Source organism: Agrococcus sp. AC640b, from assembly GCF_979255995.1.
This window is the reverse complement of the sequence record NZ_CEEDMM010000008.1, coordinates 57,672-98,518: the sequence shown is the minus strand read 5'-3', so window position 1 is coordinate 98,518 and position 40,847 is coordinate 57,672. Positions and strand designations below refer to the sequence as shown.

At 73.2% G+C, this 40,847-nt stretch carries 37 protein-coding genes (1 of these 37 only partly in view); 23 read left to right on the top strand and 14 right to left on the bottom strand.

The window, feature by feature from the left end:
* Window positions 1-107: 107 nt before the first annotated feature.
* Window positions 108-803, bottom strand: coding sequence for an endonuclease NucS (nucS, locus tag ACZ6H8_RS05105; protein WP_464145125.1), 696 nt, complete (start codon window positions 801-803; stop codon window positions 108-110).
* Window positions 800-1,996, bottom strand: a complete 1,197-nt coding sequence (locus ACZ6H8_RS05100) for an MFS transporter (protein WP_464145123.1) — start codon at window positions 1,994-1,996, stop codon at window positions 800-802. Before ACZ6H8_RS05100 ends, nucS begins: the two co-directional genes overlap by 4 nt.
* 39 nt (window positions 1,997-2,035) lie before the next feature.
* Between ACZ6H8_RS05100 and ACZ6H8_RS05095 the strand changes: the two genes are divergently transcribed.
* Window positions 2,036-2,305, top strand: coding sequence for a hypothetical protein (locus ACZ6H8_RS05095; protein WP_464145120.1), 270 nt, complete (start codon window positions 2,036-2,038; stop codon window positions 2,303-2,305).
* Between the two features lie 24 nt (window positions 2,306-2,329).
* Here the strand turns inward: ACZ6H8_RS05095 and ACZ6H8_RS05090 are convergent, their stop codons facing one another.
* The gene (locus tag ACZ6H8_RS05090) at window positions 2,330-3,682 is read right to left on the bottom strand and encodes an MATE family efflux transporter (protein WP_464145118.1); all 1,353 of its coding nucleotides are present in this window, start codon (window positions 3,680-3,682) and stop codon (window positions 2,330-2,332) included.
* 32 nt (window positions 3,683-3,714) lie between these two features.
* On the opposite strand from ACZ6H8_RS05090, the gene ACZ6H8_RS05085 reads away from it, so the two are divergent.
* Window positions 3,715-5,388, top strand: a complete 1,674-nt coding sequence (locus ACZ6H8_RS05085; RefSeq protein ID WP_464145117.1) for a hypothetical protein — start codon at window positions 3,715-3,717, stop codon at window positions 5,386-5,388.
* A gap of 132 nt (window positions 5,389-5,520) precedes the next feature.
* On the opposite strand, the gene ACZ6H8_RS05080 is transcribed toward ACZ6H8_RS05085, so the two are convergent.
* The gene (locus ACZ6H8_RS05080; RefSeq protein WP_464145115.1) at window positions 5,521-6,732 is read right to left on the bottom strand and encodes an acyl-CoA dehydrogenase family protein; all 1,212 of its coding nucleotides are present in this window, start codon (window positions 6,730-6,732) and stop codon (window positions 5,521-5,523) included.
* Window positions 6,729-8,099, bottom strand: a complete 1,371-nt coding sequence (locus tag ACZ6H8_RS05075) for an LLM class flavin-dependent oxidoreductase (RefSeq protein WP_464145113.1) — start codon at window positions 8,097-8,099, stop codon at window positions 6,729-6,731. The genes ACZ6H8_RS05080 and ACZ6H8_RS05075 overlap by 4 nt, the downstream gene beginning before the upstream one ends.
* 169 nt (window positions 8,100-8,268) lie before the next feature.
* Between ACZ6H8_RS05075 and ACZ6H8_RS05070 the strand changes: the two genes are divergently transcribed.
* On the top strand, window positions 8,269-9,645 hold the full coding sequence (locus ACZ6H8_RS05070) for an MFS transporter (protein ID WP_464145111.1): 1,377 nt from the start codon (window positions 8,269-8,271) through the stop codon (window positions 9,643-9,645).
* Window positions 9,646-9,670: 25 nt separating this feature from the next.
* Here the strand turns inward: ACZ6H8_RS05070 and ACZ6H8_RS05065 are convergent, their stop codons facing one another.
* From ACZ6H8_RS05065 to ACZ6H8_RS05055, 3 genes are read right to left on the bottom strand one after another with little or no spacing between them, the layout of a single operon-like run.
* Window positions 9,671-10,954 (bottom strand): glycosyltransferase family 2 protein, encoded by a 1,284-nt coding sequence (locus ACZ6H8_RS05065; RefSeq protein WP_464145108.1) that lies wholly within the window; start codon window positions 10,952-10,954, stop codon window positions 9,671-9,673.
* The gene (locus ACZ6H8_RS05060) at window positions 10,951-11,934 is read right to left on the bottom strand and encodes a glycosyltransferase family protein (RefSeq protein WP_464145106.1); all 984 of its coding nucleotides are present in this window, start codon (window positions 11,932-11,934) and stop codon (window positions 10,951-10,953) included. The genes ACZ6H8_RS05065 and ACZ6H8_RS05060 overlap by 4 nt, the downstream gene beginning before the upstream one ends.
* The gene (locus tag ACZ6H8_RS05055; RefSeq protein WP_464145104.1) at window positions 11,931-12,848 is read right to left on the bottom strand and encodes a WcbI family polysaccharide biosynthesis putative acetyltransferase; all 918 of its coding nucleotides are present in this window, start codon (window positions 12,846-12,848) and stop codon (window positions 11,931-11,933) included. Before ACZ6H8_RS05055 ends, ACZ6H8_RS05060 begins: the two co-directional genes overlap by 4 nt.
* A 158-nt stretch (window positions 12,849-13,006) precedes the next feature.
* On the opposite strand from ACZ6H8_RS05055, the gene ACZ6H8_RS05050 reads away from it, so the two are divergent.
* The 8 genes from ACZ6H8_RS05050 to ACZ6H8_RS05015 all read left to right on the top strand — a co-directional run bounded on the left by ACZ6H8_RS05050 (window position 13,007) and on the right by ACZ6H8_RS05015 (window position 20,026).
* A complete protein-coding gene (locus tag ACZ6H8_RS05050) occupies window positions 13,007-14,089 on the top strand; it encodes a glycosyltransferase (protein ID WP_464145102.1) in 1,083 nt (360 codons plus the stop codon).
* Window positions 14,086-15,210: a glycosyltransferase gene (locus tag ACZ6H8_RS05045; protein WP_464145100.1), complete on the top strand. Its 1,125-nt coding sequence runs from the start codon at window positions 14,086-14,088 to the stop codon at window positions 15,208-15,210. Before ACZ6H8_RS05050 ends, ACZ6H8_RS05045 begins: the two co-directional genes overlap by 4 nt.
* A complete protein-coding gene (locus tag ACZ6H8_RS05040; protein ID WP_464145097.1) occupies window positions 15,207-16,175 on the top strand; it encodes a glycosyltransferase in 969 nt (322 codons plus the stop codon). Before ACZ6H8_RS05045 ends, ACZ6H8_RS05040 begins: the two co-directional genes overlap by 4 nt.
* Complete coding sequence (locus ACZ6H8_RS05035) at window positions 16,172-17,026, top strand: glycosyltransferase family 2 protein (protein WP_464145095.1); 855 nt, start codon at window positions 16,172-16,174, stop codon at window positions 17,024-17,026. The genes ACZ6H8_RS05040 and ACZ6H8_RS05035 overlap by 4 nt, the downstream gene beginning before the upstream one ends.
* A gap of 10 nt (window positions 17,027-17,036) precedes the next feature.
* Entirely contained in the window at window positions 17,037-18,977 is a 1,941-nt protein-coding gene (locus ACZ6H8_RS05030) for a M13 family metallopeptidase (protein WP_464145092.1), read from the top strand.
* Window positions 18,978-19,122: 145 nt separating this feature from the next.
* Window positions 19,123-19,371, top strand: a complete 249-nt coding sequence (locus ACZ6H8_RS05025; RefSeq protein WP_464145089.1) for a hypothetical protein — start codon at window positions 19,123-19,125, stop codon at window positions 19,369-19,371.
* A complete protein-coding gene (locus ACZ6H8_RS05020) occupies window positions 19,371-19,823 on the top strand; it encodes a phage holin family protein (RefSeq protein WP_464145087.1) in 453 nt (150 codons plus the stop codon). Before ACZ6H8_RS05025 ends, ACZ6H8_RS05020 begins: the two co-directional genes overlap by 1 nt.
* Window positions 19,820-20,026 (top strand): DUF3618 domain-containing protein, encoded by a 207-nt coding sequence (locus tag ACZ6H8_RS05015; protein WP_464145084.1) that lies wholly within the window; start codon window positions 19,820-19,822, stop codon window positions 20,024-20,026. Before ACZ6H8_RS05020 ends, ACZ6H8_RS05015 begins: the two co-directional genes overlap by 4 nt.
* Before the next feature lie 138 nt (window positions 20,027-20,164).
* Here ACZ6H8_RS05015 and ACZ6H8_RS05010 read toward each other — a convergent pair whose 3' ends face one another.
* Entirely contained in the window at window positions 20,165-20,650 is a 486-nt protein-coding gene (locus tag ACZ6H8_RS05010) for a GNAT family N-acetyltransferase (protein ID WP_464145082.1), read from the bottom strand.
* 46 nt (window positions 20,651-20,696) lie between these two features.
* Window positions 20,697-21,272, bottom strand: a complete 576-nt coding sequence (locus ACZ6H8_RS05005; protein WP_464145078.1) for a dihydrofolate reductase family protein — start codon at window positions 21,270-21,272, stop codon at window positions 20,697-20,699.
* Window positions 21,273-21,452: 180 nt separating this feature from the next.
* On the opposite strand from ACZ6H8_RS05005, the gene ACZ6H8_RS05000 reads away from it, so the two are divergent.
* Complete coding sequence (locus ACZ6H8_RS05000) at window positions 21,453-22,007, top strand: thioesterase family protein (RefSeq protein ID WP_464145074.1); 555 nt, start codon at window positions 21,453-21,455, stop codon at window positions 22,005-22,007.
* A 79-nt stretch (window positions 22,008-22,086) separates the two neighbouring features.
* On the opposite strand, the gene ACZ6H8_RS04995 is transcribed toward ACZ6H8_RS05000, so the two are convergent.
* On the bottom strand, window positions 22,087-23,643 hold the full coding sequence (locus tag ACZ6H8_RS04995) for a phytoene desaturase family protein (RefSeq protein WP_464145072.1): 1,557 nt from the start codon (window positions 23,641-23,643) through the stop codon (window positions 22,087-22,089).
* Window positions 23,644-23,780: 137 nt separating this feature from the next.
* Between ACZ6H8_RS04995 and ACZ6H8_RS04990 the strand changes: the two genes are divergently transcribed.
* Window positions 23,781-28,661, top strand: coding sequence for a proline dehydrogenase family protein (locus ACZ6H8_RS04990; protein ID WP_464145070.1), 4,881 nt, complete (start codon window positions 23,781-23,783; stop codon window positions 28,659-28,661).
* Window positions 28,662-28,735: 74 nt separating this feature from the next.
* Here the strand turns inward: ACZ6H8_RS04990 and ACZ6H8_RS04985 are convergent, their stop codons facing one another.
* The gene (locus ACZ6H8_RS04985) at window positions 28,736-30,199 is read right to left on the bottom strand and encodes an MFS transporter (protein ID WP_464145068.1); all 1,464 of its coding nucleotides are present in this window, start codon (window positions 30,197-30,199) and stop codon (window positions 28,736-28,738) included.
* Window positions 30,200-30,412: 213 nt separating this feature from the next.
* On the opposite strand from ACZ6H8_RS04985, the gene ACZ6H8_RS04980 reads away from it, so the two are divergent.
* The 3 genes from ACZ6H8_RS04980 (at window position 30,413) to ACZ6H8_RS04970 (ending at window position 32,559) form a co-directional block, all read left to right on the top strand.
* On the top strand, window positions 30,413-30,895 hold the full coding sequence (locus ACZ6H8_RS04980) for a cation:proton antiporter regulatory subunit (protein ID WP_464145064.1): 483 nt from the start codon (window positions 30,413-30,415) through the stop codon (window positions 30,893-30,895).
* A gap of 6 nt (window positions 30,896-30,901) precedes the next feature.
* A complete protein-coding gene (locus ACZ6H8_RS04975; protein ID WP_464145060.1) occupies window positions 30,902-32,059 on the top strand; it encodes a cation:proton antiporter in 1,158 nt (385 codons plus the stop codon).
* A gap of 134 nt (window positions 32,060-32,193) precedes the next feature.
* On the top strand, window positions 32,194-32,559 hold the full coding sequence (locus ACZ6H8_RS04970) for a cupin domain-containing protein (RefSeq protein ID WP_464145058.1): 366 nt from the start codon (window positions 32,194-32,196) through the stop codon (window positions 32,557-32,559).
* 20 nt (window positions 32,560-32,579) lie between these two features.
* On the opposite strand, the gene ACZ6H8_RS04965 is transcribed toward ACZ6H8_RS04970, so the two are convergent.
* Both ACZ6H8_RS04965 and ACZ6H8_RS04960 read right to left on the bottom strand, forming a co-directional pair.
* On the bottom strand, window positions 32,580-33,269 hold the full coding sequence (locus tag ACZ6H8_RS04965; protein WP_464145056.1) for a DUF1345 domain-containing protein: 690 nt from the start codon (window positions 33,267-33,269) through the stop codon (window positions 32,580-32,582).
* A gap of 47 nt (window positions 33,270-33,316) precedes the next feature.
* Window positions 33,317-34,003 (bottom strand): DUF1345 domain-containing protein, encoded by a 687-nt coding sequence (locus ACZ6H8_RS04960; RefSeq protein ID WP_464145052.1) that lies wholly within the window; start codon window positions 34,001-34,003, stop codon window positions 33,317-33,319.
* A gap of 265 nt (window positions 34,004-34,268) precedes the next feature.
* On the opposite strand from ACZ6H8_RS04960, the gene dnaK reads away from it, so the two are divergent.
* The 7 genes from dnaK to ACZ6H8_RS04925 form a co-directional block, all read left to right on the top strand.
* Window positions 34,269-36,143: a molecular chaperone DnaK gene (dnaK, locus tag ACZ6H8_RS04955; RefSeq protein ID WP_464145049.1), complete on the top strand. Its 1,875-nt coding sequence runs from the start codon at window positions 34,269-34,271 to the stop codon at window positions 36,141-36,143.
* 5 nt (window positions 36,144-36,148) lie between these two features.
* Entirely contained in the window at window positions 36,149-36,874 is a 726-nt protein-coding gene (locus ACZ6H8_RS04950) for a nucleotide exchange factor GrpE (protein WP_464145048.1), read from the top strand.
* A gap of 4 nt (window positions 36,875-36,878) precedes the next feature.
* Window positions 36,879-37,832, top strand: coding sequence for a DnaJ C-terminal domain-containing protein (locus ACZ6H8_RS04945; protein WP_464145047.1), 954 nt, complete (start codon window positions 36,879-36,881; stop codon window positions 37,830-37,832).
* A 2-nt stretch (window positions 37,833-37,834) separates the two neighbouring features.
* A complete protein-coding gene (locus tag ACZ6H8_RS04940) occupies window positions 37,835-38,266 on the top strand; it encodes a heat shock protein transcriptional repressor HspR (protein ID WP_464145044.1) in 432 nt (143 codons plus the stop codon).
* Between the two features lie 63 nt (window positions 38,267-38,329).
* Complete coding sequence (locus ACZ6H8_RS04935; RefSeq protein WP_464145041.1) at window positions 38,330-39,106, top strand: hypothetical protein; 777 nt, start codon at window positions 38,330-38,332, stop codon at window positions 39,104-39,106.
* Window positions 39,107-39,180: 74 nt separating this feature from the next.
* Complete coding sequence (locus ACZ6H8_RS04930) at window positions 39,181-40,308, top strand: hypothetical protein (RefSeq protein ID WP_464145038.1); 1,128 nt, start codon at window positions 39,181-39,183, stop codon at window positions 40,306-40,308.
* Window position 40,309: 1 nt separating this feature from the next.
* Window positions 40,310-40,847 carry the 5' portion of a hypothetical protein gene (locus ACZ6H8_RS04925; protein WP_464145035.1) on the top strand. The gene runs 185 nt beyond the window's last position, so 538 of the gene's 723 nt are visible here — the first part of the coding sequence; it begins with the start codon at window positions 40,310-40,312; its stop codon lies beyond the right edge, outside the window.

Genomic DNA, 40,847 nt, shown 5'->3' with positions numbered 1-40,847 from the left:
GGGTGGTCGAGGGAAGATACCCCTCGACCCACCGTGATCGCCTGCGAAACGCACATCGCGCGGGCCGCGGCGGGCCGCGGCGCCTGCCTCGCCGCCGGCCGGGCCGCTCAGAACAGCGTCGGACGCTTGCTCTCGATGCCCTTCATGGCGTCGTAGTCGAGCAGCACGCAGCGGATGCCGCGGTCGAGCGCGAGCGTACGCGCCTGCGGTGCGATCTCCTGCGCGGCGAACACGCCCGTGACGGGTGCGATGCGCGGGTCGCGATTGAGCAGCTCGAGGTAGCGGGTCAGCTGCTCGACGCCGTCGATGCCGCCGCGGCGCTTGATCTCGACCGCGACCGTCGCGCCCGCCTCGTCGCGAGCGAGGATGTCGACGGGACCGATGGGCGTCATGTACTCGCGGCGCCACAGCTCGTGGCCATCGCCCAGCAGCTCGATCTGGTCGGCGAGCAGCGCCTGCAGATGCGACTCGACGCCGTCCTTCGTGAGGCCGGGGTCGACGCCGAGCTCGTGCGACGTGTCCGAGAGCACCTCGTGCAGCCGCACCACGAGCGCGTCGCCCGTCTTCTGATGCGTCACGGTCCACAGCTCGGTGACGCCCGCCGAGCGCTGGTCGTCGCTCGGCTCCGCCGTCTCGACGACGCATGGCGGCGACATCCAGTTGAGCGGCTTGTACGAGCCGCCGTCGGAGTGCACGAGCAGCGAGCCGTCTGCCTTGAGCATGAGCACGCGCGTGGCGAGCGGCAGGTGGGCGGTCAGGCGACCGGTGTAGTCGACGGAGCACTTCGCGACGACGAGCCTCATGGGCGGACCTCCGCGGCAGGATCGAGTGCACCGGATGCGGTGCGCGGCTCGCGCGCGACTGCCGAGGTCGCGAGCGAGAGGACGACGAAGGCGAGCACGACCCACATGGCGTCGCGCAGGCCGATGTGCTCGCCGAGGAACCCCAGCAGTGGCGGCCCGGCGAGGAAGGCGACGTAGCCGATGGTCGCGACGGCGCCGACGCGCGCCGTGGCCATGCGGGCGTCGTCGGCGGCGGCCGACATGCCGATGGGGAAGCCGAGCGATGCGCCGAGCCCCCACATCGCGGTGCCGACGAGCGCGACGACCTGATGGTCGACGACGATGACGAGCACGAGGCCGACGGCGGCGAGCGCGGCCGTCGCGCGCAGCATGACGACGCGGCCGAAGCGCTCGATGAGCGGCACGCCGGCGAGCCGCCCGGCGGTCATGGCGGCGAGGAAGAGCGCGAAGGCGAGCGCGGCGCTCACCTGGTCGAAGCCGTGGCCGTCGACCATGAGCAGCGCGAGCCAGTCGTTCGCCGACCCCTCGGTGAGCGCCATGCCGAGCACGAGGCCGCCGATGAGCCACGTGCGCGCATCCGTCCACACCGACAGCCGTTCGCGGAATCCGACGTGGTCCTCCGGCTGCACGGGCTGCTCGACGAGATGCCTGCGCACGACGAGCGCCAGCACGACGATCGCGACGAGCGAGAGCGTCGCCTGCGGGCCGATGCCGATCCCCGTCGCCTCGCCCAGCGCGCCGTAGCCGGCGCCTGCGACGGTGCCGAAGGAGAAGAACGCGTGGAACACGGGCATGATCGCGCGCCCGATGGCGCGCTCGTTCGCAGCGCCAGAGAGGTTCATGGCGACGTCGGTGATGCCGGTCGAGACTCCCGTGACGAGGAGGCCGACGACGAGGATCGTCATGCTCCTCGCCTCGATGCCCCATCCGGCCACGACGAGGCCCGACGCGAAGATGCACACGCCGACGACCATGACGATGCGCGTGCCGAGTCGGGCGATGACGTGGCTCGCCGTCGCCAGGCCCGTGATGGAGCCGATCGAGATGCCCAGCAGCGCGAGGCCGAGCTGGTCGACGGAGATGTCGAGCATGTCGCGCGCCGTCGGGAATCGTGCTGCGAGCGAGGCGAAGCCGAAGCCCATCGCGAAGAAGACGGCGAAGACGGCGTTCCGCCACCGCACCGTCTCACGCATCCCACCATCCTCCCACCGACGACCCATAGCGTGGACGCCATGGACTCCGACGCCACCCGCATCGCACGCCTCGAGCAGCAGGTCGACTGGCTCTTCGCCCAGGCGGGCTACGACCCGCCCAACGGCACGAGGCCTGCCGCGTCGGAGGCGCCGTGGCCGTACCCCGTGTCGCCTGCCGTGGTGCAGCTCGTGCGCGAGGGCGCCCTCATCAAGGCCGTGAAGCAGCAGCGCGTCGAGACCGGCGCGGGCCTGGCGGAGGCGAAGGCTGCCGTCGACCGGGCGGTCGACATGCTGCACCGCGGCGTCTGACACGGCGCGCCGTCCGGAACGACGTCAGCGCGTCGCGCCCAGCACCATCCAGGCGTCGGAGCGCACGCGCAGCCCGAGCGTGAGGGCGCGGGCGCCGAGGAACCCGAACGCGAACGCGAGCCACACGACCGCGAGGGCCGCGCCGCCGTACGGCACGGCAGGCAGCAGCGCGAGCAGCAGCAGGGGCGCGTACAGCGCGAGGTTCACGACACCGGTCCACGCGAGGTAGCGGGCGTCGCCTGCGCCGATGAGCACGCCGTCGAGCACGAACACGAACCCGGCGATCGGCTGCGCGAGCGCGAGCGGCACGAGCGCCCACGGCAGCATCGCGATCACGGCCGGGTCCGACGTGAACGCGCCGCCCACGACCCATGCCAGCGCGAGCATGAGGGCGCCGAGGGCGCTGCCACCCAGCAGCCCCCACCGCACGAGCCGCCTCGTGATGCGGCGTGCGAGCGCGGCGTCGCCCGCGCCGAGCGCCTTGCCGAGCATCGCCTGCCCCGCGATGGCCAGCGCATCCAGGGCGAAGGCGAGCGTCGAGAACAGCGCGAACGCCACCTGCGTCGCGGCGAGCACGTCGGTGCCGAGCCTGGTCGCGACGGCGGTCGTGGCGATGAGCGCGACGCGCAGCGACACCGTGCGCAGCAGCAGCCACACGCCAACGCCCGCCACACGGCCGACGGCGGCGAGCGATGGCCGCAGCGAGACGCGCTCGCGGCGCGCCTCGCGCAGCGCGAACCACAGGAAGAACGCCGCCATGCCCCACTGCGCGACCACGGTGCCGATCGCGGAGCCTGCGACGCCGAGACCGACGCCGTAGATGAGCACGACGTTGAGCAGCGCGTTGGCCGTGAAGCCGGCGCCGGCGACGATCAGCGGCGTGCGCGTGTCCTGCAGGCCGCGCAGCAGCCCCGTCGCCGCGAGCACGACGAGCATGGCGGGCAGGCCGAGGATCGAGATGCCGAGGTAGGTGGCCGCATGCCCCGTGACCTCGGCGGTCGCGCCGAAGAGCGACACGAGCGGATGCGCGAGCGGCACCGCCAGCAGCAGCACGGCGCCCGCGACGACGGCGAGCCAGATGCCGTCGATGCCCGCACGGATCGCGCCCGGCCGGTCGCCGGCGCCCAGGCGCCTCGCGACGGCGGGCGTCGTGCCGTAGGCGAGGAAGATGAGCAGGCCGACGGCGGTGTGCAGCACGGTCGTGCCGACGCCGACGCCCGCGAGCTGCGCGGCACCCAGGTGCCCGACGAGCGCCGTGTCGACGAGCAGGAACGCGGGCTCGGCGACGAGCGCGCCGAGCGCGGGCAGCGCGAGGGCCACGATGTCGCGGTCGAGCCGCCGCCGCTCGTCGCGCGTGGATGCGTTCGCCTCGCTCACCGCTCCACGCTACGCCCGGTGGATGATGAGGCATGCCATCAGCAGCAGCGCCAGACGTCATCGCCCCTCGTGCCATGCGGTTCCTCGCCGCGCAGCTGCGACCGCTCGAGCAACCCGCGCACGAGGGGGTCGTCGCGCTCGACCACCTCGTCCCGTCGCAGCACACGGGCAGGGTGCTCGGCAGCGTCGCGCCGCCGCGCACGTACCCCGTGCGGCCCGGCACGTGGATCGTGGTCGCCGATCCGGGCGCCCTGCCCTCCGGGTATCGCGGCATGGTCTTCGGTCGGGTGCGACCGCCTGCGGACTCGACGGTCGACCTCGCGGGTGGGTCGGTGCACTTCGGCCTGGTGACCGACGCCTTCGCCGATCTCGGTGCCGTGCCGCTCGACGGCGACGGCTTCTTCGGCATCGACCTCTCGTCGGTCGAGACGTGGAGGCGCGGCAGCTGGGCGCTCGAGCTGCGCACCGCCGCAGGCGACGTCGCGGGCGGCCGATGGCCGGCGAGCGACGTGCTCGAGGGCCTCACGGTCGAGCTGCGCGTCATCGGTGCGACCTCCACGACGATCGCGTCGCGGCCGGCACCGGTCGACGGCATCGTGGTGTTCGACGCCTCCGCGCCCGGTCGCAAGCAGCTCGCGCTCGTCGACGCCGACGGCTCGCTGCTGGGCGCCACCGATGCGTCGACGGGCGCGATCCGGTCGTACGTCGTCGACGAGGCGAGCGCATCCGCATCGACGACCTTCGTCTACGACCAGGCCGTCGCGCTGCAGGCCGCGCTCGCGATGGGCGACGACGCGATGGCGACGCGGCTGCTCGACGGCCTGCTGCTGCTCCAGGTGCGCACCGGCGTCCAGGAGGGCGCCTTCCGCGTGTCGGGGAGGCAGGAGGCGCCCGAGCAGGGCGCGCTGCTCGTGCGGTCGGGGGCGCACGCGATCGCGACGGCCGCGGCGCTGGCGTTCGTCGACGCGTTCCCAGCGCGTCGCGCCGCGCTCGAGCCTGCGATCGGTGCGGCGCTCGCGTGGCTCGAGGCGCAGATCGTCGACGGGCTCGTGCGCGGCGGCGTCGGCGTGCCGGGCGACGGCGGCGTCGACGCGCGCACGCTCACGTGGGCGTCGACCGAGCACAACGTCGACGCCTTCTTCTGCTTCGCGCTCGCAGGGCGGGTGCTCGACGCGCGCTGGACGGGCGTCGCGGAGGGCATCGGGGCGACGATGCTCGCGACCCTCTGGTCCGACGATCGTGGGCGCTTCATCCAGGGCATCGACGGCGGCGTGCCCGATACGGCAGACCCGCTCGACGTGCACGCATGGGGGTCGCTGCTGCTGCTCGCGATCGGCGAGCGCGAGCGGGCCGCGGCGACGATGTCGCAGGAGCAGCTCGCGCCGTTCCTGCACCGCGAGGTCCGCGGCGACGGCACCGAGATCGTCGGCTACGCGACGGCCTACGCAGCCGGGGGCTACCCCGGCATGCTGCCGCACGTGTGGTGGGAGGGCACCTTCTCGGTCGCGTACGCCTTGCGGCGGCTCGGAGAGGATGCTCGAGCGGAGGCCGTCATGCGTGGATGCACGGGCGTGCAGGGTGCCGACGGCGGCTTCCCGTACGCCTCGCGCGCGGTGCCGGCCTACGACCTCGTCGACGACCCGTCGGTTGCGTCGACGGCGTGGTCGGTGCTGGCCTCGCTCGGACGCGGCATCTTCGAGCGCTGAGGCGCCCCAGCCCCTCGACTGGTCACGGTCGCACCCGGATCGGGGTCGTCGAGGTGCAACGGTGACCAGTCGACGTGCAACGGTGACCAGTCGACGTGCAACGGTGACCAGTCGACGTGGAGGCACGACCGGTCAGAAGCGCGTCGGGCCGACCGTCTCGTACCGGTGCCAGACGCCGAGCGGACCCGTGCCCGAGACCTCCCACGCGCCGATCGTGCGGGCCTTGAAGACGGCCGGGTTGTGGGATGCGACGGTGCGGGCGTTGCGCCAGTGCCGGTCGAGCGCACGCGTGCGTTCGGTCGCCGACGCGCCGCCGACCTCGAACAGGCGCGTGGCGGCGTCCGGCACCGCATCCGACGCGAGCACCTGCGCCTGGTAGACGGCGATCTCGGCCTCCTCGAGCAGCCGCGCGTCGAGCGCCTCGCCCGCAGGGGCGCCGGCTGCGACGTCGAGCAGCCGCGCAGCCTCGAGCACGGCGGCGCGCACGGCGAACGCCGTCGTCGACAGCCTGCCAACGACCTCGAGCACCTGCGGGTCGTCGGCGGGCCTGGCCGTGTTCGCGTGCACGAACGAGCGCGTGCGCGGCCGCACGTAGTCGCCGGCGTCGCGCACGACCTCCTCGGCGATGCCGGCGAGCACGGCGACGAGGTGCAGCTGGTAGAACGCCTGGATGTGCGTGAGCGGTCCCGTGCCGTACGTCGCGAACGACGACGCGTCCACCTCCACGCCGTCGAAGACCGTCGTGCCCGACGCCGTCGCCCGCTGCCCGAAGCCGTCCCAGTCGTCGAGGATCTCGACGCCCGGCGCATCGGTGGGCACCGCGAACGTCACGCGCGCGTCGCCGTCGGCCGCGGCGAGGTACACCCAGTCGGCGTAGAGGGTGCCGGTGGAGTAGAACTTGCGGCCGTCGAGCACCCATCGCCCCTCGGGCGTCTCGGAGACGCGCGTGGAGATGTCGGCGAGGGTCGTGCCGGTGAGCTCGCTCGTCGCGTTGCCCACGAGCGCGCCGCCCGCGATGCGCTCCACCCACGCGTCGCGGCCGGAGCCGGGCGCGCGGCGCAGCACGAGCTCGACGAACCCCGCGTGCGAGCGCAGCAGGTGCCCCACGTTCGCATCCGCCGCCGACAGGGCGATCGTGAGCGCGACCGACTCGGCGATCGATGCGCCGAGCCCGCCCTCGGCGACGGGCAGGCGCACCCGGCCGACGCCGGCATCGGCGAGGCGACGCACGAGGTCGATCGGCAGCTCGCGGCCCAGCTCGCGCTGCACGGCGCCCTCGCGCACCTCGTCGACGAGGGGTGCGAAGCGCTCCGCGAGCGAGACGGCGTCGACGGCGACGCTCACGAGAACGCTCCCCGCCACTGCCGCGCGGAGTGCGACGCCGGCAGCTGGTCGTGGCCGAAGAGGCGCGAGCGCAGCGTGCCCGGCGTCTCGGGGTGCGGCTCGGCGAGGCCGCGCTCGCGCAGCACGGGCACGACGTGGTCGACGAACTCCTCGAACGAGCCCGGGATGGTCCAGTTGATGACGTTGATGCCGTCGACGCCGGCGTCCTGCCAGGTGGCGAGCTGGTCGGCGATCTGCTCGGGCGTGCCGACGACGCGCGAGCGGATGCGCGCCGACAGCGCCGCGAGGTCGCGGATGGTGGGCTCGCGGTCGCCTGCGGCCTCCTGCAGCCACTGCAGATGCGACTGGTTCGTCTGCGTCCTCACCTGCGACAGCGGGGTGTCGGGGTCGAGCTGCGCACCGGTGTCGGGGTCGAAGCCGAGGTTGGAGTGCACGAGGAACCCGTCTGGCGACAACCACTCGTCGATCTCGTCCGACTTCCGCCTCGCCTCCTCCTCGGTCGAGCCGATCACGAACGCGAGGCCGAGGAAGAAGCGGATGTCGTCGCGGGCGCGGCCTGCGGCCTCGACCTGGTCGCGCGTCGAGGCGATGAGCTCGGCGGTCTTCTCGGGCGTCGACGACAGGATGAACTGCGCCTCGGCGTTGCGCGCGGCGAAGGCGCGCCCGGCCACCGACGAGCCTGCCTGGAACAGCACGGGCGTGCGCTGCGGCGACGGGCGCGACAGGTGCGGGCCCGCGACCGAGTAGCGCTTCCCGACGTGGTCGATGCGGTGGATGCCGCGCGCATCCGACACGATGCCGGCCGCCTTGTCGGCGAGCCAGGCGTCGTCGTCCCACGACCCCTCCCACAGCTTCGTGACGACGTCGACGTACTCCTGCGCCCACACGTAGCGCTCGTCGTGCTCCTCGAGGCGGTCGGCGCCGAAGTTGCGAGCCGCGCCGTCGAGGGCGCTCGTGACGACGTTCCAGCCGACGCGGCCCTTCGTGAGGTGGTCGAGCGTCGAGACGCGGCGGGCGAACTCGAACGGGTGCGCCTGCAGCACCGACGACGTGAATGCGAAGCCGAGGTGCTCGGTGGCGCTCGCGAGCGCCGAGATCAGCACCGACGGGTCGCCGTTGGGCACCTGCAGCCCCTCGCGCGCATTCAGCGTGAAGTCGCCGCCTGCGGGGCCGTAGAGCCCGACGACGTCGGCGAAGAACATGGCGTCGAAGCCGCCGCGCTCGAGGGTCGTGGCGAGATCGACCCACAGGTCGAGCTCGTCGAACCGGTGCTGCTGCGCGTCGGGATGCCGCCACAGCCCGTGCTGGATGTGCGAGACGGTGTCCATGACGAACGCTGCGTACCGCAGCGGCGGGCGATCGGGCACGGCTCCTCCTCCTCGCGCACGTCGGCGCGCGCTCGGCCTCCCATGCTGCCGACCGGGGGTGGCCGTCGCGACGTGCGTGACGTCGTGTGACGTCGTGCGACGGCGCCGCGTTGCGCGCGGCGGTGCGGCGCGGTTCGGTTGCCAGCGACCCGACCCCAGGAGCACCGTCATGTCCCAGGCATCCGCCACCGCCGAGCGCACCCCCGAGGCCAAGCGCCGCCGCGTGCTCGCCGCAGCCCTCGTCGGCACGACGATCGAGTGGTACGACTTCTACCTGTACGCGCAGGCGGCCGCGCTCGTGTTCGGTGCGACGTTCTTCCCGGAGACGACGCCGGCGATCGCGCTCATCGCCTCGTTCGCCACGTACGGCGTCGGCTTCCTCGCGCGTCCGCTCGGCGGCATCATCGCCGGGCATCTCGGCGACCGCATCGGCCGCAAGCAGCTGCTCGTCGGCTCGCTGCTGCTCATGGGCGTCGCGACGCTGCTCATCGGCCTGCTGCCCACGTACGCGCAGATCGGCATCTGGGCCGTCATCGGCCTCGTGGTGCTGCGGCTCGCGCAGGGCCTGTCGGCAGGCGCGGAGTGGGGCGGATCGGCGCTGCTGTCGGTCGAGCACGCCCCGCCTGGCAGGCGCGGCTTCTTCGGCAGCTTCACGCAGATGGGCTCCGCCGGCGGCCTGCTGCTCGCGACGGGCTCGGTCTGGGGCGTGCAGGGCATCCTCGGCACGGAGGCGTTCCAGGAGTGGGCGTGGCGCATCCCGTTCCTCGCGTCTGCGGTGCTCGTCGTCATCGGCCTCGTCATCCGCCTCGGCGTCGAGGACGCGCCGGAGTTCCAGAAGATCAAGCAGGCGGGCGCCGTGCGCCGCCTGCCGGTCGTCGAGGTGCTCAAGCGGCATCCGCGGGGCGTGCTCGTGACGATCGGCCTGCGGCTCGCGCAGCCCGCGTGGTTCTCGATCCTCACCGTGTACTCGCTCACCTACCTCACGAACGCGCGCGGCGACTCGGCCGTGGGCATCCAGTCGCTGCTCATCGTCGGCGCGATCAGCCTCGTCTCGACGCCGTTCTGGGGGTGGTTGAGCGACAAGGTCGGCAGGCGTCGCATCGCGATCGGCGCGTCGATCGGCATCGGCGTCGCGGTGTGGCCGTTCTTCGCGTTCCTCGATCACGGCCCGCTCGTGCTCGTGTGGCTCGTGTTCCTCGTGGGCATGAACGTGCTGCACGATGCGATCTACGGCCCGCAGGCGGCGTGGTTCGCCGAGCAGTTCCCCACCGATCTGCGCTACTCGGGCGTCTCGCTCGGCTACCAGGTGGGGTCGATCTTCTCGAACGGCCTCACGCCGCTGCTCGCGGTCGTCTTCGTGGAGCTCGCAGGCGGCAGCCCGTGGATCCTGTGCGTGTTCATCGGCGTCTACGCGGTGCTCACGACGATCGCGGCGATCTTCGCGAAGGACGGCGGCGCCGACGACGTCGAGCTCGCAGCCTCCGAGGACGTGGAGGCGGAGCTCGAGACGCTCGTGGAGGGCGAGGGCCAGGCGGTGCGCGCCTAGGCGCGACGCCCGCGGGACGCGCCCGTCACGGGGCCCACCAGCCGCCGAGGTACGCCTCGAGGTCGGGCTCGTCGGGCAGGGGAGTCGCCCCCTCGCACGGCTCGCCGAGCGCCCGCCAGCCGGTCGCGCGACCCCACCGGCGATCGCGAGCGGCGGCGCGGCGCGCGGCCACGACGATCCAGGGTCCGAGGTGCACGGATGCGACGTCGTCGTCGCCGATCGTCGCCGCGGCGGCGCGCAGCGTGGCTCGCGCGTCGTCGTCGAGCGCGAGCGGCTGCGCGAGCGCGACGTGCACGCGGTAGCGCTGCGGCACCGCACGCACGACCCGCGGGTCGGAGCCGAGCGCGTCGTGCACGTCGCCGGGCACGACGACGCGGGCCGTGGGGAACGTCTGCAGCACGTGCTCGACGCACACGAGGGCCGCCGCGATCGACGGCGCGGTCGCGAGCTCGACGACGACGTCGGGTGCCTGCGAGAGCAGCGTGGAAGGGGCCGACCCCGGCACGCCGATCGTCTGCATGAGCCGTGCCGTCTCGACGTTCTTGCGCCGTGCGCGCTCGTCGGCGTCGCGCCCCGCCCAGTCGGGCCCGTCGTGCCAGGCGACGGCGCCGGGCACGTGCGCGAGCGCGGCCCCCGCCTGCCATGCGCGGTGCGCCCACTCCCAGTCCTCGCCGCCGTAGGTGCGGAACGACTCGTCGAACCCGCCGACGTCGTCGAGCAGCCACCGCGAGCAGGCGACGACGGCGCCGATGACGAAGCGGTACGAGCGCGCGTCGGCGTGCAGCAGGTCGTCGCTGCGCCGGTAGGCCTCGGCGAGCCACCCGGGCTCGGGCAGCGCGTGCGCGGGGCCGGCGACCTCGACGGACGCCGTCGTCGGCACGCCGTCGAAGGCGGCATGCCTGCGTCGCCCGACGGCGACGACGTCGGGGGCGCTGGCAGGCAGCGCGGCGATGCGCTCCACGTACTCGGGCTCTGGCGCGGTGTCGGCATCGAGGAACACGAGCACGTCGCCCGAGCTGTGCCGCACGCCGAGGTTGCGTGCCGCCGCGAGCCGGAAGCCCTCGTCGGCCTGCCGCACGAGCCGCACCCCGCCAGGCACGACGGGAGGTCGCGGCGAGCCGTCGTCGACGACGACGACCTCGAGCAGGTCGCGTGGGTGGGTCTGCCGCGCGAGCGCCGCGAGCGTGCGATCGAGCTCGCGCTGCTGGTCGAAGTGCGCGACGATCACCGACACGCTCGGCGGCGACGACGGCGGCGGCACCGCGCGCCAGTCGTTGCCGACGAGCGGCACCCCGAACGGCGCCGTCACGACGGCAGCCAGAGCCGGAGGTACGCCGCGGCCACGTCGCCGAGGTCGGGCCGCGTCTGCGCATCCGCCCCGAGCCACGTGCGCGACGGGTCGTGCACGGCGGCGGCGATCGCCTCGGCGAGCCCGGCGTCGTCGACGAGCCAGGTCGTGCCGGGGCGCAGCGCCGCCATCTCGTCGAAGTACGCGTTCCGCGCCACGATGGGGCGACGGCCGGCGGCGATCCACGAGTTCAGCGATCCCGAGGCCGACACGTGCCGGTGGGCGACGACGGGCACGAGCGTCGAGCGCATGCGCTCGACGAGCGCGTCGTCAGGCAGGAACCCCGTGCTGGTCACGGGCACGCCGAGACCGGCCCCAGCGGTCGCGAGCGCCTCGAGGTCGGCCTCGTGCCCGGGCGCGGCGCGGCCGATCGCCACGACCGGCAGCGGCTGCGCGAGCGCGGCGGATGCCGCGATCGCCTCCTCGTGCCCCTTGCCGGGGTAGACGAAGCCCAGGATGCCGATCTCGCGTCGCGTCGTGGTCGCGGAGGCGTCGGCCGCGGTCGACGCCGCGGACGCCTCGACCGCCAGGGGCACGACGTGCACCTCGCCGACGTCGGCGACGCATGCGCGCAGCAGCGTGCGCTCGTGCTCGCTGTTGACGACCACGAGGTGCGCTGCGCGCGCGACGCGACCGTACGCCTCCACGCGCCTGCGCATGCTCGCAGCGCCGTCGGACGCCTGCGGCACGTCGTGCATGGTCACCGAGACGGCGGCACGCTCGGCGAGGCGCTCGATCGTCTCGGCGGCGTCCGCAGGCGACCTGCCCCACAGCCGGTCGGTGAAGTGCACGTGCACGCGCGAGCCGGATGCGACGGCGCCCGGCAGCACGAGCGTCGCGGCGGGATGCGTGGCCGCGATGCGCTCGGCGACCTCGCGGGCGTAGCGGTCGACGCCGTGCTCGGCGTCGCCCAGGTGCGCCAGCAGCGGCACCGCCGTCACAGGCCGAGCCTCGCCATGGTCTCGCCGTGCCGTTCGACGCCGACGCGCACGACGTCGGGGCGCGAGCGGTACCACGCGAGCTGCGCAGCGTGCACGGCGTCGACGTCGACGACCTCGCCGCCCACGATCCAGTGCTCCCGCGGCTCGTCAGGCAGGCCCCACGCCTCGACGACCGCGCGCTCGAGGGGTGCGTGGATGCCGTCGAGCAGCTCGCGTTCGAGCGGCTCGGGTGCGTGCGGCAGGCGCAGGCGCTCCTGCACGCGGCGCGCGAGCTCCTCGAAGACCGGGTTGCCGGGGTGGTTGATCGTGCGCATGTGGCTGGCGCTCGGTGCGACGAGCACGTCGGAGATCGCGACCGAGCCGTCGCGCTCCTCCCGTCGCCGCAGCTCGGCGATCGACGCGGCCGCGACGCCCCGCACCATCGCGGGCGTGAGCGGCGGCAGCGCGCCCTCGGTGCGTCCGGCCGCCACCGAGAGCACGCGCAGGTCGTGGTACGGCACGATGGGCGGCGCGAGGCCTGCATCGCCGGGTGGGCGCACGATCGCCTGCGTCGGATGCAGGCCTGCGAAGCGCACGATGGGCACGACCGCCGTGCTGCGCGCGCCCGACGCGGCGAGCAGCTGCCGCGTGCCGATGGGCAGGCCGTGGTAGTCGTCGCGGATGGGCTGGGCGACGAGCACGGCGACGCGGTCGAGGAGTCGCTGCAGGGCGGGCATGTCGTCGGCGACGAGCTCGTGCACGGCGGGCATGCGCACGAGGCGCACGCCGCACGCCTCCATCGCCACGCGCAGCGACTCGGCCTGGCAGTTGCCGACGATCGCGCCGAGCGGCCCGTCGTCGTCGACGCCGTCGTAGAAGTCGGCGAAGTGGCGTCGACGTGCGGCGTCCGCCGCGTGCTGTCCGGCTGGGTCCATGGTGTCGTCGAGCGTACGTCGTCGCGCTCGACGCCGTGCGATGTCGGTGGTCGGGCGTAGGGTGCGAGCAGGTCGGCCCTCGACGTCCGCCCTTCCCAGCCACGGTGCCCCATCACCGGTGTCTCGCCCCCGCACGACGACCCGCCAGGAGCATCTGCATGCACGAACGACCGCCAGCGCCCATCCGCGTCGCCGCCGTGCCCGCCTCGCATGCCTACGCGCAGGCGATCGCACCCGTCGACGGCTCGGTCGTGCTGCTGCCGGATCCGATCGTCGACCCGAGCCACCCCGAGCGCTGGTGGCCGCCCGCCGTGCTCGATCCCGAGTGGATCCGCGCGCACGCCGCCGACGTCGATCTCGTGCACGTGCACTTCGGCATGGAGTCGCTGCCGCACGGGAGGCTCGCGGCCGCGCTCGACGCGTGCGACGCAGCCGGCATCCCCGTGGTCTTCACCGTCCACGACCTCGAGAACCCCCAGCTGCACGATCAGTCGCGGCACCTGCTCGACCTCGACGAGCTCGTGCCGCGCGCCGCGGCGCTCACGACGCTCACGGCCGCCGCCGCACAGCGCGTGCACGACCGGTGGGGCACGACGCCGATCGTGCTGCCGCATCCGACGCTGCTCGACGCACCGCCTCCTGCACCCACCCCCAGGCTCGGTGCCTTCACGATCGGCGTCCACCTGCGCGACCTGCGCCCCAACGTCGCAGCGGTGCCGACCGTCGAGGCGCTGCTGACGGTGCTGCAGCACCTGCGCGCCATCGGCGTCCCAGCGGCCGGCCGCGTCGCGATGCACGAGCGCACGCGAGACGACGAGGCCGCGGCGGCGGTCGCGCGACTCCTCGCAGACCGCGCCGACTGCACGCTCGTGCAGGCGCCGCGGCCCGACGACGACGCCCTGCTCGCAGAGGTCGACGCCCTCGACGTCTCGTGGCTGCCATACGGGCACGGCACGCACTCGGGCTGGGTCGAGCTGTGCCACGACCGCGGCGTGCCGGTCGTGGGGCCCGGCTGGCTGCCGATGGCGCAGCAGCACCCCGGCGGCTACCACGGGTTCGCCTCGCTCGACGAGGCGGCAGGGGCCGTGGAGGCAGCGATCGCTGGCGGCACGAGGCCGGGCACGCCCGAGCGGATCGCGCTCGTCGCGTCCCGCGAGAGTGCTCGACGCGTCGAGCGCAAGGCCATTCGCCACGCGCACGCGTCGCTGTACCGTTCCCTCGTGCGCGAGATCCAGCCTTGACCCCGACCCGTCGCACGCCATTGCGCGTGCTCGTCGTCGCGGCATCCCGACATCCCATCCGAGAGCCGCATGCAGGCGGGCTCGAGGCGGTCGTCTGGGATCGGGTGCGTGCGCTGCGCGCAGCAGGCCATGACGTGACGCTCGTCGCTGCGCACGGCTCCGACTTCCTCGACGGCACGCCGAGACGTCTGCGCATGCCTGCGGTGTCGTGGGGCCGCAGCCGCCCGTCGGACGAGGCGTACCCAGCCGGATACCTCGAGGCGGTCGACGTCGTGCACGCCCGCCTCGTCGACCACCTCGTCGAGCGCCGCGACGCGTACGACCTCGTCGAGAACCACAGCCTGCATCCCACGCCCGTGCAGCGCTCCCGCGAGCACGGCATCCCCATGGTGACGACGCTGCACACCCCGCCGCTGCCCGAGCTCGTCGCCGCGGCGCGCCACGCGGGCCCGCAGCACCGGTACGTGGCGGTGAGCCGGCACACGGCAGCGCAGTGGGGCGAGCTCGGGGTGGATGCGACGGTCGCGACGAACACGGTCGACCCAGCCGCGTGGCCGCTCGGCCCCGGTGGCGACGAGCTCGTGTGGTTCGGCCGCATCGTGCCCGAGAAGGGGCCGCATCTGGCGATCGACGCCGCTCGCTGGCTCGGGCAGCCGCTGACGGTCGCCGGCCGCATCGGCGACGTCGACTACTTCGAGGCCGAGATCTCGCCTCGCCTCGGCGAGGGCGTGCGGCTCGAGGGGCCCATGCGCAGGGCTGCGCTCGCACGGCTCGTGGGCGGCAGCAGCTGCGCGCTCGTCACGCCCAGGTGGGACGAGCCCTTCGGGCTCGTGCTCGTCGAGGCGCTGCTCACCGGCACGCCGGTCGCGGCGTTCGCGAGAGGTGGCGTCGTCGAGGTGCTCGAGGGCATGCCGGGGGCTCGGCTCGTCGCCCCCGACGACGTGCGTGGGCTGGCGCTCGCCGCCGAGGAGCTGCTGGGCGCGTCTGCCGACGACCGCCTGCGCATCCGCGAGCACGCGATCGCACGGTTCGCGAGCGTCGCGCCCGAGCTCGCGCTGCACGAGCGAGCGCGTCGCGTCGGCCGTCGGTCGGTCGCGTCGAACCTCGCGGCGGCGCCGTGATCGCCTGGTACGTCCACCACCACGGTCTCGGCCATCGCACGCGATTCCTCGCGGTGCGGCCGCATGTCGCGGACGACGTGGTGGTGCTGAGCTCGCTGCCGCCTGCCGATCCGATGCCGGCGCGCACCACCTGGGTGCAGCTGGAGCGCGACGACCTCGACGAGGGCGCAGGGCATCCGTCGACGATGGATGCGACGGCGCAGGGCCTGCTGCACTGGGCGCCCCTCGGCCACGCAGGCCATGCACGACGCATGGCCGCGATCGCCGCGGTGCTGCCGGCGGCAGACGCCGTGGTCGTCGACGTGTCGGTCGAGGTCACGCTGCTGGCGCGACTGCTGGGCAGGCGCGTCGTGCTCGTCGCCCAGCCCGGCGACCGGTCGGATGCGCCGCATGCGCTCGGACGTGCCGCTGCCGACGCCATCGTCGCGCCGTGGGCGCTCGTGGCAGGGGAGGGCGACGACGGCGTCGAGCACGTCGGCGGCATCTCGCGGTTCGAGGGCCGCACGCCCTCCCGCACGCGGCAGGCGTCGACGGTGCTCGCGCTCGGCGGGGGCGACGCAGACGCCGAATGGGAGGCGATGGTCGAGCACGCCGTGGCGCAGACCCCCGGGTGGCGGTGGACGATCGCCGGTCCGGGCAGCTGGCTCGACGATCCGTGGGCGGCGCTGTGCGCCGCCGACGTCGTCGTGACGGCGGCCGGGCAGAACGCGATCGCCGACGTCGCGGCGGCGGGTGCACGCGCGATCGTCGTGCCGAGGCCGAGACCGTTCGACGAGCAGGCGCGCACGGCGCAGTGGCTCGCGGCAGCCGGGCTCGCGGTGGTGCCGGACGGCGACGTGGAGTCATGGCCGAGGCTGCTGGCGCGCGCGAGCGCGACGCATCCCGACTGGAGCCGCTGGCGCGTCGACGGCGCAGCGAGCCGGCTCGCAGCGACCGTCGAGCGCGTCGCGGGAGGTGCGGCATGACGACGGCGGCCATCACCCTCGGCTCGAGTGCACGGGCGACGCACGTGGAGCGTCAGCAGGCGCGGCTGCGCGAACGACACCCCGACGTGCGCCGCATCGTGGTGTGGCTCGACGCGGAGCCGCCTGCGCACGGCGTCGCAGGCACCCACGGCGCCGCGCTCGTGCACGTGCCGCCCGCGCCGGGCGGGCTGCGCCTCGCAGCCGGCCGCAACGCGGGCGCGGAGGAGGCGATCGCTGCAGGCTGCGATCGCCTGATCCTGCTCGATGCCGACTGCGTGCCCGGCGACGCGCTCGTGGAGCGCTACGAGGACGCCATGGTGCGCGCGCCCGGCGCGCTGCTCGCGGGGCCCGTGACCTACCTGCCGGAGGGCGTGACGGTCGAGGCGAGCACCGACCTGTCGGCGCACACGGCACCGCATGCCGCGCGGCCTGCGCCCGCCGCGGGGGTGCTCGTCGAGGCGACGGCCGAGCAGCAGGTGCTGTTCTGGTCGCTGTCGTTCGCGGCCACGGCGGCGACGTGGCGGCGCATCGGCGGCTTCGACGAGGGCTACGTCGGCTACGGCGGCGAGGACACCGACTTCGCGCTGCGGGCGCGGGAGGCGGGCGTGCCGCTCGTGTGGGTCGGCGGTGCCGACGCCTACCACCAGCATCATCCGACGTCGTCGCCGCCGTGGCAGCACCTCGACGACATCCTCGCCAACGGTCGCCGGTTCGCGGACCGCTGGGGGACGTGGCCCATGGAGGGGTGGCTCGCGGCCTTCGAGGAGGCTGGCGCGATCGAGCGCACGAGCGACGGGTGGCAGCGGGTCGCCTCCGCGTCGCCGGGCATCCTGCCAGGCGGGCGCTCCTAGACTCGAGCGCATGACCGAAGCCCGCTCCGGCATCGACATCGCCGAGCTCAGCCCAGAGATCCGCCCGCAGGACGATCTGTTCCAGCACGTGCACGCGAAGTGGCTCGCGCGCACCGAGATCCCCGCCGACAAGGCGAGATGGGGGTCGTTCGCGATCCTCGCCGAGGAGGCCGAGCGGGCGGTCCGCACGATCATCGAGGAGTCGACGGACGCGGAGCCGGGTACCGAGCAGCGCAAGGTCGGCGACCTGTTCGCGTCGTTCATGGACGTCGAGACGATCGACGCCCGCGGCATCGACCCCATCCGCCACCTCCTCGCCCAGGCGGATGCCGTGACGAGCGTCGACGACCTGCTGCGCACGCTCGCCGAGATGGAGCGCATCGGCGGCCCCGGCCTCTTCGGCCAGTACGTCGACAACGACCCCGGCGACCCCGAGCGGTACGTCGTGAACGTCGTGCAGGCAGGCATCGGCTTGCCCGACGAGTCGTACTACCGCGAGGAGTCGCACGCCGAGACGCGCGCGAAGTACGTCGAGCACCTCGAGCGGATGCTGCGCCACGCCGAGCGGCCGGACGCCGCGGCGGAGGCCGCCTCGGTGCTCGCGCTCGAGACCGACGTCGCCGCCCACCACTGGGACCGCGTCGCATCGCGAGACAGCGTGCGTACCTACAACCTGCAGCCGTTCGCGCAGACGTACGCGTGGCTCGCGCCCTGGTTCGCGGCCGTCGAGGCGCCAGCCGGCGTCTACGACGAGGTCGTCGTGCACCAGCCGTCGTACCTCGAGGGCGTCGCGACGCTGCTGACGCCCGAGCGGCTCGACGCGTGGCGCTCGTGGCTGCGCGCATCGATCGTGCGCTCGTGGGCGCCGTACCTCACCACTCGCATCTCGGCCGACGCGTTCGCCTTCTACGGCACCGCCCTCACGGGTGCGCTCGAGCAGCGGGCCAGGTGGAAGCGCGGGGTCGCGCTCGTCGAGGGCGCCCTCGGCGACGCCGTCGGCAAGGTGTACGTCGAGCGGCACTTCCCGCCGCACGCGCGCGCTGCGATGGACGACCTCATCGCGAACCTCGTGGCCGCGTACCGCGCATCCATCGAGACGCTCGAGTGGATGAGTCCCGCGACGCGCCAGGCGGCGCTCGAGAAGCTCGAGCTGTTCACGCCGAAGATCGGCTTCCCCGTGCGCTGGCGCTCGTACGACGCGCTCGAGATCGGCGACGACCTCGTCGCGAACGTGCAGGCGGCCGCGGCCTTCGAGCACGACCGCGAGCTCGGCAAGATCGGCAAGCCCCTCGACCGCGACGAGTGGTTCATGGGGCCGCAGACGGTCAACGCGTACTACAACCCCGGGTTCAACGAGATCGTCTTCCCCGCCGCGATCCTGCAGCCGCCGTTCTTCGACGCCACCGCCGACCCCGCCGCGGCGTACGGCGCGATCGGCGCCGTCATCGGCCACGAGATCGGCCACGGGTTCGACGACCAGGGCTCCCGCTACGACGGCGAGGGGCGCCTGCGCGACTGGTGGACCGAGGACGACCGTGCTCGCTTCGAGGAGCGCACGAGCGTCCTCATCGCCCAGTACGACGCGCTCTCGCCTGCCGCCGCGCCCGACCACAGCGTCAACGGCGCGCTCACGATCGGCGAGAACATCGGCGACCTCGGCGGGCTCGGCATCGCGTGGAAGGCGTACGAGTTCTTCCTCGACGGCGCCGAGGCTCCCGTCATCGACGGGCTCACCGGCGCGCAGCGGTTCTTCCTGTCGTGGGCGCAGGCGTGGCAGCTGAAGATCCGAGCCGAGGAGGCCATCCGCCTCGTGTCGATCGACCCGCACTCGCCCAACGAGCACCGCACGAACCAGATCGTGCGCAACATGGACGCGTTCTACGACGCGTTCGACGTGCGCGAGGGCGACGCGCTGTGGCTGTCGCCGGAGGCGCGCGTCACGATCTGGTGAGCGTGGAGGACGGCCGCGGCCGCGCGTCGATAGCACGGCGCGCAGCGGGTGTCGACCGCCCAGGCGTCACACGGCCGCTCCTCGCTAGGGTTGGTCCGTCGGGGGATGCACCAACGCCCCCGGTTCGGTGACGACGGGAGACGACATGCGCGGCAAGATCCTCTTCGTGGCGGGAATCGGCGTGGGCTACGTGCTGGGCGCCAAGGCCGGCAGGCAGCGGTACGAGCAGATCGCCGCGACCGCGGACAAGCTGTGGAACTCGAAGGCGGTGACGAAGCCGCGCGCCGAGGTGCAGCAGTTCGTCGAGACGCAGACGCCGAAGGTCGTCGACGCCGCCACCGACGCGGCGACGAAGGCGATCCGCAAGGCCACGCGTCGCCCGAAGGAGTCCTGATGGCAGAGCGCCGGTCGCTCCCCGAGCTCCTCGCGGAGGTCCCGACGCTCGTCGTCAACCTGTTCCGCGCCGAGCTCGAGAACCTCCAGTCCGAGGTCAAGGGCAAGGTCGCGAAGCTCGGCGTCGGCGGCGCGCTCCTCGCAGTCGCGGGCGTCATGGCCGTGTTCATGCTCGGCTGGATCCTCGCGGCCGTGAACGGCCTGTGGCAACTGCTGTTCGCCGAGTGGGCGGCCGCGCTGCTCACGGCGGCGTGCCTGCTCGTCATCATTGGCATCCTCGTGCTCGTCGGCATCCCGCTGCTCAAGCGCGGTGCGGCCTTCAAGGAGATGGAGTCGCTCGACTCGATCAAGGACGACGTGAACATGGTGCGCGGCCTCGGCCACGCCGCCGACGGCACGTCGCCGCTCGACGACCTCCCCACCACGACCCGCACGGACGGAGCCCCGCGATGACCGATCAGCCAGACGTCGACCGGCAGCGCGACGAGCTGCGTCGTGCCCTCGAGGAGATCGAGGACCGCGTCAACCCCGCGAAGGTCGCCGATCGCACGCGGCAGCGCTTCGACGAGGACCCCACGCCCTTCCTCGCGGCTGCGGGCGGCGTGGTGCTCGCGATCGCGGGCGTCGTCACGTTCCTCATCCTCCGCCGCCGCTAGGCGCTGCTCGACCCGCAACCTGCATTCGCGTCTCGCAGGCGATCGCGGGGGTGCGAGGGAAGATACCCCTCGGACCCCCGCGATCGCCTGCGAGACGCGAATCGGCAGGAGTGCGGAGGAGGCGCGGCGCCGCAGCGCTCAGTCGCCGGAGCCCGGCAGGTGCACCGAGAGGGTGAACTCCTTCGCCGGCTGCGCAGAGGCGTCGGCGCGCTCGCCCTCGAGGCCGAGCGTGCGGTAGAAGTCGATCGCGACGTCGCTCGCCTGCCACTGCAGCATGCCGATGCGCGTCTCTCGCTGCGCCCAGTCGCGCACGGCGTCGAACAGCGCGGTGCCCACGCCGCGCCCGCGCACGGTCGGTGCGACCCACAGATCGTGCATGCGCGCGATCGATCGGTCCTGGTGCAGCGCAGGGCCGTAGTCCTGCGCTGCCGCATAGCCTGCGACCTCGCCGTCGACGACGGCGACGAGCACGTGGTGCGTGGGGTTCTCGAGGTTCCACGCCAGTCGCTCGCGATACCGCACGACCTTCTCGTCTGGGGCGTCGTCCGACCCCCAGCGCTGCAGCAGCGGCTCGAGCTGCGCGAGGTCGACGCTCGACGCGAGACGGACCTCGACTGCTGCCATGGGGACAGGATACGCAGCGCATGCTGCGAACGGGTCGGTAGGGAGGCTAGGCGCCGGCGACGGGCTCGACGAGGTAGCGCAGCAGCACGGCACCCTCCGAGAACGCCTGGGTCTCGGCGAGCGCGAGGCGCAGCTCGACGCCGTCCGGCACGAGCCGGCGGCCAGCGCCGAGCGCGACGGGAAGCTGGATGAGCCGCAGCTCGTCGACGAGCCCCAGGCGCAGCAGGTCGTGCACGAGCGCGATGCTGCCGGTCACCACGATGTCGCGACCCTCGCGATCCTTGAGCGCCAGGATCTCGTCGGCGAGCGCATCCCCACCGCGCAGCACCGTCGTGCCCTCCCAGCCCGGATCCTCGAGCGTGCGCGACACGACGTGCTTCTCGACCCGCTGCAGGTGCTCGGTCACGCCGGTCTCGTCGTCGATGCGCTGCGGCCAGAACCCGCGCATCTCCTCGAACGTCACGCGACCGACGAGGAACCCGTCGGATGCCGCCGCGTGCTCGCGCGTCATCGCGGCGAGCTCGCGACCCTGCGCGGTGTCGGCCGTGGGGTCGAACCACCCGCCCTCGCCGTCGATCACGCCGTCGACCGTGATGTGCTGCGTCACGACCAGTCGTCGCATGGTGACCCCTCTCGTCGAATCCGACCCTCGCGTGCATCCCGCGCAGCGGCCAGGGGCTTGCGGCGCACGGGTGACGCCGTCGTCGGGCGTCGACAGCGTGCGGCCTGCTCGCGGCCCGCGACGCTGTGGACACCCGGCACGCGGTGGCGACGCCCAGGGCACGCTCGACAGGATGGGGCCATGCACATGCTCCTGCGGTTCCTGCTCGCCATGCTCGTCCGCGGCAACCGCGCCCCGCGGCTCGCGATCGACGACGTCAGCCGCATCGACCACCGCGTGCAGCTCGTCGACATCGACCTGCTCGGCCACATGAACAACGGCCGCTACCTGTCGTTCATGGATCTCGGCCGCATCGACCTCACGAAGCGCACCGGCATCGCCGCACGCCTCGGCGCGGCGGGCATCCACGCCGTCGTCGGACAGCAGTCGATCGCATACCGCAGGTCGATCGGATTCCTGCAGCGCTTCACGCTCGAGTCGCGCCTCGTGGGTGCCGACGACCGCAGCTGCTTCATCGAGCAGCGCTTCGTGTCGGAGGGGCAGGTGATGGCGCAGGCCATCGTGCGCGGCCGCTTCGTGCAGCGCGGCGTGGGCGCCGTGCGGATGTCGGTCGTGAGCGAGGTGTGCGGGTACGACTTCGAGGCGAACCACCCCGTGCCGGACGCCATCCGGACGTGGGCCGAGTTCTCGGCGCTGCCGGGCGCGAAGGCCGATCACCCGAGCGTCTGGGTCTGAGCAGGCGGGCTCCCTTCGAGGCTCGCTGCGCTCGCACCTCACGGAGCGGGTGGTGGCCGCCGCGGCGGGCACGGGGCCGTCAGGGACGCAGCAGCTCGAGCGCCGCGTGCGCGGCGTTGTGGCCGCCGACGCCCGACACCGCGCCACCGCGGCGTGCACCCGCGCCGGCCATGAGGATGCGCTCGTGGCGCGTCTCGACGCCCCACGCCTCGGCGACCGAGCCTGGCGTCTCGTCGAGCCACGGCCATGCCAGCGCGCCGTGGAAGATGTCGCCGCCCGGCATCGCCAGCGCGTCCTCCAGATCACGCGTCGTCTTCGTCTCGATGCACGGCCTGCCGTGCGCGTCGAGCAGCAGCAGCGGCGCGATCGGCTCGTCGAGCACCGAGTCGAGCGAGCGCAGCACGGCGTCCTGCAGCACCTGCCGCATGCCGTCGCGGTCGGCGCCGTCGAGCAGCCGGTCAGGCGTCTGCAGCCCGAACGCCGTGAGCGTGTGCGCGCCGGATGCGGCCAGCTCGGCGCCCAGGATCGACGGGTCGGAGAGGCTGTGGCAGTACAGCTCGCACGGCAGCGGATCGGGCACGACGCCGGCAGCGGCCGCGTGATGCGCGTCGCCGAGCTGCGTCCACGACTCGTGCACGTGGAACGTGCCACCGAACGCCGCCTCCGCGGCGATGCCGCCGCGCAGCCTCGGCAGCCGCGACAGCACCATGTTGACCTTCACCTGCGCGCCCTCGGGATGCGCGGCGTCCTCGCCGAGCAGGCGTGCGAGCACCTCGGGCGCGACGCCCGACAGCACGAGGTCGAACCCGTCGCGGTGCTCGGCGTCGCCCTCGACCCACTCGACGTCGCCGTCCGGCGTCACGGCCGTGACGGTCGCAGCGGTGCGGATGCGCGCGCCGGCTGCTCGTGCGGCATCCGCGAGGCCACCGGAGACACGCCCCATGCCGCCGATCGGCACGTCCCAGTCGCCCGTGCCGCCACCGATGACGTGGTAGAGCATGCAGCGGTTGCCCGCGAGGCTCGTGCGCAGGGAGTCGAAGGTGCCGATGAGCGCATCGGTCGCGACGACGCCGCGCACGACGTCGTGCGCGACCGCGGCCTCGATGGCCTGCGCGATCGGCGCCTCCACGAGCTCCGCCCAGGCCGACTCGGAGCCTGCGCGAGCCTGCACGTCGGCGCGCAGCGGCAGTCGCTCGGTCATCGTCGGGAAGACCGCCTGCGCGAGCAGCGCGGTGCGGCGGTACAGGGCGGCGAAGCGGTCGGCGTCGCCAGCCGCGCCGATCGCCGCGAACGACGCGCGCGTCGCCTGCGCGTCGCGCTCGTCGACGAGCAGGCCCGCGTCGGTGCCTGGCACGGGCGTGTACGACGAGTACCTGCGGCGAGCGAGCGGCACGCGCATGCCGAGGTCGTCGAGGATGCGCTGCGGCAGCAGGCTCACGAGGTACGAGTAGCGCGAGAGTCGAGCGTCGACGCCGTCGAACGCCTGCGCCGACACGGCGGCGCCGCCGACCTGCTCGAGCCGTTCGAGCACCGTCACGTCGACGCCGGCGCGCGCGAGGTACGCGGCGGCCGCGAGGGCGTTGTGCCCGCCGCCGACGACGGCGACGCGGGCCGTGCGGGGAGCGTGCGCGGTCACAGGGCGACCGTAGCGCGGTGCGCGTGCGCTGCGTCCGCATCCCGTGCCCGCATCCGCGTGCACCGCGAGCGACCGGCGTGCCCGGCACGCCGCTCGCAGGCGGAGGAGGGCAGGGCTGCGCTGCGTACGATGGGCGCATGACGGATGCCCCGCGCGGCGACTCACCCGACTTCGACGAGATCCTTCGGGCGGGCGCGGCCGATGCGGACGCGTTCGCAGCCGAGGCCGAGGCCCAGCCGGTCGACGGTGCGGGGCGCGACGACGACTCGCAGCGATCGTCGGTCGCCGCGAACGACACGGGCGGCATCGAGGACCTCGACGAGCTGTTCGGCGACGACCTCGAGGTGCTCGACGAGCAGCACGCACCGCGCACCGGCGAGGTGCCCGTCGCCGATGTCTCCGCGCCCGCCACGCCGACGGACGCGTCGCCGATGCCCGTCGTCCCGCCGGCCACACCGCCCGTCCTCACCGGCGAGGCGCCACGCGCCGCCGTGGCGGAGGAGCCCTTCTGGCTCGACGACGACGAGCCGGCCGACCCGCCCACGCGCGTGCTGCCCGTGCAGGGTGCGCAGCCTCCCAGCGAGGTCTGGGACCCCATCGCATCCACGCCGGAGCCCGTGACCGCATCCCACGAGCCGGAGGATGCAGCGGCACCGGGCGCAGACAGCGATCCGTGGACGGTCGCGGGGGAGGCGGCGCGCGCCGACGTCGTCGCCGAGCCCGGCGAGCGCGACTGGCAGGTCGTCGAGCCCGTCGAGACCGCGGAGCCGCTCGCTGCGGCGCCCGCCGACGTCGGCACCGAGCGCGTCGGCTGGAAGCTGTCCGACGACGAGCCGGCGCTCGCCGACGAGCCCGTCGCCGCCGACGAGCCCGTCGCCGCCGACGAGCCCCGGTCGGACGACGAGCCCGCCACCGACGACGCGCCGATCGTCGACGACGGCGCACCCGTCGCCGAGCCGCGCGGATGGATGCTGTCGGCCTCCGCCCACGCCCACGGCTCCGCACCCGGCTGGGATGCGATCGCCCGCACGGCGCAGGTCGAGCCGCTCGAGGTCGACCCCGTGCTGCAGGTCGAGCCCGGCAACGGGTTCCAGTCCGTCGAGCCAGCGTCCGCAGCGGGCCCAGGCGCCGACGAGCAGCCCCCGAGCGATGGTGCCACCGACCTCTCGCACCAGCGGCCGACGCCCGACGACGCTGCGGCGTCCGTCGGATCCGTGCATCCGGTCGCGACCGACCCCCACCTGCTCGCTGCGCAGTGGAGCGGCGTGCACGACGCGGGCATGCAGCAGCCGCTGCCGACGAGCACCGCACCCGTGCCGCCGCTGGCGGCCACAGGGCCCGTGCCCCCGCTGGGCGCGACCGGCCCCGTGCCGTCGACGCCCCAGCCCGGCCCGCATCCGCAGGCGCCCGCCGACCCGGCAGCGGCCGCGCGCGCCGCGATCCTGCAGCCCACCGAGCCCGACACCGACGACGAGGTCGCGCAGGCGGCCATCCACCGCGTCCGCGGCTGGCTCGCGCGCGAGGGCCAGCAGCCCAGGCGTCGCGACCGGTCGGCGGAGCGGCTCGCTGGGCTGCTCGCCGACGAGCGCGGCCTCGACTTCGCCATCGGCTTCGTCGACCGCGTCGTGCGTCCGGAGGACGCCGCCGTCTCGGCCCGCGCGTTCGACAGGCTCAGCCGCGAGCTGCCCGACTTCCTCGACTGGTACCTCAAGCTCGGCGTCACGATGGGCGGCGGCTTCGGCGTGCTCGCCCCCGGCGCTATCATCCCCATCGCGAAGCGCGCGATGCGCTCCCTCGTGTCGCACCTCGTGCTCGACGCGACGCCGGAGCGGCTCACGAAGTCGTTCGCGCGCCTGCGTGCGGACGGCACGCGGCTCAACGTCAACCTGCTGGGCGAGGCCGTGCTGGGCGAGCAGGAGGCCGAGCACCGCCTGCGCGGCACCCTCGAGCTGCTGCAGCGCGACGACGTCGACTACGTGTCGATCAAGGTCTCGAGCATGGCGCCGCAGCTGCAGCTGTGGTCGTTCGACGAGACGGTCTCGGCCGTCGTCGAGCGCCTGCTGCCGCTGTACCGCACGGCGGCGACGCAGCAGGGTCCGGGCGGGCTGGCGCCGACGTTCATCAACCTCGACATGGAGGAGTACCGCGACCTCGACCTGACGATCGCGGTGTTCCAGCGCATCCTCGACCGGCCCGAGCTGCGCGGTCTGCACGCCGGGATCGTGCTGCAGGCGTACCTGCCGGACGCATGCTCCGCGCTCGACAGGCTCACGGCCTGGGCGCAGGCGCGCGTCGACGCGGGTGGCGCCCCCATCAAGGTGCGCGTCGTCAAGGGCGCGAACCTCGCGATGGAGCGCGTCGACGCCGCCGTGCACGGCTGGCCGCTCGCGGTGCTGCCGTCGAAGGCCGACACCGACGCGAACTACAAGCGCGTGCTCGTCGCCGCGCTCACGCCGGAGCGCACGCGCGCCGTGCGCATCGGCGTGGCGGGCCACAACCTCTTCGACCTCGCCTTCGCGGTCGAGATCGCCCAGCGCACCGGCACGATCCGCGCCATCGACGTCGAGATGCTGCTGGGCATGGCTGCCGAGCACATCGACGCCATCCGCGCCGACGTGCCCGAGGTGCTGCTGTACACGCCCGTCGTGCGGCCGAAGGAGTTCGACGCCGCCGTCGCGTACCTCGTGCGCAGGCTCGAGGAGAACGGCTCCGGCGAGAACTTCATGTCGGGCATGTTCGAGCTCGGCACCGACCTCGACGTCTTCCTGCGCGAGCGCGACCGGTTCCTCGCATCCATCGCGCTGCTGCACGAGCAGGGGTTCGCGCCGCCGAGCCCGAACCGCATCCAGGATCGCTCCGGCGACCTCGCCGTCGCAGTCGGTCCCGTGCAGGACGCCGGGTTCGAGAACGAGCCGGACACCGACGCGTCGCTCGCGGCCAACCGTGCGTGGGGCAGGCGGATCCTCGAGCGCGCGGCGTCGTCGACGCTCGGCACCCGCACGCTCGAGCTCAACCGCATCGAGGACGTCCCCACCCTCGAGCGCCGCATCGGCAAGGCCGTGGAGGCTGCGGCCGAGTGGGCCGCACGCGGCGCCGACGCCCGCGCCCGCATCCTGCGCGACGCCGCCGTCACGCTCGGCGCCTACCGCGGCCGGCTGCTCGAGATCATGGCCGCCGAGACGGGCAAGACCCTCGCGGAGGGCGACCCGGAGGTGTCGGAGGCGATCGACTTCGCTCGCTTCTACGCCGATCAGGCCGTGCGGCTCGAGGATCTCGAGGACGCGAGGCCCGTGCCCGTCGCCCTCACGGTCGTCACGCCGCCGTGGAACTTCCCGGTCGCGATCCCCGCAGGCGGCATCACCGCCGCGCTCGCGACCGGCTCGGCCGTGATCGTGAAGCCCGCACCGCAGGCGCGGCGCACGGCGGCCGTGCTGCTGGAGGCGCTGTGGGAGGCGGGCGTGCCGCGCGACGTGCTCGTGCTGTGCGACATGGAGGAGGGCGAGGTGTCGAAGCACCTCATCGCCCACCCGTCCGTCGGACGGGTCATCCTCACCGGCTCGTCCGAGACTGCCGCGCTGTTCTCGTCGTGGCGCGCCGACCTGCCGCTGCTGGCAGAGACGAGCGGCAAGAACGGCATCGTCGTCACGCCCTCCGCCGACCTCGACCTCGCGGTCTCCGACCTCGTGCGCAGCGCGTTCGGGCACGCCGGGCAGAAGTGCTCGGCCGCGTCGCTCGGCATCCTCGTCGGCTCCGTCGCCACCTCCGAGCGCTTCCGTCGCCAGCTCGTCGACGCGGTGCAGACGCTGCGCGTGGGCACGCCGCTCGACCCGCGCACGCATGTGGGCCCCATCATCGAGCCCGCATCGGGCCGGCTGCTCGAGGCGCTCACGACGCTCGGCGAGGGGGAGTCGTGGCTCGTCGAGCCGCGCCAGCTCGACGCCGAGGGCCGCGTGTGGAGCCCAGGCGTGCGGGTGGGCGTGCAGCCGGGCTCGTTCACGCACCGCACCGAGTTCTTCGGCCCGCACCTGTCGCTCATCGCCGTGCGCACCCTCGACGAGGCGATCGCCGTGCAGAACGGCACCGACTACGGCCTCACCGCAGGCATCCACTCGCTCGACGTCGACGAGGTGCACGAGTGGATGCAGCGGGTGCAGGCCGGCAACCTGTACGTGAACCGTGGCATCACGGGCGCGATCGTGCGCAGGCAGCCGTTCGGCGGCTGGCGGCTGTCGCAGGTGGGCCCGGGCGCGAAGGCGGGCGGGCCGAACTACCTGGCGACGCTCGTCGACTGGGAGCCGGTGTTCCAGCCTCCCCGCAAGAACGTGAAGCTCGCGGGCCTGCACCAGCGGGTGTCGAACCTCATCGAGTCGGCGACGCCGCAGCTCGACTTCCTCGAGTTCGATCGCATCCGCGCCGGCGCCAACAGCGACCAGCGGGCGTGGGAGGCCGAGCTCGGTCGGTCGCTCGACGTGTCGGCGCTCGAGGTCGAGCGCAACGTGCTGCGCTACCGGCCGACGCAGACGCTCGTGCGACTCTCCGACGACGGCACGATGGGGCAGCTCGTGCGCGTGCTCGCCGCCGCCGCCAGGGCTCGCGCGACCGTGCGCATCTCGTCGGCGCACGCCCTACCGCCCGCGCTGGAGCGGCTCGTGCGCGCACACGGACCCGTGCTGCGGGTCGAGGAGATCGTCGTCGAGTCCGACGCGGCCTTCCACGAGCGGCTGCGCTCCGGCGCGGCCGTCGCACCCGTCGACCCTCCCGCGCTCGACGAGCGCGGGCACGAGGCGCACGATGGGCTCGTGCGCTCCGGCGAGCCGACGAGACGCATCCGCCTGTGCGGCTCCGATGCGGGGCTGCGGCCCCTGCTGGCCGGCAACCCGACGATCGCCGTCTACGACGCGCCCATCACGGTCGAGGGGCGCCTCGAGCTCATGCCGTTCCTGCGCGAGCAGGCCGTGTCGATCACGGCGCACCGCTTCGGCAACCCAGACCGGGAGCTCGCGACGCTCGAGGTGTGACGGGCGACCGCGTCGCCAGGCGGCGCGCGTCGGCGTGCACGAGGTGACGGTCGGGAGCGAGTCGGCAGCGCGGGTCAGCGCGCGGGCCCATCTCCGCGCAGCGGCGGCGTGGGCGCCGCGTCGCCCGCGAACGCATCCACGTCGCCGTCGTCGATCGCGACGGGCTTCGGGGAGACGGGGATGAGCAGCGCGAGGCCCGCGAGCAGCACGATCACGATGCCGATGATGCCGAAGCGGGTGTCGGAGAAGATCGTCACGAAGATCCCGAACAGCGTCGGCGCGAGGAACGACACCGCGCGCCCCGTCGTCGCGTACAGGCCGAACATCTCGCCCTCGCGTCCTGGCGGCGTGATGCGCGCCATGAACGACCTGGCCGACGCCTGCACCGGTCCGACGAAGACCGTCAGCACGAGGCCGACGACCCAGAACGCCGCCTTGCCCTCGATGAAGATCGCCGAGATGCCCGCCGTCGACAGCACGATGAGCGACGTCATGATGACGGCCTTGGGGCCGAAGCGGTCGTCGGCCCATCCGCCGACGAACGTGCCGGCTCCGGCGGTGACGTTCGCTGCGATCGCGAACAGCAGCACCTCGGTGGCGGTGAACCCGAACACCGTCGAGGCGATGATCGCGCCGAACGTGAAGATGGCGGAGAGGCCGTCGCGGAAGATCGCGCTCGACACGAGGAACAGCAGCGTCTTCGGGTTGCGGCGACCGATGGCGCGGATCGTGCGGAACAGCCGCCGGTACGACTCGGCGACGCTCACGCGCTCGCCGCGCGCCTTCGCGGGCAGCTCGGGCACGGCGACGAGCACGGGGATCGCGAAGATCGCGAACCAGACGGCCGAGATGACGATCGCGAGGCGCACGTCGAGCGCATCGCCGTCGGTGCCGGTCGGGATCTGCAGCAGGCCGTTCGTCGAGGGGTCGCCGAACGGGAACAGGAACAGCACGAGCAGGATGGCCAGCAGCACGATGCCGCCCACGTAGCCCATGCCCCAGCCGAAGCCCGAGACGCGGCCCATGTTCTCCTTCGTGGAGACCTGGTGCAGCATCGCGTTGTAGTTGACGGAGGCGAACTCGAAGAACAGGTTGCCGACGCCCAGCAGCGCCGCTCCCAGCCAGATGTACTCGGGCACCGGCGTCACGAGGAACATCGCGAGCATCGCGACGACGACCAGGCCGGTGTTGATCGCGAGCCACAGCTTGCGGCGGCCCGAGCCGTCGGAGCGCTGGCCGAGGATGGGCGCGAGCAGCGCGACGAGACCGCCTGCGATCGCGATCGCCCACGCGACGACGGCGGCGTTGTCGGCGAGGGCGTTCGTGAGGGCGGCGACGCCATCTGGCGACGGCGTGAACGTCTCGGTCTCGGTGCCCGCCTCCGCGATCGCGGGGTCGACGAACAGGTCGGAGGCGATGTAGCGGCTGAACACGAACGTCGTGACGACGGCGTTGAACGAGGCGGAGCCCCAGTCCCACAGCGCCCACGCGCGTGCGCGCTTGCGCAGGATCCGGTCGTCGACGTCGGCGATGCTCACGGTCCCGAGCATAGGTCGGGTGCCTGCACGCGAAGCGTGCCGACGCGGCGGCGTTCACCCACCGTTCGCCGAGCCCCTCCGCCCATCGTCGGCGCGCCCCCCAGATGTGCGTTTCGCAGGCGATCGCGGGGGTCCGAGGGGTATCTTCCCTCGGCCACCCCTGATCGCCTGCGAAACGCACATGGTCGGGGTGGATGGTGGCATGCTCCACACGTGGACATCACGCAGACGCTCCTCCCCGGCGTGGGGGTGCGATACGACATGACGACGCGCAAGGGCGTGCCCGTCAGCGTCGTCGTGCATCGCGAGGGACCCGCCGACCTCTGCATCTCCAGCAAGCACGACCCAGACGACGTGCGCCTCGCGCTGCACCTCGACGAGGAGGAGATCGACGCGCTCACCGACGTGCTCGGCGCGCATCGCATCACCCAGTCGATGGCCGACGTGACGAAGGCCATCCCCGGTCTCGAGACGGAGCGGCTGCTCGTCGAGGCGGGCACCCCCTTCGTCGCCCGGCCGCTCGGCGACACCCGCGCGCGCACGCTCACCGGCTGCTCGATCGTCGCGATCGTCCGCGCCGACGACGTCATCGCAGCGCCGACGCCCACCGACCTGCTGCAGGCAGGCGACTCGCTCGTCGCCATCGGCTCCAAGGAAGGGCTCGACCAGCTCCGCACGCGCCTGCAGACCGGGTAGGCGCGCGTGCACGACATCTCCGCCCTGCTCCTCGAGCTCGGAGCCGTCGTGCTCGGCATCTCGGTGCTCGGGCTCATCGCCCATCGCGTCGGCATCTCGCCGATCCCGCTCATGCTGCTCGCGGGGCTGCTCGTCGGCGCGGGGTCGAGCGTCGACCTCGCCGCCGCCGAGCCGTTCATCGAGCCGGCCGCCGAGATCGGCGTGCTGCTGCTCCTGCTCATGCTGGGGCTCGAGTTCACCGCGGGCGAGCTCGGGCAGTCGCTCAAGCGGCACTCGACGTCGGGTGCGATCGACTTCCTGCTCAACGCGTCGGCCGGCTTCGTCATCGGGCTCGTGCTGGGGATGCCGTGGCAGGCGGCGCTCGCGCTCGCCGGCATCACGTGGGTGTCGTCGTCGGGCATCGTCGCCCGGCTGCTGACCGACCTCGGCCGCGTCGCCAACCGCGAGACGCCGGCGGTGCTGTCGATCCTCGTCATCGAGGACATCGCGATGGCGATCTTCCTGCCCATCCTCATCGCGGTGCTGACGGGCGCCGCGTGGTGGCAGGCGCTCGGCGCGGTCGCGTTGGCGCTCGCGGCCGTGACGACGATCCTCGTCGCCTCGCAGCGAGCGTCGGGCGGCATCCGCTGGCTGCTGAGCCATCCGAGCGACGAGCAGGTGCTGCTGCGGCTGCTCGGCATCACGCTCCTCGTCGCCGGCCTCACGCAGCTGCTCGGCGCATCCGCTGCGGTCGGCGCGTTCCTCGTGGGCATCGCGGTGCCGCCGTCGATCGCCGAGCGTGCGCGGGCGATCCTCTCGCCGCTGCGAGACCTGTTCGCTGCGATCTTCTTCCTGTCGTTCGGGCTGCCGATCGTGCCGGCCGACCTGCTGCCGGTGCTGCCTGCGGCGCTGCTGCTCGCCGTCGTCACCGCGAGCACGAAGATGCTCACGGGGTGGCTCGCGGCGAAGCGCGACGGCGTGCTCGTGAAGGGGCGTCTGCGTGCGGGCGCGACGCTCATCGCGCGCGGCGAGTTCTCGATCATCATCGCGGCGCTCGCGGTGGGTGCCGGCTTCCCGGAGCTCGGGCCGCTCGCGGCCTGCTACGTGCTCATCCTGGCGATCACGGGCCCGCTGCTCGCGCGCTTCATCGTGCGTGCGCCGCGTCGCGACGAGGCCCTCGCGTAGCCGGAGGGCCCCGGTGTCGATCGGTCGCTCGATGCGCCGGTGCTGGCCGAATCGCGACATCCCGCGACCACTCATCGTGGAGCGGGTCGCAGAGGGTCGGCGCGGCGGTGGCGACGCAGGCGCATCATGGATGCATGAGCCAGAGCCAGGTGCGCAGCATCGCCGCAGCATTCGACGTCGTCGCCGAGCCGTGGCAGCCGCATCGGCTCGCGACCGTGAACGACGCGGACGTGAAGGTCGTGCGCCTGCTGGGGGAGTTCGTGTGGCACAGCCACCCCGACTCCGACGAGCTGTTCGTCGTGCGCTCGGGCACGCTCGTCATCCAGCTGCGCGACGGCGACGTGACGCTCGGCCCGGGCGAGCTCTTCGTCATCCCTGCCGGCGTCGAGCACTGCCCGCGTGCCGACGACCCGGTGGAGGCGATCCTCATCGAGCGCGTCGGCACCGTGAACACGGGCGACGCCGGCGGCGAGCGCACGGTAGAGGCACGCGAGCTCTGACGCCTGGGCGCGTCGAGCGGTCAGGCCGCGATCGAGATGAGCAGCGAGGCGAACACCGCGATGATCGCCGTCGAGTAGGCGAACGCGACGACCGAGTGCACGATCGCGAGGCCGCGCACCGAGCCGCGCACGAGCTGCACGTCCGACGAGGAGAACGTCGTCGACAGCTGCACCGCGAGGTAGACGAAGTCGCGCAGGGTGCGCGGCTCGTCGCCCGGGAACACGAGGGAGTCGTCGTTCGCCCACGAGCGCATGTACTCGACGGCGAACACCGCGACCATGAGCACCCACGTGCCGCCGACGCCGAGCACGCAGATGGGGACGAGCCAGATGCTGCCGTCGAGGTCACCGGTCGCGAGCAGCACGACGGATGCCACGCCGACGAACACGACGATGCTCGCCCACGACCACGGTCCCGAGAGGAAGAGGAAGCGCACGACGCGGCTGCGTTCGTCCGAGCGCACGAGGTGCGCTCGGAGCCGGTCGCCCGTGAGGCCGCGGAAGGCGACGACCGTCATGCCGAGGAAGATCGGTCCGTAGAGGCCGAACCCGATCGCGAGGAACGCGGTCGAGAGCGTGCCCTCCTCGAGGTCGACGCCGGCGCTCGCGCGCAGCAGGGCGAGCGCACCGACGCCGAGCACCATGGCCGCGACGGTCGCGAGGGAGTGACGCACGACCTCGCGATGCGTCTGCTTCGTGCCGCGTGCCATGCGGGCAACCGTATCCGCAGCGAGCGGCGCCCGGCTCCGCGCCCGGCTCAGCGCGCGTTCGAGATGAGCAGCGACGCGAAGACGGCGACGATCACCGTGGAGTAGGCGAACGCGACGATGGAGTGCACCGTCGCGAGTCGGCGTGCCGAGGTCTCGACGAGCTCGACGTCGGACGACGAGAACGTCGTCGACAGCTGCACCGAGAGGTAGACGAAGTCGGAGAACGTCGGGTCGCCCTCACCGGGGAAGCGCAGGGAGGCGTCGTTCGCCCACGCGCGCATGTACTCGACGGCGAACACCGCGACGAGGAGGATCCACGTGCCCACGACGCAGAGCACGCAGGCCGCGAGCAGCAGGAGGCTCTCCGTCGCATCGCCGGTCGCGAGGAGCACGACCGACACGACGCCGACGGTCACGATCGTCGCGGCCCAGGTCTTCGGCCCGCCGAGGAAGAGGAGGCGCACGAGCGTGCGCTGCTCGTCGGAGCGGCGGAGCCGGTCGCGCAGCGCGTCGCCGCCCAGCGCGCCGAACGCGCGCTGCGTCAGCCACAGGAAGATGGGCCCGTAGACGCCGAAGACGAGCGTGACCGAGACGAGCAGCGAGCTCGCGTACTCGATGTCGCGATCGGCGAGCAGCAGCAGCAGGAGGAGCACGAGCGCCACGAGGGTCGCGAGCACGATGGCGAGCGTGTGGCGGACGACGTCGCGGTGCATCCTCGAGGGGGCCTTCGGCATGCGCTCACGGTAGCGGGACGGGGTGCGGCGCACGCTGCCGATGCCCCGCGGATCCTGGGCGGATCCACAGCCGGAGCACCCGCCCAGAACTTGACACGACTCCGCTCAAGGGGCAAGGTTGAGTCTGCACGGCTCAAGTCAGGGTCGCCGCCGTGCATCGGTTCCGGGGGACGAGTTCGCCGCCAGTCATGGGGGGTTGTCGGCGGGCTCCTCCACCGGAATCACGCAGACCAGCAGACATCCGCAGAACCAAGGAGCAGCCACCATGGCACGAGCAGTCGGCATCGACCTCGGCACCACCAACTCCGTCGTCGCATTCCTCGACGCCGGTCAGCCCACCGTCATCGCGAACGCTGAGGGCTTCCGCACCACCCCGTCCGTCGTCGCATTCGCGAAGGACGGCGAGACGCTCGTCGGCGAGCCGGCCAAGCGCCAGGCCGTCACGAACGTCGACCGCACCATCGCATCCGTCAAGCGCCACATCGGCACCGACTGGACGACCGCGATCGACGACAAGCGCTACACACCGCAGGAGATCTCGGCGCGCATCCTCGGCAAGCTGAAGCGCGACGCCGAGACGTACCTCGGCGAGCCCGTCACCGACGCCGTCATCACCGTGCCCGCCTACTTCAACGACGCCGAGCGTCAGGCGACGAAGGAGGCCGGCGAGGTCGCAGGCCTCAAGGTGCTGCGCATCATCAACGAGCCCACGGCCGCTGCCCTCGCGTACGGCCTCGACAAGGGCAAGGAGGACGAGCTCATCCTCGTCTTCGACCTCGGTGGCGGCACGTTCGACGTCTCGCTGCTCGAGGTGGGCAAGGACGACGACTTCTCGACCATCCAGGTGCGCTCGACCGCGGGCGACAACCGCCTCGGCGGCGACGACTGGGACGAGCGCGTCGTCGAGTGGCTCACGAAGAAGTTCAAGGAGTCGACGGGCGTCGACGTCTCGAAGGACAAGATCGCGCGCCAGCGCCTCAAGGAGGCCGCGGAGCAGGCGAAGAAGGAGCTCTCGTCGTCGACGTCGACGAGCATCCAGCTGCCCTACCTCTCGCTCACCGAGAACGGCCCCGCCAACCTCGACGAGACCCTCACGCGTGCCCAGTTCGAGCAGCTCACCTCCGACCTCCTCGAGCGCACCCGCAAGCCGTTCGAGGACGTCATCCGCGAGGCGGGCGTCACGGTCGACGAGATCGCGCACGTCGTGCTCGTCGGCGGCTCGACCCGCATGCCCGCCGTCACCGAGCTCGTGAAGAAGCTCACCGGTGGCAAGGAGCCCAACAAGGGCGTGAACCCGGACGAGGTCGTCGCCATCGGCGCTGCCCTGCAGGCCGGCGTGCTGCGCGGCGAGCGCAAGGACGTGCTGCTCATCGACGTCACGCCCCTGTCGCTCGGCATCGAGACCAAGGGCGGCATGATGACGAGGCTCATCGACCGCAACACCGCCATCCCCACGAAGCGCTCGGAGACGTTCACGACGGCGGAGGACAACCAGCCGTCGGTCGCGATCCAGGTGTTCCAGGGCGAGCGCGACTTCACGCGCGACAACAAGGCGCTCGGCACGTTCGAGCTCACCGGCATCGCCCCCGCGCCGCGCGGCATCCCGCAGGTCGAGGTCACGTTCGACATCGACGCGAACGGCATCGTGCACGTGTCCGCGAAGGACAAGGGCACCGGCGCCGAGCAGTCGATGACGATCACGGGCGGCTCGAGCCTGTCGAAGGACGACATCGAGCGCATGGTGAAGGACGCGGAGGAGAACGCGGCAGCCGACAAGGCGCGTCGCGACGCCGCCGAGACCCGCAACGGCGCCGAGCAGCTGGCCTACTCGGTCGAGAAGCTGCTCGCCGACAACGCCGAGCAGCTGCCCGACGACGTCAAGACGTCGGTGCAGGCCGACGTCGACGCGCTGAAGACGGCGCTCGCAGGCGACGACGACGAGGCGCTCAAGTCGGCGTTCGACACCCTCACCGCGTCGCAGCAGAAGCTGGGCGAGGCGCTGTACCAGCAGCAGGCGCAGCAGCCGCAGGCCGGCGACGCCGGCGAGCAGCCGCAGCCGGAGCAGCCGTCGTCGAGCGACGACGACGTGGTCGACGCCGAGATCGTCGACGACGAGGCTGACGACAGCGAGAAGAAGTAAGTCGGATGGCTGACGACATCCGACCCGACGACGACGCGATCGAGCCCGAGGGCCCCGTGTTCCGCGACAAGCGGCGCATCGACCCCGAGACCGGCGAGGCGCGCCAGAGCCCAGCGGAGGCCCAGGCTGCCGCAGAGGCCGCGGCCGCGGCGCAGGCAGAGGGCCAGCAGGCGCAGGATGCGGGAGCCGAGGCTCCCGCATCCGCCCCCGCCTCGTCCTCCGACGACCTGAGCGTCGAGGATCGCGCGCTGCTCGAGAGCGAGGCCCAGCGCCTCGCCGCCGAGCAGGAGAGCTTCGACGCGCAGATCGCCGCCGCGCAGGACGAGGTGCGCAGGCTGCAGGCCGAGTACGTCAACTACCGCAACCGCGTCGAGCGCGAGCGGGCTGCCGACAAGGCGGCGACGACGGCCTCGGTGCTGTCGGCGCTGCTGCCTGCGCTCGACGACCTCGACCGTGCCGAGCAGCACGGCGACCTCGAAGGCTCGCCGCTGGCCATCGTGGCGCAGAAGCTGCGCGGCTCGATCGCAGGCATCGGCCTCGAGGCCGTCGGCGTCGTGGGCGAGCCGTTCGACACGGCCGTGCACGAGGCGATCGCGCAGCTGCCGAACCCGGAGGTGACCGAGATGGTCGTCGCCGACGTCGTGCAGCGCGGCTACCGCATCGGCGAGCGCCTCGTGCGCGCCGCGAAGGTGGCGGTGTTCGTGCCCGTCGACGCACCAGCAGAGCAGTAGGCCCATGGCGAGCAACGACTGGTTCGACAAGGACTTCTACGCGGTCCTCGGCGTCGCGAAGGACGTCGACGCCGCGGCCCTGAAGAAGCAGTACCGCACGCTCGCACGGAAGTTCCACCCCGACTCGAACCCCGACGACGCGAAGGCGGAGGCGCGGTTCAAGGAGATCTCCGAGGCGTTCACGGTGCTCTCCGACCCGAAGCAGCGCGAGGAGTACGACGCCGTGCGCGCCATGGCGGGCGGGCGTCCGCGCTTCGCGCCCGGCGCGCAGGGCGGCTTCGAGGATGTCTTCGGCGGCATGTTCGGGCAGGGCGGCGGGCCGCGCGTGCAGTACTCGCAGGGCGACTTCGAGGACCTCCTCGGGGGGATGTTCGGCGGTGGCGGTGGCGGTGGCTTCCAGCAGCGCGCGCCGCAGCGGGGCCGCGACGTCACCGCCAACGCGCAGCTCGACTTCGTGTCTGCGGTGCAGGGCGACACCCTCAAGCTCACCGTCGGTGGTCGGTCGATGACCGTGAAGATCCCCGCCGGCGTGCACGATGGCCAGAAGATCCGCATCGCGGGCAAGGGGCAGGCGTCGATCACGAACGGGCAGCCAGGCGACCTCATCGTGACGGTGCAGGTGCGGCCGCACGCCGTGTTCCGCATGGAGGGCCGCGACATCCGCGTCGACGTGCCCGTGACGTTCGCAGAGGCGGCGCTGGGCGCGACGATCGAGGTGCCGACCGTCGGAGGTGGCACCGTGCGCCTCAAGGTCGCGCCCGGCACGCCGTCGGGTCGCGTGCTGCGCGTCAAGGGCAAGGGCGTGGCCTCCAAGCAGGGGCCCGGCGATCTGCTCGCGACCGTGCAGGTCGCGGTACCGTCGCACCTGAACGCCAAGCAGCGCGAGTCGCTCGAGGCGTTCATGGCGGCCTCCGGCGACGAGTCGCCGAGGGACGACCTGCTGTCGAAGGCGAGGTGAGCGTGGGACGCATCCCGGAGGAGCTCGACGAGACGAGCCCGATCTTCTCGATCGCGGCCGCCGCCGAGCTCGCGGGGATGCATCCGCAGACGCTGCGCCAGTACGACCGCATCGGCCTCGTGCAGCCGCAGCGCACCGCAGGCAACACCCGCAGGTACGCGATGCGCGACATCGGGCAGCTGCGGCAGGTGCAGCTGCTGTCGCAGGAGGGCGTGTCGCTCGAGGGCATCCGTCGCATCCTCGATCTGTCGAACGAGGTGCGCAGCCTGCGGGAGCGTGTGCGCGAGCTGGAGGCGACGCTCGCCGACCAGGTCATCGACCGCCGCGGCCGCGTGTTCGCCGCCGGGGTCGAGGGCGTCACGTCGATCCGTGCCGGTGCACGGCCGACGAAGCGCAACCAGGTCGTCGTCTGGCGTCCGCTGCACCGCGGCTGACCCGCACGATCCGCCGCGCGATCGTGCAGCGGATCGGCCGCTGCACGGGTGCATGATGGTGCCGTGACCGACAGCACCGCGACCGAGCCGCCAGAGCCGACCCGTCCGCTGCCCGATGCGATCGGGAGCGAGCCCGTGGCCGCGCCGGCGCGCCCGGTCTCGGCACCTCCTGCGACCTCGGGTGGAGGCAGGGCTCGCGCGGGATCGGCGGAGCCCGCGGCGACGGCGACGAGCCGCGACGCGGCTGCCCAGCGGCAGCCGACGCCGCTCACCCCGGAGCGCAGGGCCCGCCGCGGGGCGGTCGTCGCCGGCGCCATCGCGCTGCCGCTCGTCGCCGCGGGCCTCGTGCTGCTGGCCGTGCCGCTCGCGATCTGGCAGCTCGCGACGATCGTGAAGACCATCGTCGTCGTGATCGCGAATGCCGTCTCCGGCTCGGGTGCCGCGTCGGATGCGAACTCGACCCTCGCCTCGATCGACCCCGACGCCATGTCGGGCCTCACGCTCGCGTCCGCGATCGTCGGTGCCGTGCTGCTCGTCGCCGGCCTCGTGGTGAGCGTGCTCGTGCTGCGCGCGCACGGCGTGCAGCGGCCCGCGATGGTCACGGTGGTCGCCGTGCCGATGGGCTCGCTGGTCGCCGCGATCGTCACCGCGACGGTCGGTGCGCTCGGAGGCCTGCTGTTCGGCACGAGCGACACCGTCAGCCAGGTGCTCGGCAACGCCGCGGTCGGCATCGCCCTCACGGCCATCGCATCCGGCATCGCGACGATCGTCACAGGCGCCCTCGTGTGGCTGTGGATGCGCAGCGTGCTGCACGATCGGCCCGCCGCCGCAGAGCGCTGACGCGCCGCGACGTCCAACGCGATGCGAGCCAGCGTCTCACTGCGTGTCCAGCGACCGGCGGTAGCGTCGCCGTCGTGAGCGAGCTCGAGGCACCGCCGCCGCCAGGCAGCGACACCCCGGTGCCCAGCGACGTCGTCGCGGCGCCCCGCCGCCGTCGCGCCACCGCCTCCGCACCCGACGGCCTCGTGCCGACGACGGCGCTCGAGCGGCGCGCCGAGCGTCGTGAGCGAGCACGACGAGCGCGAGCGCTCCCACCGCCCGTGGTGCAGCCCAGGCCCGCCGCCCCGCTGCCGGGTCCCGTGATGCCGGGCGCCGTGCCGATGCCCGGCTACGCGCCCCAGCCCGGGCACGCGCCGCAGCCCGGCTACGCACCGCCTGGCTACGCACCGCTCGCCTACGCGCCGTCTGGCTACGCGCCGCCTGGCTACGCACCGCCTGGCTACGCGCCGCACCCTGGCTACGCGCCGCACCCTGGCTACGCGGCGCCCGGCTACGCGCCGCCCCGCTACGCACCGACGTACGCCCCGGTTCCACCCCTGCCGCCCAAGCGCAGGCTGACGCGCGTGCAGACGCGCGCGGCGCTGCTGGGCTCGCTCGTCGGCCAGACGCTGCTCGCGCTCGCGACCCATCTGCTCGTCGCCTCGTGCGTCGTGCTGCTGCTGTGGGGCACGTTCGGCGAGGGCGGCACCGACGGCATCGAGGCCCTCGAGGCCGACAGCCTCACCGACGTCGTGGCGTTCTGGGCCGAGCCGGAGCGCATCCCGATCACGCTCGTGATCGTGCTGCTCGTCACGGGTGCCATCGCCGCGGGCGGCTGCGTCGCGAGCGTGCTCTGGCACCGTGCCGCAGGACTCGCGGGCATCAAGCGCTCGATCGCGCTCGCCTACGTGACGACGACGGGCATCGGCGGCATGATCGGCGTCGTCGCGTGGCCGACCCTGGCCATCGCCGGGCTGTTCGCGAGCCTCCTGTCGTCGGCGGCGCTCACCGTCGGCTCGATGTGGGGTGCGCTGTTCCTCGGCCTCGCCGTGGGCGTCGTGCTCACGGGAGCCGTCGGCATGCTCTTCGGCTGGATCTACCTGCTCGCCTTCCGCCCACGGCCCACGTGGGCGCAGATCGAGGCCGAGCGTCGGCAGGCCGAGCTCGACGCCGAGCGTCGAGCGCTCGAGGCCGACGCGGCGGAGCTCGCGAGGGTCGACTGACGTGACGCCGGGTGTGCAGCGTGCGCCGCGCGCGCAGCGGCCGCGACGGCCGGCGCTGCCGCCGGACGTGCGACGCGCGGCCCGCGCGGCAGGCGGGTGGGGGCTGCCGCTGTGCTCGGCGGGCGTCAACCTCGTCGTCGCGCTCTCGGCCGTGGCGGTCGTCGTGGCCATCGCGCGCTGGTTCCTCGTCGAGCTCGTCGCCGGCTCCGACGGCATCGAGGACGCCGTCGCAGGCTGGCTCGCGAGCATCGACCCGACGCCGTGGATCGTCACGGTCGTCGTCGTCCTCCTGCTCGCCTCGGGCGTCGCGGCGCTCGGCGTGCTGACGAGCGTGCGCATCCTGCGCCGTGCCGGCATCGTCGCCGCGTGGCCGATCACGTGGTGGTGCTGCGGGGTGGGCACCGTGGTGCAGGCGGCTCTGAGCATCGCGGCGAGCGGCGTCACCGCCGCGCTGGGACTGCTCACGGGCGGCGTGGGCCTCGGCATCGCGATCGTGCTGTACCTCGCGACGTCGACGCTGCTCACGGCGATCGTCGGCT

Excerpts from the sequence above, each read along its gene's own strand:
- nucS (WP_464145125.1), bottom strand. The coding sequence starts at position 803 with ATGAGGCTCGTCGTCGCGAAGTGCTCCGTCGACTACACCGGTCGCCTG.
- ACZ6H8_RS05100 (WP_464145123.1), bottom strand. The coding sequence starts at position 1,996 with ATGCGTGAGACGGTGCGGTGGCGGAACGCCGTCTTCGCCGTCTTCTTC.
- ACZ6H8_RS05095 (WP_464145120.1), top strand. The coding sequence starts at position 2,036 with ATGGACTCCGACGCCACCCGCATCGCACGCCTCGAGCAGCAGGTCGAC.
- ACZ6H8_RS05085 (WP_464145117.1), top strand. The coding sequence starts at position 3,715 with ATGCCATCAGCAGCAGCGCCAGACGTCATCGCCCCTCGTGCCATGCGG.
- ACZ6H8_RS05070 (WP_464145111.1), top strand. The coding sequence starts at position 8,269 with ATGTCCCAGGCATCCGCCACCGCCGAGCGCACCCCCGAGGCCAAGCGC.
- ACZ6H8_RS05055 (WP_464145104.1), bottom strand. The coding sequence starts at position 12,848 with ATGGACCCAGCCGGACAGCACGCGGCGGACGCCGCACGTCGACGCCAC.
- ACZ6H8_RS05050 (WP_464145102.1), top strand. The coding sequence starts at position 13,007 with ATGCACGAACGACCGCCAGCGCCCATCCGCGTCGCCGCCGTGCCCGCC.
- ACZ6H8_RS05035 (WP_464145095.1), top strand. The coding sequence starts at position 16,172 with ATGACGACGGCGGCCATCACCCTCGGCTCGAGTGCACGGGCGACGCAC.
- ACZ6H8_RS05030 (WP_464145092.1), top strand. The coding sequence starts at position 17,037 with ATGACCGAAGCCCGCTCCGGCATCGACATCGCCGAGCTCAGCCCAGAG.
- ACZ6H8_RS05025 (WP_464145089.1), top strand. The coding sequence starts at position 19,123 with ATGCGCGGCAAGATCCTCTTCGTGGCGGGAATCGGCGTGGGCTACGTG.
- ACZ6H8_RS05020 (WP_464145087.1), top strand. The coding sequence starts at position 19,371 with ATGGCAGAGCGCCGGTCGCTCCCCGAGCTCCTCGCGGAGGTCCCGACG.
- ACZ6H8_RS05015 (WP_464145084.1), top strand. The coding sequence starts at position 19,820 with ATGACCGATCAGCCAGACGTCGACCGGCAGCGCGACGAGCTGCGTCGT.
- ACZ6H8_RS05010 (WP_464145082.1), bottom strand. The coding sequence starts at position 20,650 with ATGGCAGCAGTCGAGGTCCGTCTCGCGTCGAGCGTCGACCTCGCGCAG.
- ACZ6H8_RS05005 (WP_464145078.1), bottom strand. The coding sequence starts at position 21,272 with ATGCGACGACTGGTCGTGACGCAGCACATCACGGTCGACGGCGTGATC.
- ACZ6H8_RS05000 (WP_464145074.1), top strand. The coding sequence starts at position 21,453 with ATGCACATGCTCCTGCGGTTCCTGCTCGCCATGCTCGTCCGCGGCAAC.
- ACZ6H8_RS04990 (WP_464145070.1), top strand. The coding sequence starts at position 23,781 with ATGACGGATGCCCCGCGCGGCGACTCACCCGACTTCGACGAGATCCTT.
- ACZ6H8_RS04970 (WP_464145058.1), top strand. The coding sequence starts at position 32,194 with ATGAGCCAGAGCCAGGTGCGCAGCATCGCCGCAGCATTCGACGTCGTC.
- ACZ6H8_RS04965 (WP_464145056.1), bottom strand. The coding sequence starts at position 33,269 with ATGGCACGCGGCACGAAGCAGACGCATCGCGAGGTCGTGCGTCACTCC.
- ACZ6H8_RS04960 (WP_464145052.1), bottom strand. The coding sequence starts at position 34,003 with ATGCCGAAGGCCCCCTCGAGGATGCACCGCGACGTCGTCCGCCACACG.
- dnaK (WP_464145049.1), top strand. The coding sequence starts at position 34,269 with ATGGCACGAGCAGTCGGCATCGACCTCGGCACCACCAACTCCGTCGTC.
- ACZ6H8_RS04950 (WP_464145048.1), top strand. The coding sequence starts at position 36,149 with ATGGCTGACGACATCCGACCCGACGACGACGCGATCGAGCCCGAGGGC.
- ACZ6H8_RS04945 (WP_464145047.1), top strand. The coding sequence starts at position 36,879 with ATGGCGAGCAACGACTGGTTCGACAAGGACTTCTACGCGGTCCTCGGC.